The sequence below is a fragment of the Elusimicrobia bacterium HGW-Elusimicrobia-1 genome (assembly GCA_002841695.1).
Classification (GTDB): domain Bacteria; phylum Elusimicrobiota; class Endomicrobiia; order PHAN01; family PHAN01; genus PHAN01.
This window is the reverse complement of sequence record PHAN01000012.1, coordinates 1-57,671: the sequence shown is the minus strand read 5'-3', so window position 1 is coordinate 57,671 and position 57,671 is coordinate 1. Positions and strand designations below refer to the sequence as shown.

Sequence of the window (57,671 nt, the reverse complement as noted above, 5' to 3'; positions counted from 1 at the left end):
TGTCACGCGGAGCAAAATCTACGGGAAGACGGTCTGCCCATTCCACCAGCCAGACAATTCTCTCGTTTTGACGGGTATCGTCGACGGCAAAAATATCGGAGACGTCGGCGCCGGCGGGCAGCCGCCATAAATCCACGTGACGAACTTCGATGGGATTTCTCCCGCCGGAATAGATATTGCTTAGCACAAAACTGGGGCTCGACACGCGGCGTCCTCGGGCGTAACCCGAAACAAATGTTGTCTTGCCGGAGCCCAGACCGCCTTCGAGCATTATGTAGGTTCCGGCGGGGACTATCGCGGCAAGATTGCGGGCAAGCCGCATAGTGTCGGACGGCGAAGAACTTCGCGCCTTAAAAATTTTCATATCCGCGCCACTCGCCGGCCATTTTTTTTCCATTAAGCATAAAATCCACGCCTTTGCCGCACCGCATTTCCCCTACAACCGAAAAATTAACCCGCTTCTTCAAGGCCGGAACGTCCGAAGGTCCGGCGGTGAACACAAGCTCATATTCTTCGCCGCCCTCGGCGACAGTGCGCCACGGGAATTTCGGATCAAGCGGACCGCCCGACACCGACAATGCCCACCGGCGAAACGCGCGCGACAGCGGAACATCCCGCAGATTGACGATGGCCCCCAAATCCGCCGCCGAAGACATCGCGCGCACACAAGCCGCCAGGCCGTCGGAGGAATCCATCATAGCCGTGGGACGCGGCCAACGAGCTGTCAGCAGTATGGCCTCATTCAACCGATGTCTTGGCCGCCGATAAGCGTGGACTAATTGTCCATACCCGTGGGCCCGGATGGCATCAGAATATCTCGCGCGACATAGCCGTTTGCTCTTCCGCTGCCCTTGCAGCACCCGAAGTCCGGCCGCGGCATCACCGAAAGCGCCGGTTGCACATATTAAATCTCCCGCTTTGGCCCCGCCACGTTCCACCACTGATTTCTTATCTATCCTGCCTACTATAGTAATTGATATTACAATACTTTTATTTGAACGTACAGTATCGCCGCCGATAAGAGTTATGCCGTCTTTTGTGGCGGCGGCCCGCAGACCCGCCAGTAAGTTGTCCACATTTTCAACATTTATATCCACAGGTATGGCCAATCCGACCACACAGAACAGCGGACGAGCGCCGCCTGTGGCCGCCATGTCACTGATATTGGCTGTTACGGACTTGACTCCGACATCGTAAAACGACATCAGCCCGCAGTCGAAGTGAACCCCTTCAACCAGCATATCGGTCGAAATCGCAAGACAATCGGAGCCGAAGGCGGCGCGGACATCGAGCACAGCGGCATCGTCCCCGTTAGGAACGATTACTGACGCGCCGCTTAAAGCAAGAGCGCCGCTGGAAGCGCGGCGCGAAGCTTTAACTATGCTGTTTATGAGCCCGAACTCACCTAAACCCGAAAGTCCGCGAGCGCGGAGCCGGTTTTTTTTCATCTGCAATACCGTTCACGCATTAGCGGAATCGTCCTTACTTTTGGAGGCGTCGAGCATACTGTCTCTTATACCGCTTATGCCGGCCAATACCACCAAGGCGCCGCCCACAAAAAATAAAATCGGCAATATGCCCCTCAAAAGCGCCTGCACGTCGGCGCGCCATGCCGAAAGTCCCCAAACGGCGGCGGCTACAAAAATCAGTCCCACTGCGATAGATATCATGTTTTCCTCCTGTATTAGGGGATAGGGTCTAGGGTCTAGGGTCTAGAAAAAAAACCTAAACCCTATACCCTGTAACTACAACGTGCTTTTTGTCTGCGTCTCTATGTATTCTTCCAGAGCGTTGTGCAAATGCTCGACATCCACCAGCGACTCAAACTCCATACCGCAAATATTGTATACGCCGCTCTTGGCTACGCGCCGGATTTTCGATTTCGTGTTGACGAAAGAAAAATTCTGGGAAAATGAGAAAGTGACGTAGACCTGATCCCCCGAAATAAGCGGATGCCTTGTTTCAAGACGCAAACCTCCCAAACTCACGTCCCTGATTACTCCCCACGATTCCTGAGGCGTCTTCGACGGGGCCCTTATCAGCACCGGAATGTAGCACGATATCCTCGCGTGTTTTCTTCGCCATTCCTGAACCATATTTTTGTCTCCCGTTTGAAAAAAATTACCGCGGCATGTTATGAGGATACACGTAGAGCCGCGCCGGTTTTGTCGCCGTGACTATGTAGATGTATTTTTTTGTCTTGTAAAAGCCGGCTATCTCCGCGCCGGATGCCGCGCCGAATCCGTAACTGCCGACCGGAACAAACTTGTTGGCCGGCCCTATATGCCTGTAAATATTGCCGGTTCGCGCGGACGCGGTATAAAAGTATTTGCCGTCGAAATTTAAACCTACGGGCGAAGCTCCGGCCGTGTATTCATACGAATTGACCACGGGATACCCCGCGCCGAACACGTGCTGATAAATCATTCCCGCCTGAGAATCCGCCGTGTAGACGAAGTCGGGCGTGGAGCAAAAACCCGACGGAGAAAATCCGGGGCCGCGAAATTGTTCCGCCAGCACCGGCGGCTCCGTCTCTACCGAGTATTTTCTTATGGTGCCGTCTCCGGAACCCGTCCAGAAAAACTTTCCGACTTTGTGCACAAAAAGAGGATTGCAGTCCGCAAAATAATAACTCTCGAACTGTTCGGCCGCGCCGGACGCGCGCAGCTTAAAGCCGTAAATGCTCTGCGAAAGCCAGTCGCTGACCCACACCTCGTTGCCATCGACGTAAATGCCCGTGGGATTTTCAACGTTCAGCGAGTAAACGCCGGGGCGGATAGATCCGCCGCCGGTAAAAATTGCCCGCGCGGCTACGATGAGAACGGCCATTGCGGCAAGGGCGGCCGTGACAATGGCGGGCGTCTTCAGGAACCTGGCGGCCTTGGCCCCAAAAGTGAAATCGCTTTTCCTCTTATAGTGAAAAGTTCCCGAAAAATGGCCAACCACTCCGGCGACTTCGGACTTAGACGCCGGATTGCACAGAACGTCCATTGCGCCGGCGGATATAAGATTTATCGCGCGAGGAGGATCATAAGTTTCCGTCCAGGCGATAAGATTTGTCTTGGGGAGGTGCGATTTAAGATCTCCGTCGGATTTTTCAAAGTACGCCGCGTCTATGACCGCGGTGCGGGGCCCCTGCTGCGATAAAAATTCGACGATATCCGGCACGAACGGCCGTTCTTCGACAGTGGCGCCCGTCTTGCGTAAAATTCCCGCCAGCAGCGCGCGGGAGGCATCATTGGCCGCTATTATTATTATGTCCGCCATATCATTTCACCGTTTTCTGTCGAGATAAAGAAAATATTCCCGGTTGCCCCGGGCGCCTTTTAACCGCGATGGCGCGGCGCCCAGGATTTGAAACCCGAGCGCACTCGCGGCCGCCCTGACTTTTTCGACGGCCTCGGCGGCCGATTTTTCGTCCCTCACTACACCGCCGGGAACCTTGCTCGCCGGCAGTTCAAACTGCGGTTTCACAAGAACCAGCGCCTCGAAAGCAGCTTTCATTCCGTCGGCAAGGGCGTAAAGTATTTTTACCGCCGATATAAAAGAAACGTCTGCCGCGACAAAACGGCACATCCGGGCGGCGTCAACCACTTTATCGACGTCCGACGGCACGTCATGAATACCAAAAACGCTTCCGGCCGAAAACCTTCTGAAGTTATAATCTTCTATCAGCTTAACGCGCGGGTCGCGGGCGACACGCTCGTGCATAAGATTTTTCCCGACGTCGAAAGCGTAAACCTTCGCGGCGCCGCGTCGCAGCATACACTGGGTAAACCCGCCGGTGGAAGATCCTACGTCGCAGCATTCCAGGCCGTCGAGCTTTACGGCGAAATCGTCGAGCGCGCCTTCAAGTTTGGCGCCGGAACGCGAAACGTAATCATCCGCCGAGACAATCACCGCGACGTCGGCGTCGCTTGCGATTTGAGAGCCGGCGTGCGGGCAAGGCCGTCCGTCGACGGTAACCGCTCCGGCCATTATAAGCGCCGCGGCTTTTTTAATATCCGGCGAAAGTCCTTTTTCAACCAATAACCGGTCGAGCCGCGTTTTCATCTCTTAATTTTTCTTCAAAGCCGATACATGCGCCGCTACGCGCGCCGCTATTTTTTCCGGCGTAAGCCCGCACAAGTCCCTCAGATAACCCTGAGGGCCATGCTCGATAAAGTCGTCTTTAATGGCTACCTTGATTATGTCGGGGCGATATCCTTCCGACGACAGATACTCTTCGACTGCCGATCCGGCTCCGCCGAGGGCCGAGTTTTCTTCTATTACGACTATGGGCATTTTTTTAGCCGCAAAGGCGGAAAGGGCCCCTGTGTCGAGCGGTTTAATAAATCTTAAATCCATCACCGAGGCGGAAATCCCGCCGCCGGAAAGAATATCCGCGGCGGCAAGGGCATACCGCGAGCAATGTCCGATACCGACGAGCAAAACGTCCGCGCCTTCTCTTAAAATTTGCGATGCGCCGCGCTCGATGTAATGAAAATCTTTGCGCGCGGCTTCCTGAAAACAGCCGCCGCGGGGATACCTGATCGCCGTCGGAACGCTCCATTTGAGCGCCGAATAAAGAAGGTCTCCGAGTTCGTCGCCGTCGCGCGGGGCGCAGACCGTTAAGCCCGGAACCGACCTTAGAAACGAGATGTCGAACGCGCCGTGATGCGTGGCGCCGTCTTCTCCGACGAGACCGGCGCGATCGATGGCGATTATTACGGGAAGACCGTTTAGAGCCACGTCGTGAATTATCTGGTCGAGGGAACGCTGCAAAAATGTGGAGTATATGGCGCAGACGGGTTTATACCCTCCGGCGGCAAGTCCCGCCGCGAAAGTAATAGCGTGCTGCTCGGCGATGCCTACGTCGAAAAATCTTTCCGGATATTCTTTGGCGAAATCCGCCAGGCCGGTGCCCTCCGACATGGCGGCGGTTATGGCCACAACCTTTTTGTCGTCGGCGGCAAGAGACCTCATTGCGCTTCCAAAGACCTGTGTAAACGTGAGTTCGCGTTTGCCGGTAGTCGGACACGAAGGCGACAAACCGTGATATTTGGTAGGGTCGAGTTCCGCCGGAGGATAACCCTTGCCTTTTTTTGTGACCAGATGAATCAGTATCGGGCCTTTCATATTTTTCACGTTGGAGAATATCTGCAACATCGCTTTTATGTCGTGACCGTCGACGGGACCCAGATACGCGAAACCCAGTTCCTCAAAAAGCATGCCCGGAAACAGCAGGACTTTAAACCTCTTGGCCACACGCAATATCTGCGCGCCCCAAAAATGCAGCCGGCGGAAAAACTTTTCGACCCGCTCTTCGAATTTTTTGAACGAGCCCGCCGTAAGGAGCTTGGCCAGATAACCGGCGAAAGCGCCCACTTTATGAGATATAAACATCTCATTGTCGTTTAATATTACCAGCAAGTCCGTGCCGATATGACCGGCGTTCTGAAGTCCTTCAAACGCCAGGCCGCCGGTCATCGACCCGTCGCCTATAACGGCAATGACCTTATTGGATTCGTTTTTTAAGTCGCGGGCGGCGGCAAGTCCCAGCGCGGAGGAAATGGACGTGGATGAATGTCCGACGGTAAAAACGTCGCAATCGGACTCTTTTCTGTTCGGAAAACCGCTCAGGCCGCCGGCCGTGCGCATTGTGACGAAATTGTCTCTTCTGCCGGTCAGTATTTTATGGGCGTATGCCTGATGTCCCACGTCCCAGACGATTTTATCCGACGGGCAGTCGAACACCCGGTGCAAGGCGATGGTGAAGTCGACCGCGCCCAAACTCGGCGCCAGATGCCCTCCGTTTTTGACGGAAGTGTCTATTATGAGATTGCGCACTTCAAGCGCAAGTACATCAAGTTCCTCCACGGCCAACGCTTTAATGTCCGCCGGAGAATTTATCTTTTCTATAACCATATTGATTTATTGCCGGGTCCGCCCGTACAATGCGGACGGACTACTTTTTTCTGTCTACGATAAAGTCGGCCAGGTCCTCCATGAATTTTTTGTCCCGCGACGGCTTAAAAACCGACAGCGCCCTCTTTGCTTCCGCGACAAGTCGTCGCGCGCGAAGGCGGGCCGCCGGCGTTCCGTAAACTCCGGTGTACGTCAAACGACCGTTTTTGAAATCCGAATTCTCCTCGCCTTCGTCCAGAATATCGTCGGCTATCTGAAAAGCCAGGCCGGCGCAAAGTCCGTAACGACTTAGCGCGGCAACCTTTGAGGCGGGCGCGCCGGCAAGCAATGCGCCCAATTTGGACGATATCTCTATAAGCCGGGCTGTTTTATTGGTGTGTATATAATTCAGGTAGCGCGCGGCGCGGCGACCGCTCTCGCGGCGACAGCCGTGTTTTACGTCGGCCGCCTGACCGCCGACCATTCCGTCTTTTCCGACGGCCCGCGCCAACTCGGCGACGGCTTCCGGCGACGCGCCGTCAAGACGCGCGGCGTTTCGGGCCGCAAGCTCGAAAGCGTAAGTCAACAGGGCATCGCCGGCAAGTATCGCGATATCCTCGCCGAATTTTTTATGCGAAGTCGGTTTGCCCCGCCTGAAATCGTCGTTGTCAAGAGCGGGAAGATCGTCGTGGATAAGGGAATACGTGTGAATAAGTTCTACCGCGCACGCGGCGTCAAGGACATCGGCGGGTTTAAGACCCGAAAGACCGGCGCCGGCCAGAACAAGCGCGGGGCGGACGCGTTTGCCGTCGGAAAAAACGCTGTAGCGCATGGCGTCGCAGAGTTCCCGGGGAAAACGCCTCGGCAGGAGCCCGCGTAACGCCGTCTCGACACGCGATATGGCCGCCGCGAAATAATTTTCAAAATCAGTTTTTTTTGTTTTCGTCATCACCGTCGGAGGAATCGGTCTCAAAATTTTCCGGTTTGAGTTTGCCGTCTTTTGAGACGAGTATTTCTATCTTCTTCTTTGTCTCTTCGAGTTTTGCCGAGCAGAACTTAACGAGTCCCACGCCTTCCTCAAAAAGCGACAGCGCATTGTCGAGTTCTACGTCGCGGTTCTCCAACGCCTCGACTATCTCCTCGAGACGGGAAAGCGATTCCTCAAAATTTTTCGGCTGAGTTTTAGGCATTTTTATCGTTCCCCTTTATGCGAGCGCTATCGGCGACTTCGGCCTCGAATTCGCCGCTTTTAAGACGTATTTTGACACGGTCTTTTGATTTTACATCTTTTGAATCCTTGAGCAAAACCTCTCCGCCCTGAGACGGGGCGGCGGACGGGAGAATTTTCCACACTACGGCGTAACCCCTGGAAAGTATAGCCAGAGGAGAAAGCAGGTGAAGTTTCCCCGAGATTTTTTCGAGCATGTGGCGTTTTTCTCTTTCAAATCCGGCGGCGGCGGACGCCAGTTTTTCCGCCAGATAGTCCATATCCTGCGCCCGTCGCTCGACGTATTCGGCGGGATTTTTCAGAAAACCCGACGCGGCCAGCCGCTCCAATACCGCGGAACGCTCCGCCGCCACGCGGCGAGTGGAGGAAACCAGTCCGGCGGCAAGACGCCGGATGCGCCCGTCCAGTTCGGATTTATTCCTGACGACAAGCTCCGCGGCGGCCGACGGCGTGGGCGCCCTGACATCGGCGACAAAATCCGCTATTGTAAAATCTATCTCGTGACCCACGCAGGAAATAACCGGAATCTTCGAGGCAAAAATCGCGCGCGCGACGGGTTCTTCGTTAAATGCCCACAAATCCTCGTAACTTCCGCCGCCGCGACCGACCAGAAGGACATCGAGTTCGGGATAATTCTCGTTGAGATATTTGATGCCGGCGGCGATCTCGTTTTTGGCGTTGTCGCCCTGCACGGCCGTCGGATAAATAAGCACGCGCACGTTGGCAAACCTGCGGTTTATCACCGCGAGTATGTCCCTTATGGCCGCTCCCGTCGGAGATGTCACTACTCCTATGCGTGACGGCAGCATAGGCAGAGGCCGCTTGCGGCCTTCGTCAAAAAGACCCTCGGCGGCAAGTTTTTTCTTGAGTTGCTCAAAGGCAAGCTGCAAAGAACCCTTGCCCTTGGGCTCCATGGAATAAACCACGACTTGGTGCCGGCCGCTTTTGACATAGAGCGAAACACGGCCGCGACACACAGCCGCCAAACCGTCTTCGGGAACGAATTTCAGGCGGGATGCGGCATCGGCGAACATAGCGCACTGAATTTGCGAGCCCTCGTCTTTAAGAGAGAAATAAGCGTGCCCCGACGAATAAATTTTGAAATTTGATATTTCGCCATCTACCCACACGTCGGCAAACTTGGGCTCTATGAGCTTTTTAATCTCGGAGTTGAGTTCGGTTACGGTGTATATTTTAGGCGTCGCAGTCATTATTGCATTTGTGTCGCGCTACTTTTTATTTTAGTTGCTCCTGGAAAAACTCTCTTTTGTCATTCCCGCGAAAGCGGGAATCCAGTGAATTATATTCTCGTCGGAAAATGGATTCGTCCCCGAATGTCTTTATCGGGGATAACAACCCTCGATAAAAACATTCGAGGGCAGGCATTCGGGAATGACAAAACCAGAAAATGTTAATTAATATACAGCATCTTCACGGGAATGGCAACCATGGAGATTTTTTCATCGGCAACTATTTCGCCACTTCCTGCGTTCTGACTTCTCTTATAACGGTCACTTTTATCTGGCCGGGATAATCGAGTTCCTGCTCGACCTTGGCGGCTATTTCCTTGGCCAGCGACTGCGCCCGCTCGTCGGAAATCTCATCCGGCTCCACAAGAACCCTGACTTCGCGGCCCGCCTGAACGGCAAACACGCTCGAAACTCCGGAAAATGACGCCGCCAGATTTTCGAGTTTCTCGATTCTTTTGATGTAATTCGCTATAGATTCCCTGCGCGCCCCAGGGCGGGCCGCCGATATGGCGTCGGCAGCGGCCAACACAAAGGCCTCCGCGCTCTCCGGCGCGGCTATGCCTTCGTGATGAGAAAGAATGGCGTTGAGCATTTTATCCGATTCGTTATATTTTTTGGCTATATCGGCGGAAAGCTGGTGATGCATACCCTCTTCGTCGTGGTCGATGGCCTTGCCCAAATCGTGCAGCAAACCCGCTTTCTTGGCGAATAAAACGTCGGCGCCGAGTTCGCCCGCCAGAGCGCCGGCCAAAAGCGCGACCTCGATGGTATGCTGCAGCTGGTTCTGTCCGTAAGACGTCCTGTATTTGAGTTTTCCCAGAAGTTTGAGCATTTCCTGCGGCAAACCCGGAACGCCCGCTTCAAGAGCGGCCTTTTCGCCGACCTCGCGCAGATGATTTTCCATATCGGCCTTAACCTTGGCGACAACTTCCTCTATGCGGGCCGGATGGATTCTGCCGTCGGCTATAAGGCGTTCGAGCGCTATGCGCGCGATTTCGCGGCGGACTCCGTCGAAAGCCGAAAGTGTTATCGTTTCCGGCGTGTCGTCGACTATAACATCGACTCCGGTCGCCTGCTCGAAGGCCCTGATGTTGCGGCCTTCGCGGCCGATAATCCTGCCTTTTATCTCGTCGCCCGACAACGGCACCGTGGAGACGGTAATGTCGGCGGTGACGTCGGCGGCGACTCGCTGGATTGCGACGGCCAGAATGTCTCTTGATTTTTTTGCCGCCGTCTCGTTCGTCTCGCGTTCAATGCGCAACAGCGTGGACGACGCCTGCTTTCTGGCCTCGTCTTCCATCATACCGACAAGCGCCCGCTTTGCTTCTTCGCGCGTCATACCCGCGATCTTTTCGGCAAGGACGGCCTGCTCCTGTTTTTTTCTCTCTATCTCCCGTGATTCGTCGGACAACGATTTTTCTTTGCCGGCCACCTCGCGCTCTTTTGCGCCTATATCGCGCTCCCTTTTTTCAAGAAGCGAGAGTTTGCGGTCTAAGTTATCCTCGCGCTGACTTATTCTCTTCTCCCATGTGGTAAGTTCCTGTTTTCTCTCGCGCGTTTCACGTTCGAATTCCACCCGCTGTTTCTCTATCTTTTCCTTGGCGTCGAGTATGGCGTCTTTATTGCGGGCGTCGGCGGCCAAGCGCGCCTCGTCTATTATTTTTTTTGCGGCGGCTTCGGCCGAGCTTAAGCTGAAGCGCGAATAAACAAGACGAAGCGCATATCCTATTAACATTCCCACGGCCAGAAAGACCGGTATCAACATCATGTACATTTCATTCAAGGACGACATATATTGCCTCCGTGTGAAAAGTTTCCGGTATTCAGTGATTAGTGGTCAGTGAATAGTGGCGAGTCAAAAACACCAAACACTAACCGCTAATCACCCGCCACTAATCACTTCTTTATTGTTAAAACTACCCTCTTGTCGGTTATCACCGCGCCCGATTTTACGTCGTGTCCGCGCGACGGGATTCTCTCAAAAAGGAAATCATCGAATACAATTCCGACTATTTTATTACGGTCCCGTCCGCGCAAAAACCTGTCGTAATAACCCTTGCCGCGGCCCAGCCGCATTCCGCGCAAATCAAAAGCCAGCCCGGGAACCATAATCAACGCGCCCGACGGCAAAACGCCGGCGGACATACCCGGCCGCGGCTCCAAAATGCCGAAATGTCCTTTCGCCAATTCTCCCATATCTTTTATGCGGACGGCTTCAATGCCGTCCGGCGATACGCGCGGCATAAAAATCTTACGCTTGCCGGCGGCCAACTCGGCTTTTAAAAATCCGACGGTGTCCGGCTCGTCGGCCTTGGAAACGAAGCAGAATATTGACCGCGACGGGACGTATTCAGGAAACCGCCGCAGCCGCCCGATTATCCCGCGCGACGCCCTCGCGCGATTCGCGCGGCTCATTTTTCGCAGCTTAGCGCGAATTTTTTTTCTTAGGATATTTTTCGTCGTCATTTACGGACTTATCCGCCGCCTCGGAGGATTTTTTGCCGTCGGTTCCGGCGGGCGCGTTCTTCCTTAAATTGTTCCAGAAATCGATACGCTTTTTTATTTCCCTCTCAAATCCCGTTTCCTTCGGGTCGTAAAACTTTTTTGGAACGGGCATATATTCCTGCGTCACGAAACCATGCGGAAAATCGTGAGGATATTTGTAACCCAGTCCGTGTCCGAGCGCATCCGAGTCCGCCGTTGAATCTTTAAGATGGATGGGGACGTCGCGCTCCGGCCCGCGGGCTACCTCCGACATTGCGGCTTCAACCGCAAGATAGGCCGCGTTCGATTTTGGCGCGGTGGAAACGTACGCAACCGCTTCGGCCAGAGGTATCCTGGCTTCGGGCATACCCACGAACTCAACGGCATTCAGCGCCGCTACGGCCAGCACGAGCGCCTGCGGGTCGGCGGTGCCGACGTCTTCGGCGGCAAGTATCACCACCCGTCGGGCCAGAAACCGCGGATCTTCGCCGGCGGAAAGCATTTTAGACATCCAGTATATGGCCGCGTCGGGGTCGCTTCCGCGCATAGATTTAATGAAAGCCGACGCGTGATCGTAATGGGCGTCGGCGGATTTATCGTAGAGAACCGGTTTTTTCTGAATGACTTCGGAAGCGGCGGCAAGATCGACAACGATTACTCCGTCCTTCCGCGGGGGAGTCGTCTCGACGGCAAGTTCAAGAGCGTTCAGTAATCTTCGGGCGTCGCCGGCGCTGTAATCCGTCAGGTGCGAGGCGGCAGCGGCGGCAAGTTCTATTGTTTTAAGCCCGTATCCGCGGTCTTTATCGGACATGGCCGCCGAAAGAATTTTGCCGAGATCGGCGGCCCTAAGCCGCTTGAACTCAAAAACATTCGCGCGGGAAATCAGCGCCGGATTTATATAAAAATAGGGATTTTCCGTGGTGAGGCCCACCAGAGTTATGACGCCTCGCTCAACGTCGGGCAGCAAAGCGTCCTGCTGAGTGCGGTTGAAGTGATGGATTTCGTCCAACAAGAGGGTTGTGCGGCGGTTTTTGGAGGAGAGGAGAAGTTTGGCCGAAGAAACTATTTTTCTTATGTCCGCCACGCCGCAGGTTACGGCGTTTGTTTCCACGAAAGCCGAGTCCGAAAGCGACGCCGCAAGTTTTGCCGCGGCGGTTTTGCCGGTACCCGGAGGTCCGAAAAAAATAGCCGAGCCCAAACGTCCGGCTTCCACGGCGCGGCGCAGGAGTTTGCCCGGGCCAAAGATGTCTTCCTGCCCGTAAAACTCATCGAAAGTCCGCGGCGCCATACGCGCGGCAAGAGGCGCCGAAGCGTTTGTTTTAACGGACTGCGACTCAGAAAAAAATAAATCCGACATACGCTTTTGAACCGCTTATGCCGGAGGAAAGAAAAACCCCGCGGTGCCGTGACTTTAATCGGTTAAAGTCCCTGGTTTCAAGTGGGTGTCCGGGCGGCAACGCCGGTGGCGAAACCGCACCTTAGTGACTCCCGTTGAGGAACTTGTAGGTCTTAACCAAAGAAAGCTGCACCAACACCGCAGGGTGATAGCTTATTAAACTCCGGACATCGCGGATTCGAGTTCAAGCTTCAGCTCCGAAATCTTTCTGCCCGCTTCCGTCAATGTCCTTTTATATGAATCTTTTTGCTTACAGTATTCATGCTCGGCCAACAATCCGGCTATGATAGCTATTTCCTGGGTGTCCACGAGATTATCGCCGCGCTCAACGGCCTCAAGGCGCGCGAGCACGGCATCGGCTACGGAAGCCCCGTGAAGGGGACTTTCCGTTTCATCCTCCAGCTTTTTCCTGTATGTTTTATTTTTGTAATTTATTTTAAGATCAAGCATGGTTTCAAACGCGATAAGCGACGGTTCAGACGTTCAATATCTGGAGTTTCTTCAATATTTTTTCCAGGTGATTCAATGTCCAGGTTCTGTCCTTGTTAAGTTTTTCGTTTTCCGCCATTATCACGCGCGCGTTCTGATTTTCCACCCTTAAGAATTCGAGTTCGGCTTTAAGATTGCCTCTTTCTCTTTTGAGTTCCCTGATGACGAAGGCGGCTTTGGAGACGTCGGAGGCGAGCGCCTCCATCTTTTCCCGGAAAGTGTCGATTATTTTAGAAAAATCTTCCGCCATATATGGCCGTGGTTTGCGATGTGTTTTTTTGCGGGCTGCGGGGAACAGATTACAATATTTGACGCGCGCGTGTCAAGTTTTCCGACGGAAAACTTATCGAGGCGTCAGAATTTAACCGAGAGGGCGTAACGGAACGAGTCGCCAAGCAATCCGTAGGGGACCCAGGCGAAATCGAATTTGAACTGTCTGAAAACCACACCCGCGCCGGCGCTCAAGCCCGCGAGGCCGTCGAGTTTTTCGTCGGAAACCGTCTTGTATCCGTAACGCACCGCGGCCGAAAAATTGTGGTCTATTTTACGCGAGTACTCCATTCCCGCGGAAAAGCGAGTGGCGTTGTCTCTTGGCGCGGCAACATCTATCGCCACCAGAAATCCATAGCCCGGATCGGAATAGCCCGAAAATCTGTAGCCCAGCCCGAGTTTATAGACGGCGGGAAGCGGGTCGCCGAGGGCATCGAACTTCATCTCGCCGCCGAGATTCTGCGCCGCAACGCCGACCGAAAGCGGCGAACCGTCGATGGGTCGGGCGATAATGCCCGCGTCCGCGGCCACGGCCGAAGCCGACCTGTCGTCGATGGTCGAATAGAGATATTTAACGTTGGCGCCGGCGGACACGCGCTCGCAGATTTTTCGCCCGTAACTCAGGACGTAAGCATAATCTCCCGCGGCGAAATCGCCTTCGGCCAAGGCCGCGTCCTGTGTTCTGCGCTCGATAGCGTTTACGGCAAGATTAACAACTCCGATACCGAATGTCCCGACTTTACCGACGGGATAGGCGACACCCAGCACGTTATAAGCTATCGATTGAAAATGCATCCCGTATTGAGCCGTGAACTCAAATCCTCCGACGGCCGCAAGACCGGCCGGATTGTGGAATATCGAGTTGACATCGTCGGAAACGGCCGTCTGCGCTTCCGCCATTGCGGCGGGACGGGCGCCGGGTCCTATTTTAAGAAAGGCGGCGGCAGAGGTCCCGACGTCTTCGCGGCCGGCAAAAACCGCCGATACCGACGAGGACACCAGCAAAGCCGCGCAGATTGCCCGCACAAAAGTTTTTGTTTTTTTCATAATCGTTGCCTCCGAAATCCCCCTTCATCCCCCTTTTTCAAAGGGGGGCCATCCTTACATTTCCCCTCTTTGTAAAGAGGGGTTAGGGGAGATTTTATGTAACATACTTATTTTATAAGAGCCATCTTGAAGAATTGTTCATTGCCGCCGGCAATCGTAAGCCGGCCGATGTATACGCCGGAGGCGACCTGCCTGCCGTAATCGTTTTTGCCGTCCCACTCTATGTAGTAGTGCGCGTTCGCGGCCAAATTATCCAGTCCTTCATCCGCGCCTTCAAGCGAGCGCACCAATTCTCCGGCCACATTGTATATTCTTATTTCGGCGGCGCCGGAAATCCCCGCCGGCAAACCGAAGTGAATCATAGTGCCGGTTACGGCAACCGTCTTTACGGGAGCCGTCTTTTTCAAGGTCACATTTTTAGGAGACAACCCGAAAGGATTCGGGACGTTGTAGACGAAAAGTTTCTCCACGTCGCCGATTCCGGAAATGACCGGAGCTTTCGATTTTATAATCGCAAATACCGATGTATGATCGACGCTGACGGTTATTGTGTTGGCCGTCTCGTCTACGACTTTATCACGGTCTTCCAGCAGCCACACGCCGTTGAGTTCGTCGAAATAATAAATGTTGTAGTCGTCGGAAGGCGTATCGCCTGCGGCGGCAGCCGCGGTTGAAAATTCCAGCGTTAACTTGGCGTCTTTTTTAAGCGCTCTGGAAACTCCCTTGGGAAGGAAAACGTCGTAGAAGGAGCTCAACGGACTTACGGAAGCCGTCCTCAGAACGCTCATCGCCCTGTGCATGGAGCCCGGATAGGATTCGGGCGCGCGCGGGATGACAAAGCGCGGCGCGCCGAGGGATGCGTCGCGCGCGACGGCCAATTCCGATGGGTCGTCGCCTTTCATAAAAGAAATCATCAGCGACGTGGTGGACGTGGCCCCGTCGAAGCAGTTCGGGGGAAACATCACCGACGAAGAATCCCCTTCAAGCACTATCTTGCCGCCGCGGACATTTGCGACCTTGACTCTTTTTTTGGCGGACACACCCGCGTAAAACTCGAACGATTCCTCCACCAGGAATTCTTCGCCGTTTTCGTCGATGTTTTTGGAACGCGCGCGCAGTTTCAGAGTAAACTTGTTTTCGCCCGCGGGGGCGGTGTATTTGCAGCTCAACGCCCTGCGATTCGGAGCCATATACCTGTCGCTCAATGTTCCGTTGCCGGACGCGACGCTCATTATCGCAGGCAGGTCGTCATCGGCGGGCACGGACTTGCGCAGCGCGCCGGTCACGTCGAAGTAAACCGCGAATTCGTTCGCGGCTCGCAAAGATCTTGAAAACACCGCGGGAGCGCCTATCTGAAATTTCAAGTCATAATCGGTTTTGACGTAACTCGAATACGGCACGCTGTATGCTACGGCCGCCGGCGCCATTTCATCGCCTTCAGTCAGGAACATTATGTTGTAGTAGGTGTCTTTCTGAAAGCCGTTGAGTTCGTAGCCGGTTACGGCCTTGTCGGTCATTTTCAGAGAACCGATGACAATTTCACTCATATCGTCGGTAGCCGCAAAAATCGTGCGCAATTCGCCTGTGGACGGATTTTTTCCGTCCGCCTTGGTTATTTTGCCGGCAAGACGCGCGCCGCGCTTGAGAGTCAGCGTACCTATGTTGGCTTCCCTATCCGTGACCTTGACATCTCTGGATATCGAAGCGTATCCGCCCGAAAGCACAGTAAGACGATATGTCCCCGGAGCCAGCGCCTCGGCGGTGAAATTGCCGTCTATGCTCGTATTGACGACTATGTCTCCGACGGGATTTGTCCGCGGAAATGTATCCTCCAACTGCATATACACTTGAGCGGTCGGGATGTTAGGATCTTCAAAATTCTGAAACATACCGCCGTCCGCCGTGACGACCTTGCCTTTTACGGAGCCCTTGGCCGCTTCAAGCGCGAAGTCAATTTCTTTGCCTTCGGCGATTTTCACCATCGAGCGGGTTTTTTCGCCGTATGAAATGCCGCCGGCGCCGAAGAAGAAGTAACCGTATGACCCGCCCATTTTTGAAAAATCAATGCGCGGGCATGCAATCACGTCATAGTAAGGATTTTCGGGATTAAGCCCCTGAATCGAGAACTTGCCGTTTATGTCGGTAAACGCCCTCAATTCGCTCGACCACTCACTCGTCAGAGACGGCATTGTAATCACGGGGATGTTCGGGATGCCTCTGCCGTTTTTGTCTTTTATCGTTCCGGTAAGAGTGATGCCCTGCCTTATGTCAATCGTACCCAGATCCACCGTCTGGCCGTCTTTGACTTTTGCGGAGATGACCTTCGAGGCGTAATCCGTCTGATTGCCGCCCTGCGATTGCCCGCCCATAGCGGCCATACCCATCATCATCCCGTAGGACGATTGTCCGAGCATCACATCATAATCGGCCTCGGGTAAAAAGGTCAGTTCGAATTTATCTTGCTGGGCGGTGCCGCTTACGCTGTTCAAAGACGCCCAGCCGCCGTCAACCCACGGGTTTGCGACCGCTGTTATGCCGAACGACTGCGGCAACATCTTGTCTTTGTTGGCCGGAGTAATCACGGTTCCTGAATCGGCGTCGCGGAGTTTCAGAGTGATTGTTCCGCCCTTTGAAAGTTGGATGTCCTGTCCCTGCAAATCGGACGACTCGACTTTCACGGAAACGGAAGAATTAACATATTGCCTCGGAAACTGCCTGTTTTGCATTGAGTCCCAGTAGCCCCAGTCCTGAACGCCGATGACATAATCGCCCGAAGGAAGACCTTTTAGCGTATAGTTGCCGGAATTCCCGTCCACGGAAACATTAAACCCCGCGATATAGTTGTTCCAATTACCCATCTGAAACTTTCCCGCCTTGAAAACATTCGCATAGAAATTTCTCGTGGCGGTCTCGCCGGCCGGGAGTTTTATCTGACCTGAAACCGAATAGCCCTTTGAGACATCCAAGTCCTTTGAGACATTGCCGTTGATAATAATTACCCTTTCTTCAACTGACGCGGTTTCTTTGCCGTTATCCCAATTACCGTCAAGTTCAAGCGACGGAATTTTCAAAATATACACGCCGGGGACGAGGCCGGTTATCTGATACGAGCCATCGGCGGCGATAAGACAATTCTTTGCCGCTGTTCCGCTATAGGCCGACATAGTTTCCATTTTTGAATAATCAATCGCCGAGACCCGAAACGACGCCGTGGACATCATCAAACCCATGTCGTAAATTGTATTATAAACCGGCGAGGTGGACACGAGTTGAGCGATGTCGTTTATTCCGTCGGGCGGATTAGATGCGCCGAGTTTTACTTTTCCGGAAACGCTGTATGTCTGAGCGGTCAAGTCGAGCGTTACTTCTTTCGTCTCGCCGTTTAATGCCATAAGCGTCTTTGTTTTTTCGTAGCCGCTTACGCTGTATCGCGCTTTGATTTGATAAAAACCGGTGCCGATAGGGGGGCTTGTCAAAACTCCTGTAGCCCCGTCAAACGCGGCGCCCGGCATCGTCGTTGGATTTTGATTGGTGACCCATATATTCGGTCCGTTCACATCCAATGTCACCTCATTGTACGCATTGTCCGGAACGACCAACTTGACTTTTATTACGCCCGAATATCTCTTAAACTTCAAATTAATGTTTCCCACTCCGTCTTTGACCGTCGCTTTGACACCTTGCCAGCCGAAAGAATTTTCAAGGTCAAAACCGGAAAGCCACGAGTTGAGCCAGTAAGTTCCGTCTTCAAGGCCTTTTATAGTGAATGTGGACGATGCGATGGTCGTATTTTTGGCGATATTGATCTGCGACCATCCGTAAGAGTATGCATCGGGCGACCAGGCGTTCAGATACAAAGAGTATGGATCGCCGCCCAAATTCAGAGACGGATCGGTTGCGTCGCCCTCGACGGTAATCGTGCCGGAAAGTCCGCCGCCCTCGGTCAATATAATCGTCGGCGCGGTTACCGCCGTATCCGTGGATGCGACTATTACTTTCGCCGTGCCCCTGCGATAACCGGGTGCGTTGGTTTTTATCGTATATTCTCCGGCGTCAATTCCGGCAATAACATATGTGCCCAACGAAAAATCCGGCTGAATCTGAGTCCAGCCCCAGGCGCTCGACCACATATCGCCTTTTTTAATGGCTTCCAGCGAGACCCACGCCCACTGTCCGGCAACGACCGCGGGGAGTTGTACCACGCCATAGACGACTTTTTTGGGAGCGAAATAGATATCATCAATTATTTTCGTGTCACCGGAAGCGACATAAACCGTTTTTGTGACGCTACTATATCCCCAGAGTTCCGCCCTGACTGTGTAAGTGCCGGGAACGACCTGCATTATCGTCCATTTGCCGCCGGTCCAGATATTGGCCGTAGAGTTTTCAATTTCATATCTGGGCTTCAGCGTCTCCTCCGGCGACCACTGGCCATTGTCCGAGGCCGAAGAGATATTGGCCGCAAACCGCAAAGAACCCCAGTAGTTGTTCCACGTGCCGTCGGTGGCGTTTGCCTGAATAGAGCCCCACAAATCGTACTGCTCGGCAATGCCGGAAAGTCCGCGCTTCGCGTTGATTTGTATGAAGGCGGGTTTTTTGAGCGAAACATCAGGGGCAGTGGTTCCCGCTGATACATTAGAAAGGGCAGCGTTGGACCAACCGACGGCGGAGAAATTCAAAGTATATTTCCCGTCGCGAAGCCCCGCGAGTTTATAATATCCGTTTGCGTCCGTGAAGGCGTTTGAGTATGACGGACCCCAGCAATTGACTGAAACATTCGCAATTCCTGTCGTTGCGCCGTCTATCAAAACTCGTCCGGAAATTTCTCTGCTTTGAATAGTCACGCTCAAACTGTCGTCGACAATCGCGCCGCCATAGCCCACTTGAACCCTTACGTAATATGTGCCGTTGGGAGCCCGTTCGTTTCTCCACATATAAGTTACGGGGTCATAGTAAGAAAGCCAGCCGCTCCACGAGACCTGATTCGTCATCGGCGTTCCCCAACCCCAATAAGTCCACAGTGCGGTGGTTCTGTCGGGAAAAGATGAAACGCTCACCTGCCATGAAACATTTGAAGCATCCGTCAGATTGAAATCAACGTATGCGTTTTCGTCGGGGCCGATAGTCGCGGATTTATTATTGGCGTTATCGCCCTTGTGAATTTTTGCTCCTGAAATACCTCCGGTTATGACACTCACCCAGAGATTGTTCGTGTTCGTCCCGCCGAGAAGATTGGACGACGCTTCGATGATGGTCTGCTGCTCGGTGGATTTTGTCAGGTAATAAAAATCAACGCCCGTTGCCCCCGTCGGTACAATCACCTGCGCGACGGGGCTTACAAAATTACCCGATACGTCCGTGGCTTTCGACAGAGAAAATTGGGCGGTGGCATCTGTGGAGTATTCATACATAGATGTGACGGGATTGTAGGTTTGAAATTTCCCCGCGAGCGGCACCGTAATCGTAGAGGTGGCCTTCGTTGTCATCCACATATTGTCAATTACTCTCAGGCGGATGGCGTTTGACGGCGCGCCCTTGCGGACGGTAAGTCCCCAACCCTCGAAAGTGACTGCGTAAGGAGGACCGGTTACGACATCCACTTTGGGTTGAGTAGATATGGCGGCAAGCGTATCCATCGCAGCGCTCTTTGTGCGGGTGTAAAACTCGACGCCGTCCTGAATCGTCCACTGTGTGTACGGCTGGGTGTAGACGATGGTAAGCGTTTCGCCGGACGCCAAAGTCGTTGTGCCAAAAATTATATCGAGCGTGTTGGTCGCCGTGGAAAAATCAACAACCATTTTGCCGACGTCCGCCGCAGTGGACGAGATTACTATGTAGCCGGCGGTACCGGGATTTGTCATCTGCGGCTGCGTCCAGTTAAACGGAAATCTTATGGAAATCTGGCCGTCCAAAGAAATGCCCGAGGCGCCTGCGGTATAGATGAAAGTCAGATTTTCCTGCAATGTGCGTCCGACCGGCACCTGAATTCCGGGGCGACCGTTGTCAGAATCAACGGCGGGGTCAATAATTATTGCGCCCTGCCCGCCGGCTCTCAATATCCCGGCGGCGGCGAACGTAACCGCGACGGCGAACGCGGCCACTCTTATTTTTTTTGACGCGTCGATAACAATGTTAATCATAAACCCTCCGACGGCATATCACAAAACTTTGTAGTTGCCGACCTTGGTCGGCGTTTCCTAATAAATGTATTTGCAAAAAAAACGCCCACCAAGATGGGCAACTACATTCTAAAAATCAAAATTAAATCCCATAAAATAGGCGGACGATTCGAAGTTATATTTATAAATGGACTCGTATTTCATATTGGATTCCGACCTGAGATGTGAAAATGAAGCCCGCATCTTGGTATCGCCGGCAAGCGGATAAACGAGCGAAAGCGACGCGAGCGTTTCGTTGACATAAATCTTGTCGGCCAGATAATCTCCGTCCGCGTTTTGCGCGGGGCGAGCGGCATAATTTTTGAACGACCGCGAACCGCCGGCGGTTATGGTGACGGGGCCGTCGCCCGGCAAAAAATGCAGATTTACCGACGGGGCGGAGGCCGTATAATCGTAGTAATCGGTTATAAAGACGGCCTTGCGCGCGTCGGCGCGGTTCTGGTTTGAATCCAGCACCGTGTAAGAATAACCGGGCTCAAATACAATACCCGCTTTGCGCGAAAATGAAATTGGATAAGCGATTTTAAGGGATGCCGTCAACACACTGTCGACCCGTTTGGATGTTGCCGACAGCGCGTCCAGAGACACGGCAACCGGCTGTTCGGGATACCCTTTGGATATAGACGCTCCGTCGAGAAAAAGACGAATCCTGCGGCCAAAAGTATGCGATGACCTGCCCGAAATCATTATATTGTTTGAGTCCAGAGTCCTGGAACCCGCCTGCTCGCGGCCGAGATCGGCGGTCTGACGCGATTCCAGTGAAATATAGTTGGGAAACTGTATCGTAAAATAATCGGCCGAGGCGGCAATCGAATGATTTCTTGAAAACGCGTATTCGGCCTCCGCGCCCGCCGCAACCTTATCGTAATCGAAAAGTCCTTTCATCCATTGTTCGTCGAGGGTTTCTCTCAAGAACTCTTTTCTGTAAGAAACGACAGGTCGAATTTTCAGGTTTTTCCGAGGAGTAAGCACGAACTTCAACGAGGCCGCATGCGACTGCGAATCGCTAAAAAGCGTTCCGCCGCCGGCCAACTCGGCGACTTCTTTTGTTCCGCGATAAGACCCCGAATATGTGAGTATCCCCGTGGCCGAAGGCGAAAACTTAAGCGACGGAGAAAAGCCGGCGGAAAAGTGTCCCGACAGCGCGGAAGGCGACCCCGCGTAAAGATACTGCCCTCCCAAAAAACTGAAGTTTCCGACGGAGGAGAACTCTGCGGCGCGAACCGCGACCGGCGGAAACGCAAGCAGCGTCAACAACGATAAAACGACGACGACGCCAAACGCTCCCGAACACATTTTAAATCCCCCTGTTTCCCCCTTTTTCAAAGGGGGATGGTCATCTATCTTTTTCAAAAGGAGAAAGTCGCCTGCCTTTTTCAAAGGGGTAATGTCCCCCCTCTTTTTTAAAGAGGGGTTGGGGGAGATTTTTACATTACTTGGCCACATGCAAGGACTCAAACGTTTCATTTTATCAATCCCGACTTGATGAGTATTTTCGGCTCGACTACGAGGTCAATTTTTCTGCCGGCAAATTCGCTCGCCGTCACGACCTGCTGATAATTCCACTTCAAAAGTTTTTCTTTGTACGCTTTGCCGGTCGTCGCGCCGTCGAACGCGGAAAGCGGGGCGATTCCGCCTTCGTCGGAAATTATGTAATTGTCCCACTTTTCCCATGTGCCGTTGCCGTAAAAATTCGAAATCCGCTGATAGAGTATATCTTCGCCGGCGGGCCATTCGATTTTGGACTGCATGGTTTCTCCGGCGTATTTCCACGAGGCCGCCGAGGGATCCTCCGACTGCAGGTTTGTTCCGGAGTACCACATTTTTTTGACGTCGTTTATGTAGTAATCGTATTTGTCGAAAATACTCTTATAGTAAGGGTCTCCGCCGGCAAGATCTATGAACGTGTCCGAAGCGGTGTCGAAATAATGTGTCACGGCGTCGGCTTCCACACCGTTATTGTTGACGTCTACAAGATGGCCGCCGGACGCCTCCTCTTTTATCGTGTCCAAAGTGTTGGAGCGGCCGGTTTCATAACCGGTGAGGTAATAATCCGGCGCCGCCAGCGCTTTGCCGCCCAAATCCGACAGTGCCGCGCTCATATCGGCCGGCAGGTCCTTATTGAACTTGCCCTTGTAATAAAAATAGTCGAAGCGGTCGGTCCTTTCATTGAGAACAACGAGCTTGAACTCATCGGCCGCCGGACGCATAATGTATTCTTCCAGACGCACGCGCTTGCCAAAAACATCGACGAGCGTCTTTCCTTCCATATACTCGGCCAGACGCATTTCCGCGGCGGCGGCGGCCTGCACCTGCTCTTTTGACATACCCAGACCCACTTCCGCGCGAAGGACGGAAGCGTCGGAGCGGGATTGGGTTTTATCGCCGCCAACAAGCGGCGCGTCGTGTCTGACCTCAAGGCGTTCGCCGGCGGCAACGGCAATTTCGCGCGACGGCTCCTCGGGCTTGAACACACCGACAAGACCCTCGACCACGTCTATGTCGGTATTGCCTTTTTCGTCGACAAAAACTTCAAACTCGGTGCCGCGCACGGAACATACGGCCACGGGCGTATGAACCTCGAATTTATTGCGGCGGAACTTGGACACCCACGCCTTGAACCTTCCGCCGATCACTTTGATAGTAGGCGATTCTTTTTGGAGATTCTCAAACGAAACGCTGGAATTAGGCCCGACTTCCACGCGGGAACCTTCTTCCAGACGGATTTTCGCCATAGAGCGCCCGCCGGAGGTCCTGAGTTTCTGCCCGCTCTTGAGAGTAAGATTTTCACCCGCTTCGTACCACATTTCCGAGTGAGGCGAGTATACCTGAACGTTGCCGGAGACCTTTGTCAGCGTTCCCTGTTCCGCCATCAGCCGCGCGGACAACAGAACCGTTGCCGCAAAAAGAAACAACGGAAACGCGGCGAAAACGATATATTTTTTTTGAGTTTTCATCTGCCCTCCGACCGAATATGCCCCTGAAAATTCCGCCCGTTCAACAAAGCGGTCAAGCCGGCAGTCAATATATACATAATTGCCGGGAAGTTGTCAAGATTGTGTAGATACCGGCCGTCCGCGGACTCGAATCGCCGTCGATAAAAACTTCTTTGTGATTTACCTCACAGGCGGAGGGACATTACTTTTAAAAACCGAAAAAATATATAATCAGCGGATGCGCGGTATCGTCGCCGCGAAGGCCGCGCAAGAAAATCCACACGGAGGAAACACACGTGATTAAATACAATCCCAACCGCAAAACTCTCGAACAGGACGAGTACGTCTACGAATTGCAGGACGTTTCCGAACCTAAACTCTACGACGACGTATTCCCTTACACCGAAATCCCCAAAATAGCGTTCAACCATCGCATAGTGCCTATGAGCCCGGCCGAAGAAATATGGGTCACGGATACCACCTTTCGCGACGGACAGCAATCGAGGGCTCCTTTTACCGTCGAGCAGATAGTCAAGCTCTACGAACTCCTCTCACGGCTGGGCGGGCCGAACGGCGTCATTCGTCAAACGGAATTTTTTGTTTATACTCAGCGCGACCGCGATTCTATCGCAAGATGCCGCGACCTCGGACTTAAATTCCCCGAAATAACCGCATGGATCAGAGCCAAAAAAGAGGATTTTAAACTTGTCAAGGAGATGCGCCTTAAAGAAACCGGAATTCTTACTTCCTGCTCGGATTATCATATTTTTCTGAAACTTAAAAAGACGCGCAGACAGGCCATGGACGGTTATCTTGAAATCGTCCGCGCCGCCCTCGACGAGGGAATAATACCGCGGTGCCATTTTGAGGATATAACCCGCGCGGATTTCTATGGTTTTGTAATACCTTTCGCCACGGAACTGATGAAACTCTCCAAGCAGTACAAGTCGCCCGTCAAGATACGCGCCTGCGACACGCTGGGTCTTGCGGTGGCTTACCCGGGCGCGGCGCTCCCGCGCAACGTCAACGGAATAATATACGGGTTGACCCGCCTTGCGGGAGTGCCGGCGGAGTGGCTGGAGTGGCACGGCCACAATGATTTTTACCGCGCGCTGGCGAATTCGACTTTTGCCTGGCTCTACGGCGCCTCCGGCGCAAACGGAGCGCTTTTGGGAATCGGCGAACGCACGGGCAATACGCCCGTCGAGGCCCTCTGCGTGGAATACGCGGCGCTGCGCGGATCCACCAACGGTATGGATCTCTCGGCGATAACCGAAATATCGGAATTTTTCATAAAGGAACTCGGACACGCGGTGCCGGCCAATCAGCCCTTTGTGGGGTCGCATTTCAACGTGACAAAAGCGGGCATTCACGCCGACGGAATAATGAAGGACGAAAAAATTTACAACATATTCGACACGAACCGCCTTCTCAACCGTCCGGCCGACGTGGCGATTTCCGATAAGTCGGGCGCGGCGGGAATAGCGTTCTGGCTGAACTCCCGTCTGAAACTCTCCGATGATAATAAGCTTGGCAAGGAACATCCGGCGGTAATAAAGATAAAGGACTGGGTCGACGAGCAGTTCGCGGCGGGGCGCGTCACCGACATAGCCGAGCCGGAAATGTGGTCGCTGGCAAAGCAATTTCTGCCGGAGATGGTGAAATAGTTTTTTATCTGTTTCCCGAAAACCCTTTCGCGCGCGTTTATGAGCCGAAAGTTTTATGCCCTCTCCCCCCGGAGGGAGAGGGTCAGGGAGAGGAAAATCATTTCGTAACCGCCCAAAAACTTCCGGCGAATGGCGGGGTTTTTGAAAAACACGACAAAAAAGCTTATGAATATGATTAAAAAACCACTCAAGTATTTGGCGGGAGCGATTGCGGCGGCGGGGCTGTTTTTTTACGTCAAATATTACGCCCTTACATTTCCCGTAGTTATAGTGTACACCAACGACTTACACGGAAATATACTCCCGCGCAAAGGCGAAGGCGGAATGGCCGCGCTGGCCGCTTTCTTAAAAAAACTTCCCGACGACACACTGCTTTTGGACGCCGGCGATTTTTTCCAGGGGACTCCGGAAAGCGACCTTTCAGGAGGCAAAAATACCGTTCTTGCGATGAACCGGCTCGGCTATGACGCGGCGGCCGTCGGAAATCACGAGTTCGACTTCGGCCAAAAAAATCTGTCGGCTCTGTCGAAAACGGCCGGATTTCCTTTTTTGGCGGCCAACATCTACCGCAAAAATCCCGCAGGGCAAAAACACTCCGGCGAAAGACCGGTTTACATCAAACCTTATACGATAAAAGAAGTGAAAGGCGCGCGAATCGCGATATTCGGTCTGACAAGCGAGCGCACGCCGGCAATGTCGATGCCGGCCAATGTCGACGGACTCATCTTTGCCGACGCCGCCGAAGAGGCGCGGCGGATGGTCGCGGAATTATCCGAAAAAGCAGACACAATCATCGCCCTGTCGCACCTGGGCTTTGAAAAAGACGGGGCGGCATGGCGAGGCGACAGAGCATTGGCCGCCGACGTCGACGGCATAGACGCGATTATAGGAGCGCACACTCACACGGAAGTCCGCGGCAAAAAAATAGGACGCACTCTTATCGTTCAGACGAGCGGAGGCGGCCGGACCGTCGGCAAAATGACTCTGCGGCTCGACAAAAAAACCAAAAAACCTCGGCTCATCACCAACCGCATCGTTAAAATATCGTCGGTAAGATACGGCGAGGATTCCGGAATGAAAAAGTTCGTCGACGGTATAACGTCCGAGACGTCGCGCAAGCTCGGCAAAGTCGTCGGGCGCGCCGAAGCCGACATAAAGCGGGGCGCAAAAGGCGCGGAATCCCCGATGGGAAATCTGCTGACGGACATAATGCGCCAAAAAGCCGCCGCGCAACTGGCATTTCATAATCCCGGCGGTATCCGCGCGGACTTTAAGTCGGGGGACATCACGCTCCGCGACGTCTACAGCGTAAACCCTTTCGACAACACCATCGTGACGATGAAAATGACGGGCGCGACGGTGCGCGAATTGCTGCTGAACTCTTTTGACGGACAGTATGGAACGCTTCAGATTTCGGGGATGCGCGTCGTCTACGAACGCGAAACGAAAAAACTTTCCGCAGCGGTCGCGGACGGCGACGGGACGTCGAGGCTCGACGACAAAAAAATCTATACCGTGGCCACAAACTCGTTTCTTGCCGCCGGCGGCGACGGCTTCGGAATTTTCGCCGCGGCGAAAAGCCGTCGGGACACCGGAATAAGTTTCCGCGACGCCGTGACGGAATATCTTCAAAAAACCGGCTCCATACCCGCGCGGCGCGGCAAGCCCGACGGAAGAATCGAGATAAAGTGAGACCGTTGAAAAAGTCCCTTTGACCGTCATTGCAAGGAATGTAATGACGAAGTAGGGACAGGTCGCGACCTGTCCCTACCAAAACGGCGGGGCCTCGCAATGAGAAATTGCGGGGTTTTTCAACAATCTCGTAATAGAAATGACAAATTATGCGTGACACACTGCGGAAATATTTCGGCTATGCCGATTTTCACCCTTTGCAGGAAGAAATTATCGGCGATGTTCTCAACCATCACGACGTCCTGGTTTTGATGCCGACCGGCGGCGGCAAATCGCTGTGCTATCAACTGCCCGCCATAATAAAAGACGGCGTTACCGTTGTTATCTCTCCTCTCATATCTCTTATGAAAGACCAGGTCGATGATTTGCGCGCAAGCGGCATCCCCGCCGCTTCCATAAACAGCACATTGGATTATAAGAGGGTAGCCGAGATAAAATCGCAGTTGATAAAAAAGCACATTAAACTTCTGTACGTGGCGCCGGAAAGAATTATGCTTCCGGACTTTTTGGATTTTCTGCGTCAGTTAAACACGAATTTAATCGCCATAGACGAGGCGCATTGCATTTCGGAATGGGGTCACGATTTCCGTCCGGAATACCGCAAATTAAATCTGTTAAAAACACATTTCCCGACCGTTCCCTTAATCGCGCTCACGTCGACCGCGACGGCGCAGGTTCAAAGTGATATTGTCAGTCAGTTAAATATGTCAAGCCCCAAAATTTACAGGGCATCTCTAAACAGAAAAAATCTATTTTACCGGATCAGACCCAAGAAAGAAACGTATCAACATCTGTTGCGATATATAAAAAATCATCCGAACGAATCCGGGATAATTTATTGCCAGAGCAGAAAATCCGTTGACGCGCTGTCCCTTAAACTTCAAAAAGAAGGCATCCGCGCGTTGCCCTATCATGCGGGGTTATCGTCGGCCGCGCGAACAGAGAATCAGGAAAAATTTATTAAGGACGATGTGGAAATTATCGTGGCCACAATCGCTTTCGGGATGGGCATTGACAAACCGAATGTCCGCTATGTGATTCACTGCGATATGCCCAAAAGTATCGAGGGTTATTATCAGGAGACGGGCAGGGCGGGCAGAGACGGTCTCAAAAGCGATTGTATTTTATTTTTCAGTTACGGCGATAAAATCAAACACGAATATTTTATTAACAAAATAGAAAACGAACAATACCGGCAGTTCGCCTATAAAAAAATGCGGGAGATGCTTGATTTTTGCGCAAACAAAGAATGCCGCCGAAAATATTTATTGAATTATTTCGGCGAAAAATATGACGCCAACGACTGCGATATGTGCGACGCCTGCTCGCCGCCGGAAAAAGAAGACGCCGTGCCATATCTTCAAAGCGCTGTCAAAATTTCAAAATCCAAAAAATCTTTTATCGAGCGTTCGGAATACGACCGAAAATTATTTGAAACTTTAAGGGCATTGCGAAAGGAAATCGCGGACAAGGAAAGAATGCCGCCATACATCGTATTCTCGGACGTGGCCCTGAAAGAAATGTCCGCGCGATACCCGCAAAATCTTGAAACTTTCAGAGAAATTAATGGTGTTGGGGATGTGAAACTGAAAAAATACGGAAGTATGTTTTTGGAGAAAATTACGGCGTACTGCAAAAGTAAAAAATCAACCTGTTCCATTTCGGAACAGGACGCCGTAGGCGGGAGAATCGGGATAAAGTAGGGTTTATACCCAGCCCGCCGTCCCGGGCATTGGCCGGTCGTACAGGGCTAAAATAAACGCACCCAGTCGTCGAAACTTGCGCATATTGTCTGTCTTTCGGTATAATAAACGAATAATTGCGGATATGAAATGTTGTGTGACATGCCGAGGTGGACAAAAACTGTTATGGTTAAGATAAAAGAAATAAAACCTCGCCCGTCAAGAATGCTCGCCATCCTTGGCTCGCTAAAAGAATGGAGAAAGTAGCAATATGAAACCATTGGTAAAGTATAGAGGCGGAAAATCGAAAGAAATACCAAAACTTATAAGGCACATACCGAACTTTAGTGGTAAATATATTGAACCATTTTTTGGTGGTGGAGCATTATTTTTTCATTTAGAACCAAAGGGAGCAATCATAAATGACATTAATTCAAAATTAATATCGTTTTACTTAGGCGTTAAAAACGACTTTGAAACACTTAAAAGCGAGCTGACTGAAATCGAAAAAATTTACACCATAAATCGAAAAAAATTTGAAGCATTAAAAAGCAAAGCCCCGGACAAAAGAGTTGTAGACGATAATGAGCATCTTTATTATCAAATTAGAGATATGTTCAATGGGTTGACTGAAAAGAAATATTCTGATGCCTTGTTTTATTTCTTCATTAACAAGACCGCATATTCGGGAATGATACGCTACAATGCCAAAGGCGAGTTTAACGTGCCTTATGGACGATATGCCAACTTGAATACTTCTTTGGTTACAAAATCTCACAGCAAACTATTTGCTAACACAGAAATTTATAATCTCGACTATTCCGAGATTTTTAAAATGGCGACCGAAGATGATTTTATGTTTTTAGACCCGCCTTACGATTGTGTTTTTTCAGACTACGGCAATGTAGAACATAAAGACGGATTTAATGAAAAAAATCATATTGAATTAGCCAATCAATACAAGCAACTTAAATGTAAAGCACTTATGGTAATTGGCAGAACTCCATTAACTGAAAAGTTATACGGAGATATGATTGTTGATGAATATGGAAAATCATATGCAGTTAATATTAGAAACAGATTTAAGTCAGAAGCAAGCCATATCTTGCTTTCAAATTATGGAAATATCAGATATGACTATACTAATAAATATGATTCTCAACTAGAATTGGTTTATTAATATGGCAAGAATAGATAGTAAAATAATATTCGTTACAACATCTCCAAGGACTCCAGCCAAAATGATTCCTGAAATTGAGTTATTGAATACTCATTTTTCAGGTCAAAAATGGAATACTGATACCCAAAGGGCATTTATGGAACTGTTGAAAGAAGAAAACTTTTTCAACGGAGAAGGTGCAAATGATCCTGCCTTTAGTGCACGAGATAGAATAAACAGAGCACCAAAATCGCTTGGCTTTGTTGTTTTATCTCCAACAATCACCTTAACTCAGGCAGGGGTAGAATTAGTAACAACTAAGCGAAAAGAAGAAATATTTTTAAGGCAGTTACTCAAATTTCAAATACCATCGCCTTATCATAAACCGAGCGAAAACTCAGCTGATTTTTGGGTAAAGCCATATCTTGAATTGTTTCGATTGATTCGTCATTTTGGTTCACTGAAATTTGATGAGTTAATGCTTTTCGGACTGCAGTTAGTAGATTACAGACAATTCGATGCCATTGTTTCGAAAATTGACCGATTCAGGATTGCAAAAGCACAAAACGAAGGAAATTACAAAAATTTTCGTGCAGAATGCTTGGAGAATGAGCTCAATGACATTTATAATGCTGAAATAAGTTCAGGAAATACAAGAACAAGAGAAACCAATGATGCTTCGCTTGTAAAGTTTCTTAAAACCAAAGCAAGTAATATGCGTGATTATGCAGATGCTTGTTTTCGCTATTTTAGAGCAACAGGTTTGATAAATATTTCACATTTAGGTAAGTCAATTTCAATTGTTCCTGAAAAAATTCAAGAGGTTGACTATTTTTTAGAAAACACCGACAGAGAACCTTGTTTTGTCAACAATGAAAGACAATATGTTGAATATTTAGGTAATCCATTACTTCCTTCACTTTTAACCGATGACAGGGAATTGCTCGAACAAAAAATTCGGTCTGAGTTTCCTAATTTGCAAATATCTGGAACATATACGTTACAAGAACTAAAAAACATTTTTGCAGATGAATTAGAAATTAGAAAAGAAACGATTATTACTGAACAAATTAGTGCTATTAAGGATTATCGTGCATTTGAAGACATCAATACTATTTTCAGTCAAATTCTTGACAATTCTTTATATGATACTCCGTTGATGCTGGAATGGAACATATGGCGAGCAATGACAATGTTGGATGGTGGAAACATCAAAGCTAATTTAAAATTTGACGACTTTGGGAATCCAATGTCAACGGCACAAGGAAACATAGCAGACATCATTTGTGATTATGGCGATTTTGGTTTAACAGTTGAAGTTACAATGCAAACCGGACAAAGACAATACGAAACTGAAGGAGAACCAGTATCTCGTCACCTTGCGAAACTAAAAAAGGAAATAAATAAACCAGCATATTGTCTTTTTATCGCACCAAACATTAATGATGCCTGTATAGCTCATTTCTATGCTTTGCATAAGATGAACATTGGCTATTATGGCGGAACATCTACAATAGTCCCTTTACCATTGAATATTTTCCAAAAAATGGTTGATGATTCTTATAAAGCATCTTACATCCCCGAGCCAAGTCATGTAAAACGATTTTTTGAGCGGTCAAATGAGTTAGCAAACGAATGTGATAATGAGATATCTTGGTATGAAAAAATATCAGAAGAGGCATTGAATTGGTTAAGAACCTGAAAAGTAGCCTACGCACATCCGTGTGCTTCGGCGAAGAAAAGACGGGCGAGTTTTTAAAATAAAGAATAAAACAGTTTCTGAAAAAATGTCCACCTCGGCACTATCACACAACAGCGGCTATGCGGTTCGGGCGGAGTACCGCCCTCTCCCAAATTACCCTACGCTACGCTTCGGGCAACTTCGCATGGCCGCGAACGTTATACCCAAAGACTAAAGCCACATTTCAATTTTGTTTCACTTCATTGAAACGTCAGATATCGAGAAACAACGCCCAAACTTGACAAAAAAATCGTTTTTTGTTAACCTTATGTTTCGGTTAACATAGGTTAATGTAATTTTATCGGGTTAACATACTTTTGCAACACTCAAAACATGGCTGAAAAAAAATATCTTACCATACCCGAGGTCGCCAAAATCCTGGGCATAAGCAGGATAGCGGTATATAAAAAAGTTAGAAACGGACAAATGAAAGCCGTAAAAATCGGTAGAAATTATGCCGTATCATCCGAATTGGTGACAGGCGGGGCCGACAAAAAGATTTCCGGGAGGGACATTGATACGACGGAGCGCGCGGTAAAAAGAACTGTCGCCGAGTACGGGGAAGCGCTTAAACTACTTGGCAGAGAATAATGAAAATCCTGAGCGTCAAGGATGTCGAGTTGATTGCGTTTACTCTGGCGCGGGAACTGATGTCCTTTAACGAGCCGATACCCGATTTTTCTTCCCGCTTTCCGAATATTCTTGAAAGTTGCGTGGCGACGCCGTTTCAGAGTTTCGGCGGGCGCGGGCTGTATTCGACGCTCGCGACAAAGGCAAGCATACTATTTTATCTTCTTATAAAGAATCATCCGTTTCAAAATGGCAATAAAAGAATAGCCATCACGACACTGCTTGTGTTTTTATATAAAAACAACAAGTGGCTTAAAGTGGATCAGCAGGAGTTTTACAACTTTACCGTCTGGGTGGCGCAAAGCCCCGCGCAATTCAAAGATGAGGTGGCGAAGGCGATAGAAAAATTTATCTTAAAAAATATCGTCGCCGCCAAGTGGCCGAATAACTAATTATGCTCATAGGAATCACCGGCTTCTACTGTTCGGGGAAGGACACGGCGGCGGAGTTTCTCGTCGACAAAATGGGGTTTGTCCATTTTTCCCTTTCGGATGTCCTGCGCGACGAATTGAAGCGTCGGGGCAAAGAAGTAACGCGGACTAACTTGCTTGAAACAGGATTTGATTTAAGAAAAACGCGCGGCTTCGGAGTGCTGGCCGAACTTGCCGTGGAAAAATGCCGCAAAACACCGGACAGCGAAAACTTCGTGATAACATCCATACGCCATCCCGACGAAATAAGGCGGCTTTCCGCCGAGAGCGATTTTTTTCTGCTCAACCTTGAAGCGCCTGCGCAAATCCGCTTTGAGCGCCTTAAAAAACGCGGGCGGGAAAACGACCCCCGCACCTTCGACGAGTTTACGGAATTTGAGAAAAGAGAATCCGCCACCGACGGGCCGGGACAACAACTCGGCAAATGCGCGGCGATGGCCGACTTTAATATGGACAATTCGTTAAACGACCACGAAATGCTTTACCATAAAATTGACGCGCTGCTGACGGAATTAAGAACTCGTCTCGATGAAGCGGCGGCGGAAGCGGGGGGAATATGAGCGTTTTTGAGATAATAATGCTGGTGTGTTTCGGCGCGGCGTGGCCTTTTTCCATTCGAAAATCATATATCTCGCGTCGCAACGAAGGTAAGTCGCTCGCGTTTCTCGTCGTGGTCTGCGTCGGATACGCGGCCGGAGTCATACATAAAATTTTGCGGCATCCCGACGCCGTGACCGCCCTTTACGCGCTTAACGGAATTATGGTATTTGTCGACATCGTTCTTTATTTCAGAAATCAAAAATTAATGCGGCGACAGACCCGCGATGAAAATACCGCCGCCCGTCCGGAGGCACAACGATGAGATACATCAGTTTTATAGGAATGTTCGCGCTTATAGCCATTGCGTGGATATTCTCAAAGAATAAAAAAGCCGTTAATCTTAAAACCGTGGCGGCGGGAATGATGCTTCAAATCATATTCGCGCTGATAGTGCTCAAGTCGCCGCCGGGCAGGGCGTTCTTTCAGTTTATGAACGACGTGATAATAAAACTTCTGTCGTTTTCCGACGAGGGCGCGATTTTTCTTTTCGGCAACCTGATTAACAACCAGTCGCTGGGCTTTATCTTCGCCTTTCAAGTGTTGCCCACGATAATATTCTTTTCGTCTCTTATGTCGGTGCTTTATTATCTGGGCGTAATGCAGTGGATAGTGGTCATATTCGCCAAAATAATGTCGCGGCTTATGGGCACGTCCGGCGCGGAATCGCTTTCGGCGAGCGCCAATATTTTTGTGGGACAAACGGAAGCGCCTCTTGTCGTGCGGCCTTACATCGCCGAGATGACGCAATCGGAACTGATGGCGGTAATGACCGGCGGAATGGCAACAATAGCCGGAGGGGTGATGGCCGCTTACGTCGGGATATTGAAAAACTATATGCCCAACATCGCGGGACACTTGCTTGCCGCAAGCGTTATGTCGGCGCCCGCCGCGCTGGTAATGGCCAAAATCATAGTGCCTGAGACGGAAGAGCCCAAGACCAAGGGTGTTGTAAAAATTCAATATCAGACCGACGACGCCAATGTAATAGACGCCGCCGCAAACGGAGCCACCATAGGAATGCAACTGGCTCTCAACGTGGGCGCCTGCCTTATAGCATTTATGGCGCTGCTGGCTCTTGCGAATTTCGTGGTAGGATACGCGGGCGGACTTTTCGGCGCGGACGGCCTTTCGCTTCAAAAAATATTCGGCTGGGTGTTTTCCCCGCTGGCCTGGATTATGGGCGTGCCGTCGGCCGACGTGCAAATCATAGGAAACTTTATGGGACAAAAAACCGTGCTCAACGAGTTCGTGGCGTATTTCAATCTGGCCACTTTTCTGCGCGACAACCCGGGAATTTTAAGCGAGCGTTCGGTAGTCATAGCCACCTACGCGCTCTGCGGTTTCTCCAACTTTCTCTCGATAGCCATACAAATAGGCGGCATCGGCGGCATAGCGCCGAGCCGTCGCCACGATTTGGCCAAACTCGGCCTGCGCGCCGTGCTCGCGGGCTCGCTGGCTTGCTTTATGACGGCAACTATCGCGGGATTCCTTATATAAAGCGAGGAATGTAATGACGAAGTAGGGACAGGTCGCGACCTGTCCCTACCAAAATTCCTAATTTCCTAATATCGGTTTTTATATCGGTCTTTACCAATGAAACTCAGCAGTAAAATCGCTCTACTGGCCGGACTATCGTCCGTGCTTTCCGCCGGAGCGGCCCTTTTTGTCGGCCGCGCGGTGCTGGTGGAATCTCTACTGGCATCTCATTTCATAGCCGAGAAGGATATGCTCAATTCCGTCGCGGACCGTCTGAGCGCGGCCGCGGAATCAGGCCGACGGGGCGCGCGCGCCGGAGCCGCGCGTTTTGCCGCCGACGGCAAACCGAAACGGCCGCGTCAAACGCCGTCGGCCAAAAAAAGCGGCGGATACGCCGAACTCGACGTCCTGCCTATGTGGCGCGATGTCAAGCCGCACATCCGCGGAAAAGACATCTTCGCCGTGGATACCGACGGACGTCTTGTCGCCCACGACGACGAAGCCAGAGTGGCCGCCGCGTCGGATTTTTCCGGACTTGAGGCCGTCTCCGAAGGCGCGCTGCGCCGTCGGAGGTCCGACGAGGCATTGATAACTCTCGACGAAAAGGCGCGAAAATCCGTCGCCGTATGGGCCGACGGCCCGGCGGACATCGTGATTTTTTCGCTGACGCCTTACGAAGACGTCATGCGGCCTCTGGCCAAAATGACCGCCAAAGCCGGCGCGTGGGCCGCGCTGATAGCCGCGATTTTCGCCGCGGCGGGCATATTCTTCGCCCGAAGGATAACGACGCCCCTGGAACGGCTTCGCGCCGCGGCCATCGAAGTTTCCCGCGGCAAACTTGATTTCGACGGTCTTGAAATTCCTTCGGCCGACGAGGAAGTCGCCTCCCTGGCGAAGGACTTCGCCGCGATGACCGAAGCGCTCAAAAAACTTATGGGCCTCCGTGACGACCTGGTGCATATGATCGTCCACGACCTTAAATCCCCGCTGAGCGCGATAGTGTCTTCCATCGAATTTCTGAATTCCGACGCCCAATCCGCCGGCAACGACAAACAGTTGAAATTTCTGCGGCTCGCGCGCAGTTCTTCCAAAAATCTTATGCGTCTGATAGAGGACATGCTCGACGTGGCAAAACTTGAACACGGCAAATTGCGGCCGGTTCTCTCGGATGTTTCCGTAAAGTCCCTGCTGGAAACGTCGATGCGCGACTTTGAGGCGCAGGCGTCCGCCGAAAAAAAGATTCTTTCGCTACGCTGCCCCGACGGACTCCGCGCGATTTGCGATGAAGCGCTGATGCGCAGAGTAGTTTCCAACCTCCTCTCCAATGCCATGAAACATACCAAGACCGATACCGGCGCCATAGAAGTCGAAGCAAAATCCGACGGCATTTCGTGGACGCTGACCGTAAGCGACAACGGGATGGGCGTCCCCGAAGAATATCTTTCTAAAATATTCGACAAATTCGTACAGGTGGAAGGCAGGAGATTTCAGATAAGAAGCGGCGCGGGGCTGGGACTGACTTTTTCTAAGCTGGCGGCTGAGGCGCACGGCGGGGAAATATCGGTGGCAAGCCAGGAAGGCAAGGGAAGTTCCTTTTCGGTCAAACTGCCCTTTTCTGCTGTCCAACTGTGACCGAACAGACGCTTTTACTAATCACTATTCACTTCTTTTTATTTCACTGACCACTGCCTTAAACCCGAAAACAGCGGAAAACCAATGATGGTATTCGGAGTTTGTTCCAAGTGCGGATTGAAACTCGGAAGAAAAAGCGGCTTCTGCCCGCGTTGTTTCGAGCGCAACGAAGACATCTCCCCAAATGATTTTTCGCGGCGGAATATATCTCCGGTCCGTCGGGGAGGAATTTTTTTTTCTGTCTTGTTAAGCGTCGTAGCCGTGCTGGTTCTGGTCGTTATGATACGAGCCCTGCGTATGGGTATGGCGCTCTGGTAAGAAGTTTACGCCCGCCTGAAAATTATAATTGAGCCGTCAGTTTTGCCTCTATAACCTGCTTTGGCTGCAATCCCACCACTTTATCGACTGCCTTACCGTCTTTGAAAATCACAAGGGTAGGAATGGCCGTAACTCCATAGAGCGCCGAGGACTCGGGATTTTCGTCCACGTTGAGTTTGCCCACCTTGGCCCGTCCGGAAAACGCCGCGGCAATGTCGGCTATTACCGGCCCCATCATTTGACACGGGCCGCACCACTCGGCCCAGAAATCCACCAGAACCGGCACTTTCGATTCCAAAACTTCGCTTTTAAAATTTCCGTCGTTGAGAATTATCTCGGTCATAATTCCTCCGTTTAACAATTGGTCGCTGGCGAAAAATTCCCACAGTTTGTCATTCCCGCGCCACGCCCCGCCAAAGGCGAGGCTCCGCAAATGCGGGGCCGAGGGAAAGCGGGAATCTAGAAAAAACACTGGATTCCCGATAAAAACATTCGGGAATGACAAAAGAAGTCGTTTTTCACCAGTAATAAATTACACTATGGTATTTTATAAACTCATTACTATTTTTCCGGCAACGCCCAGAAGTATGGCCATTGTATAGTTGAGTACTATATGAATCCAGGAAAAATCGTAGATTTTCTTTATGCCGTAAATAACGCTTTTAATTATCCACAGGGCAATCATAAACAGCCACCACTGCCCCGGCAGCAGAAACAGGGAAACTATGGCCAGCCGCTCTATTATCGAATAATATTTCAGATCCGCCCGTATCACGGCCTGCCCGAAAATATCTTTTTCGATGTAGTAAATAAATATCGTCATAAAATGCGCGGCCAGCACGTAAATTATGGCTATTATGACCCACCTCTCGGGCGTTATGCTTGAATCCAGCGGGGTAAAGATGAATATCATCAGATAGTGGATGAATTGATCCCACAGGAAAAAAATGAATGAGTCCGGAGAATTGAATTTCGATATGGTCCAAACCCGCCAATTATCTTCCATGTAATGCAAGGCGGTAAGAATACCCAGCGCCATCCAGCCGCTTATTCCGAAACCGAGTATCTCAACCCATATTTCGTTTGCCCGCCAATAGGTAAGAAGCGCGCCGACGGCAAAGAAAATAATGGAATGAAAAAGCACGCCCCACGAGCTTTCTCTTTTCCATTTGGCTATCTTATTCGTCTGCAGGGTAAAATCACTGACGAAATGAGCCAGAATCAACCGCCAAAAAAGATCCATAATTTATGTCCCCCCATAACACACGTGTTCGGTTAAACTATTGCTTTGTGCGGATTGAGTATTCCCCCTTAACAAAGGGGGTCTGGGGGTTGTATTCTCCCCATCCTCGACGAGAGGATTGAAGCGCTCCCCCATATCAAATGGATAACAACCCCCTTTTATTCCCCCTTTATTAAGGGGGAATAGAAACTCAAACTTCGACAGCGTAAATTTTGACGGGTTTGGCCTTTCCTTTCACTTTAACTTCCGCAAGATAATTCGTCTTAAATGTGTCCTTGACTATGGCGTAGGTAAACTCCGATATAATGACTTGCGTGCCGTAATCTTTGTTGAGACCTTCCAGCCGCGCGCCAAGATTTACATTATCTCCGATAACGGTGTAATCCATACGCTCGTAAGAGCCCATATTGCCCACAACCATCTCACCCGTGTTTACGCCTATCCCTATGTTTATAGTGGCGGTCTTTCCCTCCGCAAGCCACTTCACCTGAAGTTTTCTTAGTTCTATTATCATATCGCGGGCGCACGAGACGGCTTTTAGCGCATGGTCGTTCTGCGGAATCGGCGCGCCCCAGAAAGCCATGACGGCGTCGCCCATAAATTTATCGAGGGTTCCGTCGTGCTTAAAGACGACTTTGACCATTTCGGTCAGATATTCATTAAGAAGCGCGACGACCTCTTCGGCTTTAAGCTGCTCGGACATCGTAGTGAAACCTCGTATATCCGAGAAAAGCACGGAGAGTGTTTGCTTCTGACCGCCTAACTTTAAGCTGGCCGGATTATTCAAAATGTCGTCCATAACGTGCGGACTCAGATAATGCGAGAATGTCTTCTTGATATATTTCTTTTCTTTTTCTTCGGTAAAGAACCTGTAAAGGAGAATCCCTACGTAACAGAACAATCCCGCGACTACCGGCGCCGTATAATTAAAATAGCGGTTGCCCAAAAACATCGCGTACGAAACACCGAGATATCCGAATATCGCGGTAGAAGCAATAACGCTCCCTTTCCAGGCGCTCAATGTAGCCATAAAATATCCGCCGGCGGCGCATATAAGCGCGGAAGCCAGCAGCGCCCAAATCCAGGATACGGGACGGAAAAAGTTGCCGTTTATGACGTTTGATATGGCGTTGGCGTGAATTTCCACGCCGGGAAAAACCGGCGAATACGGTGTCGCCTTGAAATCAAAAAGCGCGGCGGCCGTGCCGCCGACCAGGACTACCTTGTCCTTAAACCTGGAGCCGGGAATTTTTCCTGATATAACATCGACGTAGCTGACATACTCGAACCGCTCGAAACCGCCGCGATAGTTGACTATCATTTCGCCGTTATCGTCGAGATCGACGCGACGCTCCCGGAGTATGGCGTCGATGCGCTTGCCGTAATACAACTCCAGTCCGCGCATCGCCAGAGACGGCAGGAGCAATCCTTTATACTCTATTACGACGGGCACTTTGCGGCATTTGCCGTCGAGTTCGGGAAAAATATTCACGAATCCGACTCGCGGAGAATGAATATTTTCGCCGGGCGGAACAAGATATACGTCAGGCGAGGCGCCCTTAAACTGAAACATCCCGCCCAGAATTGTCCGCCGCGAACGTCGGGCGGCGGCAAGCAATTGGGCGTCGGAGGCGGGGTCGGCGCGGTCGGCCTCGGTGAACAGCACGTCGAAAATTATCGCCTTCGCGCCGTCGCGGGTTATTCTGTCTATCAAACGGGCGTGTACTCTTCGCGGCCAGGGCCAGCGGCCGAGTTTTTTTACGGCGTTTTCGTCGACGGCCACTATTATCACATCAGGGTCGGCGGCGAGCGGCCCTCGCAGTATAAACTTGAAATCCGACAAACTGTTGTCAAGCGCCGTCAAAAAGCCCGCGAACCATAGCAGCATAACCGCAAAAAAAACCGCGGAGGCGATAATAAAAGATATTTTCTTTTTGGTATTCATAGGTTTCCTCCGGCGGCGAGTCGACGTCGAGTGTTTATGATATTAAATTTTTATATTTTTTCAAGCTTTGCCTGAACCGAGGGGCGGCGTGATTTTCGACACAATGCCGCAAGGATTCGCAAACGAGGACACTTTTTAATCTGCGCCGCGCCCGGCTTTTTGATATAATCTGACGCGACGGCCGGCGATTTTAGTGTTTTTTCGGCCGACAAGGGCAAGTGGCGGAACTGGCAGACGCACAGGTCTCAAAAACCTGAGGGGACTATGTCCTCGTGTGGGTTCAATTCCCACCTTGCCCATTTATTTTTTTTCGACAACAATGTCGTCGACCGGCGAACAAATCAAATCCCCCACCGTAACCGCTTCATAGCCGGCCTTTGAGGCAGCATCCAACACCGCCTCAAGCGCCGCGATAGTTTTTGTTCTATTGCCCCCGCCGTCGTGAAAAAGCAGTATGGCGCCGGGCTTCAGAGCTTCCACATATTTTCGCGTGGTCTCTTCCTGACTCAAACCCATCCAGTCGTAGCCCCTGGTCCAATTTGTCATAACGTGTCCGGTGAGTCGCGCGACATCGCGCGACCAACGCGCGCAGTATCCGTGCGGCATTCGCAAAAACCGAGTACGCTCGCCGACAGCCGCGAAAATCAGCGCGTCGGTTTTATTGATTTCGGACGTGAGCGCCACGGCGCGGTCATCATTTTTATACGCGTAAAAGTTTATGTGCCCGTAGGTATGGTTTGCGATTTCGTGGCCTGCCGCGTGAATCTTGCGCAGTATGTCTTCGCGGCCTTTTATCCTTGACCCCATAACAAAAAAAGTCGCGCGGGCGCCGCGGCGCGCCAGGATATCGAGCACTGCGGGCGTATAATCGCCCGGGCCGTCGTCGAAACTTATGGCCACGGCTTTGCGAGACGTCCGGACTTCCGCAAAAAACGAGCCGGGAGGCGGAAAGGCGTTCCGCGCAACCTCACACGGAGCGGGCGCGGCGCGGCATCCTGCCGGAGCGGAACACACTACAAGCAGCGGGAACAAAAAAGATATTTTCATTTTACTCATAAGTTCGGGCCGCCTCGATAGATTTCTTGTAGAAAAAATACGCCAAGACGGCATTGGCCATAAACAACGCGGCGGCGGAAACCATAAGCAAATTTCCCGAACGCGCGGACGGCACGGCGGAGAATGTCGTTATGTAGTACGCCCTGAACGGCCCGGCCGACACCGTCAAATTCAACGCCACGTAAAAAAGAGAAGCGGCAACATAAAAAAGTCCGCCGTTGGATCCCTCTATCTCGGCCGTGCTTGAAAATATTTTTTTGGGAAACCTTATGCCGAAATATATGGCCGCCGTCGATACGCACAGTGCGATTCCGGCGGTAAAACCTATCCCCGCAATCGAGGCGGCCGCCGGTATTGCGAGTATCAGCGCGGTGCCGGAATAAAGCGCGGAAGACGATACGGCAACCAGCGCGGCGCGGGAGAGAAACTTGGCGCGCACTATCCGCTCCACGGACATCGGCGACGTGGCCAGCACCCACCAAAATCCCGATTCCTCGCTGAACGCGGCGAAGACAAACCGCAGAGAAAGAGCCGCGGCCACAAATCCGACAAGGCCCACGTTCATAAAAGCCACTATGGTTTTAAGATAAAAAGTGTCGGCGGGAATTCTGGCCGCGCTGGCCAGGTAAACCGCGAATAGTCCGGCGACCAGCATTATTTGCGACCATCTTTGCGGCTCTCTGAAAAAAACCTTCGCGTCCAGAGCCATTATTTCGCCAGAAGGTCCCCGCGGGTTGATTTTTTCCGAAAAGCCGCCGGAACGTCCGGTGTCATTCTTGTTGGCCAGCGAATCGGCGTAAAAATACTCCGAGAGCTTAGAGACGGCCGCGTAAAGCGCCGCGCAAATGCCCGACAGCGCCAACCAGCCGATAATATTAAACCCGCCCGCCGAAGATTTTGCCATAATCGCATAATAAATCCCCGACGGCAGACGTGATGCGGCGGGCGTTTCAAGAAAAGACAGATATTCGGCGACAAACTCAAGAGAGTCCGGCCTGACAAGGCGCTCCGGTTCAAGCATTCTTATCAGCACGTAAATCGCGCTGCCGGAGGCCGCCAGCAGAACCCATATCAGCCTTCGCGCCTTGGAGGCAGGAAAAAGGGCGCTCACCAATATTACCGCCGCAACGCCGATGGCCGTCGCCGAGAAAAAAAACGGCGCGAGTCCCGCGAAACTTTGCGCGTAAAATGAAAACGGCGCAGAGCGCGCCGCGCCAAAGGCCACCACCAGCGGAACCATCGCGGCAAGGGCGGTGGTGGAAGAATCTCTGAAGACACGAAAGAGTTTCACGGCGGTAACGTCGGCGAACGGAAGCGGCCAGGACATCAGAGTGTGAGTGTCGGACGCAAAGTAAAAATGGCCGTACGCCGCGTTCAGCGACGAAAAAACAGCCATCCACCATACCGACAGGCATACCAGCGAAACGAACTTGCCCGATAGCGCGGGACCTATCAGCGCGACCGAGTCGAGATAGGATATCAGCCGCCAGAAAAAAAAGAAAAGCGAAGCTGCGAAAACCATTCCGATAAAAATAAAAAGAGCCGCCTTAAACTCTCCGAAAAGTGTCAACGAAAGAAAGCGATTCCTTACTCCCCTCGAAAATGCCCAGACGAAAGTCGAAACGGTATTCATCATTACGGAAGGTTCCGGACGCTTATAATCCGGGCTGTTTGTCTTTAACTATCTCAAAAAAAATGTCTTCAAGCGACATCTCTCTGTCAAAAAGTTTTTTGAGATTCTCTCTCGATTCGGCCGCCACAATTTGTCCGCGGTTCAAAATACATATTTTATTGCAGAGTTTTTCGGCTATCTCAAGTATGTGCGTGGAGATAAAAACAGCCGCGCCGCGGCGGGCCGCCGCCTCGACATGAGCGCGGGCGGCGCGAACGCTCATAGGGTCGAGTCCGGTAAACGGCTCGTCGAGCAGAAGCAGCAGCGGCTCGGTCAGAAGCGCCGCGCACCAGGCGAGTTTCTGCCTCATTCCGTATGAATATGTCTCTATCATCGTGTCGGCCGATTCCGAAAGTGTGAAGTCCGCCAGCAGTTTTTCGCCGCGCTCGGCGATAACTTCGGAAGAAAGCCCGTATATTTTCCCGACGAAAGACAGATATTCGCAGCCACTCAGCCGCTCCCATAAATATGGCTGCTCCGGAACAAGAGATGTGATTTTTTTACACGCCACGGGGTCGTCGGCAATGGACACTCCGTTTATTTCCACCCTGCCCGAAGTTGCCAGGATGGCTCCGGAAACGATGCGAACGGTCGTAGTTTTACCCGCGCCGTTGGGCCCCAGAAAACCGAGCACTTCGCCCGCTCCGACGGAAAACGTAAGCCCGCTAAGGACTTCGACGCCGCGAAACTGTTTGGTGAGCGACTCGACTTTAAGCATTGGTATGGTTTGTGAAGCCAGCGTTGAACATTCCGCGCCGGCAAAGCGTTACAGGAAGGAATACCTTATCATCAATTGCGTAAGCGCGCCCGCGGAAAGAATCGGTATCCAAAAATTGTCGTTGAGCGGCCATTTTATCAGTTCAAAAAATGCCGAGAAAACGGCGCCCCACAGGAATATCGGCCACGGAAGAAGAAAATATCCTACCGCCAGATTCGTAAACAGACAGGCCAAACTTCCTTCAAGAGATTTTGTGCCTATTCTGGTTCTGCCGATAATCCTTCCCACAAGAGCGGCGGCCGTGTCGCCGAGCGCGGCATAAAGCAGCGCCGCCAGAACGATATTGCGCGTAAGCGGGTTGTCGGGGCTGTCGAAAAAATACATCGTAAAAAATGCTCCCGAAAGAGTCCACAGAAGTCCGCTGAGATGCTGTTCTTCGCTTTTTCTATGGATGCCCAGAAGCAAAATAAGCCGGTTGATTTTTTCATGATTAAGCCGGACCATCTCGATGACAAGGGCGGTGAAGATTGTTATACCCATTCCGCCGACCGCGATTTCGCGCGGAAGGAACCAGTAACCCACGACGTAAATAAGCGTGAGCATGTGAAAAAGTTTTCTTTTTATTTCTTCAATGACGTGAACCGGCATATTGCGCACTCAACCTTTCGGAATGGAATCGCCGACGACTCGACGCGCGGCGGGAATAATATTTTCGTAAAACACACGCCACAGCCATGCGTAAAAAACGGCGGAAAGCCGCCATATTTCCTTTAAAAACCCTGCAAGGTCGCCGAAAACGGCGGGCGACCCGAATAAAAATTTAAGCAGAAAAACGGATACGAATATATACAGAGAAAATATTACCGCAAGCGAAAAAAACACGCCGTCGGATTTAATATCCGACTGCCCCTGCAATATCGCGCCGGCGGTCATAAGAAAATGAAAGCTCAGAGCCAGCCCGAACGCAAAATGCGCCGCCGGCTCCCACGGCATTATCCGGGGCCAGAGCATCGCGGAAAGTTTCCATATGCCGAAAATCATCGCCGCGTAGAGCGGAAAAAAATACGGCGCGAGAGTGATCAGCGAATTGGTTTTATCGACGATGACGCTGCCGTTGTCTTTTTTAACGGATATCTTTTTGACGCGGCTGCCCGTAAGGACGGCAAAAAGCGCGTGAGTCATCTCGTGTTCGAATATGTAAACTTTTGCCGGCCGCGCGACAAATTTCTGAAAAACCGGATACAACGCAAGAGCCGCCCAGAAACTCCGGTAAACCAGTATCGACTCCGAGGCAAAGTTATACAGAAAACGCGCATAAGTGTAAACGGCAGCGGCGACGACGGGCGCAAGGGCCAGGGCCGCGAGCGTCTTTATAAATTTCATCAGACGAACACCACCCGGTTTTTGCCGCTCTGTTTGGCCTTGTAAAGCGCTTCGTCTGACTTATGCACAAAGTCGGACGGATTGTTCATTGAAACGTCCCAGGCGGCTACGCCGAAACTCGCCGTCACCGGTTTACCGTCGGACGTTTTTATGGAAGATTCCGCGTGCGCCCTGATATTTTCGGCTACATTGACCGCGCCCGACACGTCCGTGGACGGCAGCAGCACGGCGAATTCTTCGCCGCCGTATCGGCCGCAAATGTCCGTGGCGCGGGTCTTGACTCTGACCGTCCTGCCGAATTCCCTGAGTATTCTGTCGCCTTCGATGTGTCCGTAGGTGTCGTTTATTTTTTTGAAATTATCGAGGTCACACATCACCAGAGTAAGTTTTTCGCCGGTGCGGCGGGCGCGGGCCATTTCTATTTTGAGCCGCTCCTGAAAATGACTGCCGCGAAATAGTTTGGTCAGCCCGTCGTAAATGGCGTATCTGTAAAGCGACGAATTGTATATGGCTACGGCCGCCTGGTCGGCCAGGGACGTCAGTACCGTCTGAAGATGTTTATTGGTCGGTCGCCGCGAGCCGGCCAGATCGGCCAGCGCCATCAACCCGAAAACTTTGTCTTTTGTCACAAGCGGAGTGACTACGTAGTTTTTGAGTCCGTGTGTGGATCCGAACAATGAGCAAAACGGATTATCCCGCGAGAAAGTGTCGGACGCGCTCAGACCGAAATCGCAGCCGCCCGAAAATGAAAATATTTTATTTTCTTCTACGGCGAAGTCCTCTGAAAAATCCAGATTATGCGAATCGGTCAGGATGAATTTTCCCTCGCCCACGTCCCAGAAAAAAAGCGCCGAGCGCGCCGCCGCCGCAATGCCCCTGAACGCGGCGGAAATCTTCTGCGCCAAAATTTTAGAATCGAGCGTGGAAGATATGTCCAGCGAGTAGTTATGAAGCGCGTAGAGGTCCTGAGTTATGGAAACGTAGTGTTCTTTGGTTTTTTTAAGTTCTTCTTCCAGAAGCGCCTGCTGCCCGGCCTGTTCGTCGAGACGCGTTTTTCCCGCGGTTTCCGTGGCACATACGCCCATCAACGGACAGATGAGAAGATAATCGCAGCTCCTGCAAAACGGAGTTTCTCTGGGTTCATAATCAGTATCCGAAGCGATAGCCGCGACGCGCTCCTCAAGATCGCTCTCGACTTCGGCAAGCTGTTCGGGAGTGCGAGTCGTGGTGAGTTTCTGTCCGTGCTGAAAATAATAAACGGAAATTTTCTCCGGCGAGTACTCCGGATATTTCTTTAATGCCCCAAGCGCGTACAGCGACATCTGGAGGTCCTTATCAAAGGTCTCCTGCGTCGGCATATACTTGCCGGTTTTGTAATCTATTATCTCAAGCTTGTTTTTTGTGCCCGGCAGAATGTCTATGCGGTCCATTCTTCCGGTAAGAAAAAAACCTTCCATAGGAACGCGAAAGAATTCTTCGACGCGAAACGGCGTTATTTTTACGTCCTGAGTGTCGAAGAATATGCCCAGATACCGCTCGGCGTCGCGAAGATACTGTTTTTCTTCGTCCTCGCTGGAAAATCCTTTTTTTATCCACACCCGACTCAGAATGCCGAGCAGATTTTCCTTGGTTCTGGACTCCGCATTCGGATTTTTGAAGAACTCTTCCAATGCCTTGTGAAGGGATTCTCCGAACGACAAATAAGGTTTTTCCTGACGATAAAGCTTGGCGAGACCATCCACATACTGGAACTTGTATTTCCGGGGGCAGTCCCCGTATATGGATAGCATATTGTAGCTTACGTACATTTTGCCCATGGTGAGACGGAATTTTACATTATATCGCCGTATAAGTCAATCGGATAATTTGAAAAGCCGGAAGGACTTTGATATAATCGTTTCGAGTTAACGATACGGGAGGTTGCCATGAAAAAACTTATTAACTGCGCGGCGGCGGCCGCGGTATTTTTCGCGCTTACCGCCGGAGCCGGCGCAAAAGAGGGCGTAAAAATGAAAGCGATATTCGAGACATCCATGGGAAAGATAACCGTGGAGTTATTTGAGGACAAAGCCCCCCTGACGGTCGAGAATTTCACGGGTCTTGCCGAGGGAACGAAAGAATTCATCGACCAAAAAACGGGGCAGTCGGCGAAAAGGCGTTTCTATGACGGCCTTAAATTTCACAGAGTTATTCCGGAGTTTATGATTCAGGGCGGATGCCCCCTGGGCACCGGAACGGGCGGGCCGGGCTACCGCTTCAAGGACGAAATATCCGATCTTAAATTCGACCGGCCGGGACGGCTGGCTATGGCGAATTCCGGACCGGCCACCAACGGCTCGCAATTCTTCATAACGGAGACGCCGACTCCGTGGCTCGACGGAAAACATACGATTTTCGGACAGGTCGCGGAGGGGCAGGACATTGTAAATAAAATTGCCCGCGCGCCGCGGGGACCAAGAGACGCGCCCGCCACCGACATTATACTGAAGTCGGTTAAAATAGTCCGTTCAAAAGCGGGAGCGCCTTCGACGCCGGCGGCCAAGGCGGCGGGGATGTCCAAAAAAGTCCTTATGATTACGGCTCCGATAAACTTCCGCGACGAGGAATATTTCGAGCCGAAGAAAGCAATCGAGGCGGCGGGGATGGAAGTCGTGACGGTTTCTCTGAAAACGGGCACGCTGTCCGGTATGCTCGGCGGGAGAACGGAGTCCGATGCCCTCATACAGGACATTAATCCGTCGGAATACGCGGGAGCCGTTTTTGTGGGCGGTTCCGGCGCGGAGGTTTTCTGGGAAAATCCGGCGGCGCACGCTCTGGCGCGCCACTTCGCGTCAAGCGCCAAAATATTGGGCGCCATCTGCATTGCCACCGTCACGCTCGACAAATCCGGCGCGGTCGACGGCAAAAAAGTGACTGCGTTTCCGTCGGTAAAAAAGGAGATCAAACGCGGAACTTACACGGGTAACCGTGTCGAGATAGACGGCTCTGTAATAACCGCCGCCGGCCCCGAAGCCGCGCCGGACTTCGCAAGAGCTCTGGTGGAAGCATTACTGCGTCAATAATCAAAACAACAAAATAAGCGGCCCGCGACATACTTTTTTCGACGGAGACCGAAATCACGGAGATTAAAAATGGCAGCGCCTTTCGATAAGAACGGAATATTCATGAACTCGGAGCTTGTATCGACAATCCGCAAAAATGACACGGAGGAAATAAGAATATCCGTGCTGAAAAACAACAAAATAGACGTGCGGCTTTACGCCAGCTTCGCCGACGGCGCCGAACCGAGCCCGACTAAAAAAGGTTCGTGGATTTCGTTCAAACACGTGCCGGTTATCATTGAAACGCTGAGCAAAATAGCGGAAGGTAAGGGCGACGCCGAAGAAGTTCTCGAAGAGACGGATAAGGGCAAGCTCAAAGTTTATTCGGCCGATTTCAAAGGCCGCAAGTACGTTCACATACGGAACTTTTATCTTGAAAACGGCGAATATAAACCCGGCAAAGGCGTCTCGTTTTCCGCCGACGCTACCGCCGCGGTGCTCGATGGTTTCAAGAAACTCTCCGGCAGGAAAGAATAATATCCGGATAGAAAGCGCTCCGACAAATTAACCGGAAGATGACGGGCGCTTTATTTGTTTCTTTCGGGTTTGCCTGCCGACAAAAGATATACGGCTTCCTCTCCGAAAAGATTAGGCAGGTATCTCACGCGGCGTATGCCCGTGAAAAATTCTCTTTTCTCGACGGTAATATTCTTTTCCTTGATATAGTCCTCAAAATCGAGCGCGCTTAAAAAATGCAGGTTCGGCGTGTCGTGCCATTTGTACGGCAGAGCGGGCGTGACCGGCGCCCGTCCTCCCAGAAATATCTGCATCCTCGATTTAAGATTTGCGAAATTCGGAAATCCGGCGACGACTTTTTTACCGACACGCAGCGCTTCGTCAAGAATCACCGCGGGACGACGCACCTGCTGGAATGTGTCGAGCAATATCACGTAATCGAAAGATTTATCCGCGAAGTCCTTAAGACCCGCCTCCAGATCCTCGTGCAAAACACTCAGGCCTCTGGCCACACAACTGTATATCGCCTGCTCGTCTATCTCGATTCCGGTCACCCTGGCGCGCTTTTCGCGCGACAGGCGCTCCAATAATTCCCCGCCGCCGCAACCCAAATCCAGCACCGACGAATTTTCGGTCACCCACGAAACAGCCGCGTCGTAAACGGGATTTATTTTTGTATTCGTCATATTTATTCCTTTGTCAGTTCGCCCACGGACCGGACGCGCTCCAGAAAATGTTTTATAAGACGGGTTTCCTCCTTGAACTCAAGAAGAAACGCGTCGTGCCCGTACGTGGATTCTATTTCGCAGTAAGTAACGTCGGCGCCGGCGATTTTAAGAGCCCGCACTATCGCCTGCGTCTGATAAGACGGATACAGCCAGTCGGACTTAAACGATATGGCCAGAACTTTGGCCGCAAGACCGCTGAAGACCTCGTGGAGCGGCCGGTCGCCGGCAGGATCAAAATAGTCGAGCGCCTTGGTTATATAGAGGTAAGAGTTGGCGTCGAAACGTTTTACAAAACTCTCTCCGCGATATTTAAGATAGCCCTCGACCTCGAAATCCGGCTCGAATTTAAATCCCGGACGCGATGTCTTCACGCGCCGGCCGAATTTTTCGGCCATGGACGCGTCGGACATATAAGTTATATGTCCGACCATGCGGGCCACCGCAAGCCCTCTCGACGGAAAAGACACGCCGTAGTAGTCCCCGCCCCGCCAGTCGGGATCCGCCGTTACGGCCTGCCGGCCGACTTCGGAAAACGCTATCTGCTGAGGAGAATGCTTCGCCGTAGTGGCTATGGGAATGGCCGAACGCACCCTGTCCGGATGAGACGAGAGCCATTCGAGCGTCTGCATTCCGCCCATCGAGCCGCCGGCGACGGACAGAAGTTTGGCTATCCCCAGATGTTCCGTCAGCCGAAGCTGCGCGGATACCATGTCCTTAATGGTTATCGTCGGGAACGAAGCGCCGTAAGGTTTGCCGGTTTCGGAATTTATCGACGACGGACCGGTGGTTCCCCTGCATCCGCCCAGAACATTCGAGCAGATTACGAAGTATTTGTCCGTGTCGAACGCCTTGCCGGGACCTATCATTTCGTCCCACCATCCGGGCCTTTCGTCGCCCTCGTGACAGCCGGCCGCGTGCGCGTCGCCGGTCAAAGCGTGCGCTATGAGCACGGCGTTGGATTTATTTTCGTTAAGCCGCCCGTAGGTCTCGTAAGCGATGGTTACTTCGGAGAGTTTTTGGCCGAATTCCAGTTCAAGTCCGTTAAAGGCAAAGTATTTTGTCTCGACTATGCCGAGGCCTTCGCCGGACGACGTTTTTCTTTCGTCTTTCATCGGATTCTCCCTTTAATGGAGAGGCAAGCAGCCGGATATAAAATAAATCTTTTTTTATTTCTCGAACAGCCACGTCGACAAATATCTTTCGCCGGTATCCGGCAGCAACACCACCACTGTTTTGCCGGCGTTCTCGGGACGACGCGCTACTTCCACCGCGGCATAAAGCGCCGCGCCCGACGATATTCCGGCCAGTATCCCTTCCTCGCGCGCCAAACGACGCGCGAAGGATCCCGATTCCTCGTTGGTTACCTTGAATATCTCGTCCACTACGCAGAGATCAAGCGCTGCGGGAACGAAGCCCGCTCCTATTCCCTGAATTTTATGCGGGCATGGCTTTTCGCCGGAAAGCACGGCGGAATCGCTTGGTTCCACGGCCACTATACGCACGCCGGGCTTTCTTTTTTTTAATCCCTCGCCCACGCCCGTTATCGTTCCACCCGTGCCCACGCCGGCAACAAAAATGTCAACGGCTCCGCCGGTATCGCGCCAAATTTCTTCCGCCGTCGTCGCGCGGTGTATCGCGGGATTGGACTTGTTATTAAACTGCTGCGGCAAAAAACTCCCGGGAATCGAACGCGCTATTTCCTCGGCTTTTTCAACCGCTCCGCGCATACCCTTGGTACCTTCGGTCAGGACAAGTTCCGCGCCGAATATTTTAAGAAGCTGCCGACGTTCGACGCTCATTGTGTCCGGCATGGTAAGTATCAGGCGATACCCTCTTGCCGCCGCAACGAAGGCCAGGGCTATGCCCGTATTGCCGCTCGTCGGCTCGACTATGACCGCGCCCTCTTTGAGAATTCCTCTTTGTTCGGCGTCGTCTATCATCGAAACTCCGATGCGGTCTTTTACGCTCGACAACGGATTGAAAGATTCGAGTTTGGCAAGAACCGTCGCTGCGGCGCCCGATGCGATGCGATTGATTCTTACCAATGGTGTGTTGCCTACGGTTTTCGTTATATCATCATATATTCTTAACATAATTAGCTCCATTTAACGACAGGGTTGAGGATGATAAAAATTACCTGTAGGGGCGAAAAATCTTTCGCCCCTACAAACAGAACATTTTTCACCGGCAGGGGCGAAAAATCTTTCGCCCCTACTACCACCTATTGTCCCAGCGCCTGCTCTATATCGGCTATTATGTCGTCGGTATTTTCCAGTCCCACGGAAAGCCGCACAAAGTCGGGCGTTACTCCGGTAGCGCGCTGCTCATCTTCCGACAACTGCTGATGTGTCGTAGTCGCCGGGTGAATGGCAAGCGTTTTGGCGTCGCCGATATTAGCCAAATGTGATACAAGTTGCAGCGAATCAATGAACCTGCGTCCGGCGGCAAGCCCTCCCTTTATGCCGAAACCCACTATCGAGCCGGCTCCGCGCGGAAGATATTTTTTGACGCGCTCGTATTCCGGGCTTGTTTTAAGGCCGGGGTAATTTACCCAGACAACCTTGGGATGTTTTTGCAGATACTCCGCAACCTTGACGGCATTCTCGGAATGGCGAACCATTCTTAAATGAAGCGTTTCAAGTCCCTGCAAAAATAAAAATGAATTGAACGGAGAGAGCGCAGGCCCGAGGTCGCGCAGCAAAGTCACGCGCGCCTTGATAATGTAAGCGATGTTGCCCATCGGCTTGAGCGCCTCGACGAAGTTTATGCCGTGATAGCTCGGCTCAGGGTCGGCTATCGTGGGAAACTTGGATTTCCCGTCTTCTTTTATAGTCCAGTCGAACTTACCCGCGTCGACGATAACTCCGCCTATCGAAGTCCCGTGGCCGCCTATAAACTTGGTGGCGGAGTAAACCGCGATATCGACCCCGTAGTCAAAAGGCCGCAACAGATACGGCGATACGGTATTGTCCAGTATAAAAGGAAGACGCGCTTCGCGCGCAATGCGCGAAATACCGTCGAGGTCGGCGACGTCGAGTTTGGGATTTCCTACCGACTCGGCGTAAACCGCTTTCGTTTTTGGGGTTATGGCCGACCGCAGCGCGGCAAGATCGTTCGACTTCACGAATTTCACCGTAATGCCCAGACGCGGCAGCGTGTAATGAAAAAGAGTGTACGTTCCGCCGTAGAGGTTGTCGGCGGACACTATCTCGTCGCCGGCGCGGGCAAGATTCAAAATTGCCAACGTTATGGCCGACTGCCCCGACGCAACCGCCAACGCGCCGACGCCGCCGTCCAAGAGAGCCATACGCTTTTCAAACACATCGGTGGTGGGATTCATTATGCGCGTATAGATATTGCCGAACTCTTTAAGCGCGAACAGATTGGCCGCGTGCTCGGAATCGCGGAACTGATAAGATGTGGTTTGATAAATAGGCACCGCGCGGGCTCCGGTGGCGGAATCCGGCGTTTGCGCTCCGTGCAATAGTATAGTTTCGGGACTCAATTGTTTTTTTTCGTTCGACATTTTGCTGCCTCCTGTAATCGCCGTTTTTACGGCATAATTATATTGTCTACCTGAACTATATACAATGCTCTTAAAAAATCAGATGTTGTAATCGGGATGCTTTACGGATATTTTTTTGGATTTTTCGACCATATCCGCAAATGTTGTGTTGTCTACTATGCTGTTTGTGTAATCCCGAATGTCGCGCCACATATCCACGAACGAGCATCGGCCGAAATCCCTGCATTTCGACGGTTCCGTTTTGCTTATACAGGTGATGGGAGACGTAGCGCCGTCGGTCAAACGGATGATTTCGCCGAGCATGATTTTTTCCGGCGGCTTCGCCAGAGATATTCCTCCGTCGGGGCCGCGGCGGCTTCTGACGTATCCCGCGCCTTTTAGAATGATGATGATTTGTTCAAGATATTTTTTGGGTATATCCTGCCTTTCTGAAATATCTTTTACGCGCGACAGGCCTTTGTCGTAATGCTGGGCAAGATCAAGAATAATTTTTAAAGCGTAATCGCCTTTGTATGTCAGTTTCATTTTTTTATACCGAATTGTCGCCGCGCAAATTATATTTTTTTGGTTTATCGGGCGTAGATTTCTATTGTATACTATCTCTATCGTTTCGGTAGAGTATATATTTTTTTATTGGACTTGTCAAGTGCCTCCCCAAAAGATTTTATTTTTCGACGCCGGCATACTTAACGGCCAAGAAAAAAGTTGCAGATTGAGTCAATTGAAAAAGTGTCCAAAATGTCGCCAGCGAACCCTTCACTTTTGTCACCCTGACCCCGCGCTTGATGCGGGGGAAGGGTCTCGCTTTGGCTCAGGGCAGGATCCGTGAATGGCCTCCACCCGAAGGGTGGTCGTCGGAAGACGAGATTCTTCGCGGAGTTTATCCTGAGGCATTATGAGATTCTTCGCTACGCTCAGAATGACAACCGCCGAAGGACTCAGAATGACGCTCGCCGAAGGTCTCAGAATGACAAATAACGGGGTTTTTCAATTGGCTCAAGTTAATAATTTTGGGTCAACAACATTATGATGGAAAACAAACCGAAAAAATGTTATAATCCAAAACCTATGGCACCCGTAAAAAAAGTCGCGGCGCAACCCGCCGACATAATAATCGAAATCGGCTGCGAAGAATTACCCGCATCCTACATTGAACCCGCCGCCGCGGAATTCGCCGCCAAAATCGTCGCTCTGCTCGACGAAAAAAACGTGCCGCACGGCGAGGTTGCCTATTATCACACTCCCCGCCGCCTCGCGGTAACGGTTTGCGGAGTCGCGCCGAAAGCCGACGATAAAATCGAAGAATACACGGGGCCGGCCGTCGCCGCGGGACGCGCGGAAGACGGTTCGTTCAAGCCGCCGGCCATCGGATTTGCGCGCAAACTCGGCCTGCCGCCCGAAAAATTATCCGTTAAAAAACTCGCCAAAGGAGAATACTTCGCCGCTGAGATAAAAATCCCCGGCGACAAAACCGAAAAAATACTCTCCGACGGCCTTCAGGGAATCATCTCGACGATAAAATTCCCGAAATCAATGGTATGGAACGAGACAAAATTCCGTTTTGCCAGACCCATACGAAATATACTCGCGCTGTACGGCTCGAAAATCGTAAAATTTTCGGCGGGCGGAGTCCAATCTTCCGCCAAAACATTCGGCCCGGGGCCGGGATTCGGAAAGAAATTAACGGTTTCGGGAACCGCCAAATATTTACAGGCGCTCAAAAATACCTGTGTGCTGGCCGACCATAGGGAACGCGAAAAACTGCTAAGACGGGCGCTGGAAGCCGCCGCCATGTCGGTAAAGGCCCGCGTGCTTTTCGACGAAGATTTGGTGAGCGAAGTCAATTCGCTTGTAGAATATCCCACGGCGCTCGCGGGACGATTCGACAAGAAATATCTTGCCCTGCCGGAAGAAATACTTATAACCTGCATGAAGAAAAAGCAAAAATTCTTCGCGCTCAGGACCAAAGAAGGCGCGTTGAGCGAAAACTTTGTCGCGGTTAAAAACGGGATATCGTCCGGCGTGGAAAGAATAGTGGCCGGCTATGAAAAAGTGCTTACCGCGCGTCTTGAAGACGCCCTCTTTTTTTATAAGAACGATCTAAAACTAAGCCCTGACGCAATGGCGGCCAAACTTTCCGGTGTCACATTCCGCGAACGCCTCGGCAGTATGGCCGATAAAACCGCGCGCGTCCGGAAACTCGCCGTTTCATTCGCCGATGCCGCGGGACTCAAAGAAGACGCCAAAAAGAACGCCGCAAGAGGCGCCGAACTCGCAAAGGCGGATTTGACGAGCGAAATTATATTTGAATACCCCGAACTCTGCGGAATAGCCGGCGCGATTTACGCCAAAAACGCCGGCGAAAACGATACTGTGGTTTCAATAATACGGGAACACTACCGCCCGTCCGCCGCCGACAGCGACGGAACGGTTCCTTCCGGAGCGGAAGCATCAATTGTCGCCATAGCCGACAGGGCAGACACCATCGCCGCCGATTTCGCCATAGGCATAATACCCACCGGTTCGGAAGATCCCTACGGTCTCCGGCGCGCGGCAGCCGGTCTGCTTAAAATTCTTCTTGAAAAAAATATATCTCTGCCGCTTAATTTAATTTTTGCCGAGGCGCTGCGCGGCCTGGTGGACAGCTCCGATGAGCGGACAAAAAAAACAATATCCTCCGATATCGACGGCACACTTGCGAAAATAAAGGATTTTATACGACTGCGGCTGGAAACGATTTTTCAGGAAAGCGGGAGGGGGATTGACGAAATACGCGCTGCCTTAGCCGCCGGATTCGACGACGTGCCCGACGCGGCCGCCCGCGCGGAGGCGCTGGGCGCGGCAAAGAACGACAAGGCCTTTGAACAGATAACCGTATCGCTGAAGCGGGCCGGCAACATAATAAGACAGGCGCAAAAGGCCGGAACCGACGTAAAAACTCTTGCCGTAGACGAAACTCTCTTCGCTCAGGATGAGGAGAAAGAACTTTCCGGCGCGGTCGAATCGCTGTTAAACGATTTTGAGATACTGCGAAAATCCAGAAATTACCCCGAAGCTTTGACACTGCTTACAAAACTCGCCGTTCCGCTGGAAAACTTTTTTAATAAAGTGATGGTAATGGCGCCTGAGGCCAATCTCAGAGGCAACCGACTGGCTCTGCTGTCCCGCATAGTCGAACACTATCGCCTGATAGCCGACTTCTCCGAGTTAAAAGGCGCCTAATTCTAACCACTCCCTCCGTCGGCAACCTATCGTATGAAAGGTTTTGCCCTCCGCTTGATGACAGACAATATCCTCGCGCAGGGGAGGGCTCGTTGAGCTTAGCGAAATCCCGCTCAATGACGGACACTCAATCCTGTCCCTGCGGGGTCAACTTCTTCCGACGGTTTCAAGGCACATTAAACTTAAGTCCGCCGCCTTTCGGAATCGCGGTAACGGATACTCGCGCGCCTTCTTTTATCCCGCCTGCCAAAAGCTTGCCGCTCAACACATCGACAATCTCCCGCTGTATCGCTCTTTTAAGCGGACGCGCCCCGAAATGCGGATCGAATCCGGCGGCGGCCAGATATTCTTTTGATTTGTCGTCAAGCGAAACGACGATTTTTTTCTCCGAGAGCCGCGCGTTGACCTGCGCTATCTGAATATCCACAATTTGCTTTATGCTTTCTCTGGCCAGATTGCGGAAAACCACGACCTCGTCGATTCTATTCAAAAATTCCGGACGGAAAAACGCCCTGAGCGCCGTCATTAACTCGTCCTTCAAACCTTTTTCCATTATTTCCAGAAGAGGCGTCTCGGTCTTCTGATAAATTTCGGCGCCGAGGTTGGACGTCATAATTATGACGGTGTTCTTGAAATCCACGGTGCGTCCCTGCCCGTCGGTAAGACGTCCGTCGTCGAGAATCTGCAAAAGCGAATTGAAAACATCGGGATGGGCTTTTTCTATCTCATCGAACAATACCACCGAATACGGCCGACGGCGAACCGCCTCCGTGAGCTGGCCGCCTTCTTCGTAACCCACATAGCCCGGGGGAGCGCCCATCAACCGCGATACGGAATGTTTTTCCATGTACTCCGACATATCGAGCCGCACTATGCTTCGCTCGTCGTTGAACAGGAATTCCGCCAGCGATTTTGCCAATTCTGTCTTACCCACACCCGTCGGTCCCAGAAAAATAAACGACCCTATCGGACGATTCGGGTCGGAAAGCCCGGAACGCGAGCGGCGCACCGACGCCGCAACGGCGGCAACGCCTTCGTCCTGACCGACGACGCGGCGCTTAAGAAACTCTTCCATACGCAAAAGCTTCTGCGATTCGGTTTCCAGCATTTTGGATACCGGAATACCCGTCCACTTGGCGACGACTTCGGCTATATCCTCTTCATCCACTTCCTCTTTAAGCATCTTAAGTTTTTCCTGAAGCGCGGCGAGTTTATTGTTTTCCTCGGCGAGACGCTGTCCGATGTCGCGCGATTTTCCATAGCGCAGTTCCGCGACCTTGCCCAAATCGCCGGCGCGTTCCGCTTGATGTTCCTCGATTTTGAGCCGCTCGGTTTCTTCTTTAAGCGAGCGAAGACGGGTGATTATTTCTTTTTCCTTGCGCCAGTGCTCCGACAGACGGTCGCGCTCCTTGCGCAGTAGCGATATTTTGGCGTCGACATCGGCGGTTTTGGATTTTTCCTTAATAAGCCCCTGCCGCTCTATTTCCAGTTGGCGGATTTTTCTTTCGAGTTCGTCGAGCTCCAGCGGCATTGAATCAATTTCTATTCTCAGGCGCGAGGCGGCCTCGTCCACCAGGTCGATGGCCTTGTCGGGCAGGAATCTGTCGGAAATGTAACGGTTGGACAGCGCGGAAGCGGCCACGAGCGCCGAATCCTTTATTTTTACGCCGTGGTGTATTTCGTAGCGTTCTTTAAGCCCCCTCAAAATCGCTATTGTATCCTCGACGGTGGGCTGCCCGACTACGACGGGCTGAAACCTGCGCTCCAAAGCCGCGTCCTTTTCTATGTGTTTGCGGTATTCGTCAAGAGTGGTCGCGCCTATACATTTAAGCTCGCCGCGCGCAAGCATCGGCTTCATTATGTTTGCCGCGTCCACGGCGCCTTCCGCCGCGCCCGCGCCCACGAGTGTGTGCATCTCGTCGATGAAAAGTATTATCTCCCCGTTGGAAGAAGTCACGGCTTTGAGAACCGCTTTCAATCTCTCCTCGAACTCGCCTCTGTATTTGGCGCCGGCTATGAGCGCGCCCATATCCAGAGACAGCACGCGACGATTTTTAAGCGACTCGGGAATGTCGCCCGAAGCGATGCGCCGCGCCAGCCCCTCGGCTATGGCGGTTTTACCGACTCCGGGTTCGCCGATGAGAACGGGATTATTTTTCGTGCGGCGGGAAAGAACCTGCATCACGCGCCGTATCTCGGAATCGCGGCCTATTACAGGGTCGAGTTTTTCCTTGCGCGCAAGGTCAGTCAGGTCTCTTGTGTATTTTTCAAGCGGATTTTCGACGGACTGTTCCTGCGGGGACGACTGATTATGATTCATAGCGGAGGCATCCTTAAAATAAAGAAAGCGATTAGTGGGTAGTGAATAGTGGTTAGTCCGTTTCTGCTGTCCAACTGTGACCGAACAGACGCTTTTACTAATCACTAT

49 protein-coding genes, 1 tRNA gene and 1 other RNA gene (1 of these 51 running past the window's edge) are annotated in these 57,671 nt (G+C 51.6%); 16 read left to right on the top strand and 35 right to left on the bottom strand.

Annotation, left to right across the window (positions count from 1 at the left end; all coding sequences use genetic code 11):
* From CVU77_07045 to CVU77_06950, 20 genes are all read right to left on the bottom strand, one after another.
* A protein-coding gene (locus CVU77_07045) for a hypothetical protein (GenBank protein ID PKN01099.1) crosses the window boundary here: on the bottom strand, positions 1–397 show its 5' portion. Its footprint begins 182 nt before the window's first position; the window shows 397 of its 579 coding nt (coding positions 1–397); the start codon lies at positions 395–397; the stop codon falls past the left edge of the window.
* Positions 351–1,448 (bottom strand): thiamine-phosphate kinase, encoded by a 1,098-nt coding sequence (thiL, locus tag CVU77_07040; protein ID PKN01098.1) that lies wholly within the window; start codon positions 1,446–1,448, stop codon positions 351–353. Before thiL ends, CVU77_07045 begins: the two co-directional genes overlap by 47 nt.
* A gap of 12 nt (positions 1,449–1,460) precedes the next feature.
* On the bottom strand, positions 1,461–1,670 hold the full coding sequence (locus CVU77_07035; GenBank protein PKN01097.1) for a hypothetical protein: 210 nt from the start codon (positions 1,668–1,670) through the stop codon (positions 1,461–1,463).
* 75 nt (positions 1,671–1,745) lie between these two features.
* Entirely contained in the window at positions 1,746–2,096 is a 351-nt protein-coding gene (locus CVU77_07030) for a hypothetical protein (GenBank protein ID PKN01096.1), read from the bottom strand.
* A gap of 25 nt (positions 2,097–2,121) precedes the next feature.
* Positions 2,122–3,267: a hypothetical protein gene (locus CVU77_07025; protein PKN01095.1), complete on the bottom strand. Its 1,146-nt coding sequence runs from the start codon at positions 3,265–3,267 to the stop codon at positions 2,122–2,124.
* 6 nt (positions 3,268–3,273) lie between these two features.
* Positions 3,274–4,053 carry a TlyA family rRNA (cytidine-2'-O)-methyltransferase gene (locus CVU77_07020; GenBank protein PKN01114.1) on the bottom strand — a complete coding sequence of 260 codons (780 nt, stop codon included), beginning with the start codon at positions 4,051–4,053 and terminating at the stop codon, positions 3,274–3,276.
* A 3-nt stretch (positions 4,054–4,056) separates the two neighbouring features.
* Positions 4,057–5,913 carry a 1-deoxy-D-xylulose-5-phosphate synthase gene (dxs, locus tag CVU77_07015; protein PKN01094.1) on the bottom strand — a complete coding sequence of 619 codons (1,857 nt, stop codon included), beginning with the start codon at positions 5,911–5,913 and terminating at the stop codon, positions 4,057–4,059.
* Positions 5,914–5,947: 34 nt separating this feature from the next.
* A complete protein-coding gene (locus CVU77_07010; protein ID PKN01093.1) occupies positions 5,948–6,835 on the bottom strand; it encodes a hypothetical protein in 888 nt (295 codons plus the stop codon).
* A complete protein-coding gene (xseB, locus tag CVU77_07005; GenBank protein ID PKN01092.1) occupies positions 6,813–7,076 on the bottom strand; it encodes an exodeoxyribonuclease VII small subunit in 264 nt (87 codons plus the stop codon). The genes CVU77_07010 and xseB overlap by 23 nt, the downstream gene beginning before the upstream one ends.
* Positions 7,069–8,325 (bottom strand): exodeoxyribonuclease VII large subunit, encoded by a 1,257-nt coding sequence (xseA, locus tag CVU77_07000; GenBank protein ID PKN01091.1) that lies wholly within the window; start codon positions 8,323–8,325, stop codon positions 7,069–7,071. The genes xseB and xseA overlap by 8 nt, the downstream gene beginning before the upstream one ends.
* 259 nt (positions 8,326–8,584) lie before the next feature.
* Positions 8,585–10,138 carry a ribonuclease Y gene (gene rny, locus CVU77_06995; protein PKN01113.1) on the bottom strand — a complete coding sequence of 518 codons (1,554 nt, stop codon included), beginning with the start codon at positions 10,136–10,138 and terminating at the stop codon, positions 8,585–8,587.
* Between the two features lie 122 nt (positions 10,139–10,260).
* Positions 10,261–10,830 carry a 5-formyltetrahydrofolate cyclo-ligase gene (locus CVU77_06990; protein ID PKN01090.1) on the bottom strand — a complete coding sequence of 190 codons (570 nt, stop codon included), beginning with the start codon at positions 10,828–10,830 and terminating at the stop codon, positions 10,261–10,263.
* Positions 10,790–12,205 carry an AAA family ATPase gene (locus CVU77_06985; GenBank protein PKN01089.1) on the bottom strand — a complete coding sequence of 472 codons (1,416 nt, stop codon included), beginning with the start codon at positions 12,203–12,205 and terminating at the stop codon, positions 10,790–10,792. The genes CVU77_06990 and CVU77_06985 overlap by 41 nt, the downstream gene beginning before the upstream one ends.
* 31 nt (positions 12,206–12,236) lie before the next feature.
* Positions 12,237–12,394: non-coding RNA, 6S RNA (gene ssrS, locus CVU77_06980), on the bottom strand.
* A gap of 6 nt (positions 12,395–12,400) precedes the next feature.
* On the bottom strand, positions 12,401–12,694 hold the full coding sequence (locus CVU77_06975) for a hypothetical protein (GenBank protein PKN01088.1): 294 nt from the start codon (positions 12,692–12,694) through the stop codon (positions 12,401–12,403).
* A 25-nt stretch (positions 12,695–12,719) separates the two neighbouring features.
* Complete coding sequence (locus CVU77_06970; protein PKN01087.1) at positions 12,720–12,983, bottom strand: hypothetical protein; 264 nt, start codon at positions 12,981–12,983, stop codon at positions 12,720–12,722.
* 104 nt (positions 12,984–13,087) lie between these two features.
* On the bottom strand, positions 13,088–14,050 hold the full coding sequence (locus tag CVU77_06965; GenBank protein PKN01086.1) for a hypothetical protein: 963 nt from the start codon (positions 14,048–14,050) through the stop codon (positions 13,088–13,090).
* A gap of 107 nt (positions 14,051–14,157) precedes the next feature.
* A complete protein-coding gene (locus tag CVU77_06960) occupies positions 14,158–20,190 on the bottom strand; it encodes a hypothetical protein (protein PKN01085.1) in 6,033 nt (2,010 codons plus the stop codon).
* Between the two features lie 108 nt (positions 20,191–20,298).
* The gene (locus CVU77_06955; GenBank protein PKN01084.1) at positions 20,299–21,609 is read right to left on the bottom strand and encodes a hypothetical protein; all 1,311 of its coding nucleotides are present in this window, start codon (positions 21,607–21,609) and stop codon (positions 20,299–20,301) included.
* Positions 21,610–21,692: 83 nt separating this feature from the next.
* Complete coding sequence (locus tag CVU77_06950; protein ID PKN01083.1) at positions 21,693–23,186, bottom strand: hypothetical protein; 1,494 nt, start codon at positions 23,184–23,186, stop codon at positions 21,693–21,695.
* 275 nt (positions 23,187–23,461) lie between these two features.
* On the opposite strand from CVU77_06950, the gene CVU77_06945 reads away from it, so the two are divergent.
* The 12 genes from CVU77_06945 to CVU77_06890 all read left to right on the top strand — a co-directional run bounded on the left by CVU77_06945 (position 23,462) and on the right by CVU77_06890 (position 36,193).
* The gene (locus CVU77_06945; protein PKN01082.1) at positions 23,462–24,832 is read left to right on the top strand and encodes a 2-isopropylmalate synthase; all 1,371 of its coding nucleotides are present in this window, start codon (positions 23,462–23,464) and stop codon (positions 24,830–24,832) included.
* 129 nt (positions 24,833–24,961) lie between these two features.
* Positions 24,962–26,524 (top strand): hypothetical protein, encoded by a 1,563-nt coding sequence (locus CVU77_06940; GenBank protein PKN01081.1) that lies wholly within the window; start codon positions 24,962–24,964, stop codon positions 26,522–26,524.
* Between the two features lie 149 nt (positions 26,525–26,673).
* Positions 26,674–28,227, top strand: coding sequence for a hypothetical protein (locus tag CVU77_06935; GenBank protein ID PKN01080.1), 1,554 nt, complete (start codon positions 26,674–26,676; stop codon positions 28,225–28,227).
* Between the two features lie 250 nt (positions 28,228–28,477).
* Entirely contained in the window at positions 28,478–29,386 is a 909-nt protein-coding gene (locus tag CVU77_06930) for a DNA methyltransferase (GenBank protein ID PKN01079.1), read from the top strand.
* Between the two features lies 1 nt (position 29,387).
* Positions 29,388–31,067 carry an AlwI family type II restriction endonuclease gene (locus CVU77_06925; GenBank protein ID PKN01078.1) on the top strand — a complete coding sequence of 560 codons (1,680 nt, stop codon included), beginning with the start codon at positions 29,388–29,390 and terminating at the stop codon, positions 31,065–31,067.
* Positions 31,068–31,439: 372 nt separating this feature from the next.
* Positions 31,440–31,697, top strand: coding sequence for a hypothetical protein (locus tag CVU77_06920; protein PKN01077.1), 258 nt, complete (start codon positions 31,440–31,442; stop codon positions 31,695–31,697).
* Entirely contained in the window at positions 31,697–32,128 is a 432-nt protein-coding gene (locus tag CVU77_06915) for a type II toxin-antitoxin system death-on-curing family toxin (GenBank protein ID PKN01076.1), read from the top strand. The genes CVU77_06920 and CVU77_06915 overlap by 1 nt, the downstream gene beginning before the upstream one ends.
* A gap of 2 nt (positions 32,129–32,130) precedes the next feature.
* Entirely contained in the window at positions 32,131–32,727 is a 597-nt protein-coding gene (locus CVU77_06910) for a hypothetical protein (GenBank protein ID PKN01075.1), read from the top strand.
* The gene (locus CVU77_06905; protein PKN01074.1) at positions 32,724–33,029 is read left to right on the top strand and encodes a hypothetical protein; all 306 of its coding nucleotides are present in this window, start codon (positions 32,724–32,726) and stop codon (positions 33,027–33,029) included. Before CVU77_06910 ends, CVU77_06905 begins: the two co-directional genes overlap by 4 nt.
* Positions 33,026–34,264 (top strand): NupC/NupG family nucleoside CNT transporter, encoded by a 1,239-nt coding sequence (locus CVU77_06900; protein ID PKN01073.1) that lies wholly within the window; start codon positions 33,026–33,028, stop codon positions 34,262–34,264. The genes CVU77_06905 and CVU77_06900 overlap by 4 nt, the downstream gene beginning before the upstream one ends.
* 96 nt (positions 34,265–34,360) lie before the next feature.
* Positions 34,361–35,875 carry a hypothetical protein gene (locus tag CVU77_06895; GenBank protein ID PKN01072.1) on the top strand — a complete coding sequence of 505 codons (1,515 nt, stop codon included), beginning with the start codon at positions 34,361–34,363 and terminating at the stop codon, positions 35,873–35,875.
* A gap of 84 nt (positions 35,876–35,959) precedes the next feature.
* A complete protein-coding gene (locus CVU77_06890; protein PKN01071.1) occupies positions 35,960–36,193 on the top strand; it encodes a hypothetical protein in 234 nt (77 codons plus the stop codon).
* 22 nt (positions 36,194–36,215) lie between these two features.
* Here CVU77_06890 and trxA read toward each other — a convergent pair whose 3' ends face one another.
* From trxA to CVU77_06875, 3 genes are all read right to left on the bottom strand, one after another.
* A complete protein-coding gene (trxA, locus tag CVU77_06885) occupies positions 36,216–36,536 on the bottom strand; it encodes a thioredoxin (GenBank protein PKN01112.1) in 321 nt (106 codons plus the stop codon).
* A 204-nt stretch (positions 36,537–36,740) separates the two neighbouring features.
* Positions 36,741–37,436 carry a hypothetical protein gene (locus CVU77_06880; protein PKN01070.1) on the bottom strand — a complete coding sequence of 232 codons (696 nt, stop codon included), beginning with the start codon at positions 37,434–37,436 and terminating at the stop codon, positions 36,741–36,743.
* Between the two features lie 190 nt (positions 37,437–37,626).
* Positions 37,627–39,381, bottom strand: coding sequence for a hypothetical protein (locus CVU77_06875; GenBank protein PKN01069.1), 1,755 nt, complete (start codon positions 39,379–39,381; stop codon positions 37,627–37,629).
* A gap of 212 nt (positions 39,382–39,593) precedes the next feature.
* Between CVU77_06875 and CVU77_06870 the strand changes: the two genes are divergently transcribed.
* A tRNA-Leu gene (locus CVU77_06870) sits at positions 39,594–39,680 on the top strand.
* Between the two features lies 1 nt (position 39,681).
* On the opposite strand, the gene CVU77_06865 is transcribed toward CVU77_06870, so the two are convergent.
* The 6 genes from CVU77_06865 to CVU77_06840 are packed head-to-tail and all read right to left on the bottom strand — an operon-like array spanning position 39,682 to position 46,027.
* The gene (locus tag CVU77_06865; GenBank protein ID PKN01111.1) at positions 39,682–40,491 is read right to left on the bottom strand and encodes a hypothetical protein; all 810 of its coding nucleotides are present in this window, start codon (positions 40,489–40,491) and stop codon (positions 39,682–39,684) included.
* On the bottom strand, positions 40,430–42,073 hold the full coding sequence (locus CVU77_06860; protein ID PKN01068.1) for a hypothetical protein: 1,644 nt from the start codon (positions 42,071–42,073) through the stop codon (positions 40,430–40,432). The genes CVU77_06865 and CVU77_06860 overlap by 62 nt, the downstream gene beginning before the upstream one ends.
* Positions 42,074–42,092: 19 nt before the next feature.
* Positions 42,093–42,827 (bottom strand): hypothetical protein, encoded by a 735-nt coding sequence (locus tag CVU77_06855; protein PKN01067.1) that lies wholly within the window; start codon positions 42,825–42,827, stop codon positions 42,093–42,095.
* 48 nt (positions 42,828–42,875) lie between these two features.
* Positions 42,876–43,475, bottom strand: a complete 600-nt coding sequence (locus CVU77_06850; protein PKN01066.1) for a hypothetical protein — start codon at positions 43,473–43,475, stop codon at positions 42,876–42,878.
* 9 nt (positions 43,476–43,484) lie between these two features.
* Positions 43,485–44,210, bottom strand: a complete 726-nt coding sequence (locus CVU77_06845) for a hypothetical protein (protein PKN01065.1) — start codon at positions 44,208–44,210, stop codon at positions 43,485–43,487.
* Positions 44,210–46,027, bottom strand: a complete 1,818-nt coding sequence (locus CVU77_06840; protein PKN01064.1) for a hypothetical protein — start codon at positions 46,025–46,027, stop codon at positions 44,210–44,212. Before CVU77_06840 ends, CVU77_06845 begins: the two co-directional genes overlap by 1 nt.
* 108 nt (positions 46,028–46,135) lie before the next feature.
* On the opposite strand from CVU77_06840, the gene CVU77_06835 reads away from it, so the two are divergent.
* On the top strand, positions 46,136–47,272 hold the full coding sequence (locus CVU77_06835; protein PKN01063.1) for a hypothetical protein: 1,137 nt from the start codon (positions 46,136–46,138) through the stop codon (positions 47,270–47,272).
* A 69-nt stretch (positions 47,273–47,341) separates the two neighbouring features.
* Positions 47,342–47,788 (top strand): hypothetical protein, encoded by a 447-nt coding sequence (locus CVU77_06830; GenBank protein PKN01062.1) that lies wholly within the window; start codon positions 47,342–47,344, stop codon positions 47,786–47,788.
* Positions 47,789–47,838: 50 nt separating this feature from the next.
* On the opposite strand, the gene metW is transcribed toward CVU77_06830, so the two are convergent.
* The 5 genes from metW to CVU77_06805 all read right to left on the bottom strand — a co-directional run bounded on the left by metW (position 47,839) and on the right by CVU77_06805 (position 52,546).
* Positions 47,839–48,453: a methionine biosynthesis protein MetW gene (gene metW / locus CVU77_06825; GenBank protein ID PKN01061.1), complete on the bottom strand. Its 615-nt coding sequence runs from the start codon at positions 48,451–48,453 to the stop codon at positions 47,839–47,841.
* 2 nt (positions 48,454–48,455) lie between these two features.
* Positions 48,456–49,607 carry a homoserine O-acetyltransferase gene (locus CVU77_06820; protein PKN01060.1) on the bottom strand — a complete coding sequence of 384 codons (1,152 nt, stop codon included), beginning with the start codon at positions 49,605–49,607 and terminating at the stop codon, positions 48,456–48,458.
* Between the two features lie 54 nt (positions 49,608–49,661).
* Entirely contained in the window at positions 49,662–50,588 is a 927-nt protein-coding gene (cysK, locus tag CVU77_06815; GenBank protein PKN01059.1) for a cysteine synthase A, read from the bottom strand.
* Positions 50,589–50,716: 128 nt separating this feature from the next.
* Positions 50,717–52,021, bottom strand: coding sequence for an O-acetylhomoserine aminocarboxypropyltransferase (locus tag CVU77_06810; protein ID PKN01058.1), 1,305 nt, complete (start codon positions 52,019–52,021; stop codon positions 50,717–50,719).
* 78 nt (positions 52,022–52,099) lie between these two features.
* Positions 52,100–52,546, bottom strand: a complete 447-nt coding sequence (locus tag CVU77_06805; GenBank protein ID PKN01057.1) for an Rrf2 family transcriptional regulator — start codon at positions 52,544–52,546, stop codon at positions 52,100–52,102.
* Between the two features lie 501 nt (positions 52,547–53,047).
* On the opposite strand from CVU77_06805, the gene CVU77_06800 reads away from it, so the two are divergent.
* Positions 53,048–55,243 carry a glycine--tRNA ligase subunit beta gene (locus CVU77_06800; protein ID PKN01056.1) on the top strand — a complete coding sequence of 732 codons (2,196 nt, stop codon included), beginning with the start codon at positions 53,048–53,050 and terminating at the stop codon, positions 55,241–55,243.
* A gap of 166 nt (positions 55,244–55,409) precedes the next feature.
* On the opposite strand, the gene CVU77_06795 is transcribed toward CVU77_06800, so the two are convergent.
* Positions 55,410–57,671: type VI secretion system ATPase TssH (locus tag CVU77_06795; GenBank protein PKN01055.1), on the bottom strand; the 2,262-nt coding region annotated here is incomplete at its 5' end.

Coding starts and splice junctions, on each gene's coding strand:
- CVU77_06960 (PKN01085.1), bottom strand. CDS start 20,190: ATGATTAACATTGTTATCGACGCGTCAAAAAAAATAAGAGTGGCCGCG.
- CVU77_06950 (PKN01083.1), bottom strand. CDS start 23,186: ATGAAAACTCAAAAAAAATATATCGTTTTCGCCGCGTTTCCGTTGTTT.
- CVU77_06985 (PKN01089.1), bottom strand. CDS start 12,205: ATGTCGGATTTATTTTTTTCTGAGTCGCAGTCCGTTAAAACAAACGCT.
- CVU77_06800 (PKN01056.1), top strand. CDS start 53,048: ATGATGGAAAACAAACCGAAAAAATGTTATAATCCAAAACCTATGGCA.
- rny (PKN01113.1), bottom strand. CDS start 10,138: ATGTACATGATGTTGATACCGGTCTTTCTGGCCGTGGGAATGTTAATA.
- CVU77_06970 (PKN01087.1), bottom strand. CDS start 12,983: ATGGCGGAAGATTTTTCTAAAATAATCGACACTTTCCGGGAAAAGATG.
- CVU77_06845 (PKN01065.1), bottom strand. CDS start 44,210: ATGAAATTTATAAAGACGCTCGCGGCCCTGGCCCTTGCGCCCGTCGTC.
- CVU77_06920 (PKN01077.1), top strand. CDS start 31,440: ATGGCTGAAAAAAAATATCTTACCATACCCGAGGTCGCCAAAATCCTG.
- CVU77_06875 (PKN01069.1), bottom strand. CDS start 39,381: ATGAATACCAAAAAGAAAATATCTTTTATTATCGCCTCCGCGGTTTTT.
- CVU77_07030 (PKN01096.1), bottom strand. CDS start 2,096: ATGGTTCAGGAATGGCGAAGAAAACACGCGAGGATATCGTGCTACATT.
- CVU77_06910 (PKN01075.1), top strand. CDS start 32,131: ATGCTCATAGGAATCACCGGCTTCTACTGTTCGGGGAAGGACACGGCG.
- CVU77_06965 (PKN01086.1), bottom strand. CDS start 14,050: ATGAAAAAAACAAAAACTTTTGTGCGGGCAATCTGCGCGGCTTTGCTG.
- CVU77_06880 (PKN01070.1), bottom strand. CDS start 37,436: ATGGATCTTTTTTGGCGGTTGATTCTGGCTCATTTCGTCAGTGATTTT.
- CVU77_06935 (PKN01080.1), top strand. CDS start 26,674: ATGCGTGACACACTGCGGAAATATTTCGGCTATGCCGATTTTCACCCT.
- thiL (PKN01098.1), bottom strand. CDS start 1,448: ATGAAAAAAAACCGGCTCCGCGCTCGCGGACTTTCGGGTTTAGGTGAG.
- CVU77_06900 (PKN01073.1), top strand. CDS start 33,026: ATGAGATACATCAGTTTTATAGGAATGTTCGCGCTTATAGCCATTGCG.
- CVU77_06810 (PKN01058.1), bottom strand. CDS start 52,021: ATGTCGAACGAAAAAAAACAATTGAGTCCCGAAACTATACTATTGCAC.
- CVU77_07020 (PKN01114.1), bottom strand. CDS start 4,053: ATGAAAACGCGGCTCGACCGGTTATTGGTTGAAAAAGGACTTTCGCCG.
- CVU77_07035 (PKN01097.1), bottom strand. CDS start 1,670: ATGATATCTATCGCAGTGGGACTGATTTTTGTAGCCGCCGCCGTTTGG.
- metW (PKN01061.1), bottom strand. CDS start 48,453: ATGACGAATACAAAAATAAATCCCGTTTACGACGCGGCTGTTTCGTGG.
- CVU77_06835 (PKN01063.1), top strand. CDS start 46,136: ATGAAAAAACTTATTAACTGCGCGGCGGCGGCCGCGGTATTTTTCGCG.
- CVU77_06915 (PKN01076.1), top strand. CDS start 31,697: ATGAAAATCCTGAGCGTCAAGGATGTCGAGTTGATTGCGTTTACTCTG.
- CVU77_06830 (PKN01062.1), top strand. CDS start 47,342: ATGGCAGCGCCTTTCGATAAGAACGGAATATTCATGAACTCGGAGCTT.
- CVU77_07025 (PKN01095.1), bottom strand. CDS start 3,267: ATGGCGGACATAATAATAATAGCGGCCAATGATGCCTCCCGCGCGCTG.
- CVU77_06805 (PKN01057.1), bottom strand. CDS start 52,546: ATGAAACTGACATACAAAGGCGATTACGCTTTAAAAATTATTCTTGAT.
- CVU77_06850 (PKN01066.1), bottom strand. CDS start 43,475: ATGCCGGTTCACGTCATTGAAGAAATAAAAAGAAAACTTTTTCACATG.
- xseB (PKN01092.1), bottom strand. CDS start 7,076: ATGCCTAAAACTCAGCCGAAAAATTTTGAGGAATCGCTTTCCCGTCTC.
- cysK (PKN01059.1), bottom strand. CDS start 50,588: ATGTTAAGAATATATGATGATATAACGAAAACCGTAGGCAACACACCA.
- xseA (PKN01091.1), bottom strand. CDS start 8,325: ATGACTGCGACGCCTAAAATATACACCGTAACCGAACTCAACTCCGAG.
- CVU77_06990 (PKN01090.1), bottom strand. CDS start 10,830: ATGACGACGAAAAATATCCTAAGAAAAAAAATTCGCGCTAAGCTGCGA.
- CVU77_06940 (PKN01081.1), top strand. CDS start 24,962: ATGGCGGGGTTTTTGAAAAACACGACAAAAAAGCTTATGAATATGATT.
- CVU77_06930 (PKN01079.1), top strand. CDS start 28,478: ATGAAACCATTGGTAAAGTATAGAGGCGGAAAATCGAAAGAAATACCA.
- CVU77_06895 (PKN01072.1), top strand. CDS start 34,361: ATGAAACTCAGCAGTAAAATCGCTCTACTGGCCGGACTATCGTCCGTG.
- CVU77_06865 (PKN01111.1), bottom strand. CDS start 40,491: ATGCCGTCTTGGCGTATTTTTTCTACAAGAAATCTATCGAGGCGGCCC.
- CVU77_06840 (PKN01064.1), bottom strand. CDS start 46,027: ATGGGCAAAATGTACGTAAGCTACAATATGCTATCCATATACGGGGAC.
- trxA (PKN01112.1), bottom strand. CDS start 36,536: ATGACCGAGATAATTCTCAACGACGGAAATTTTAAAAGCGAAGTTTTG.
- CVU77_06975 (PKN01088.1), bottom strand. CDS start 12,694: ATGCTTGATCTTAAAATAAATTACAAAAATAAAACATACAGGAAAAAG.
- CVU77_06860 (PKN01068.1), bottom strand. CDS start 42,073: ATGATGAATACCGTTTCGACTTTCGTCTGGGCATTTTCGAGGGGAGTA.
- CVU77_06890 (PKN01071.1), top strand. CDS start 35,960: ATGATGGTATTCGGAGTTTGTTCCAAGTGCGGATTGAAACTCGGAAGA.
- CVU77_06925 (PKN01078.1), top strand. CDS start 29,388: ATGGCAAGAATAGATAGTAAAATAATATTCGTTACAACATCTCCAAGG.
- CVU77_07010 (PKN01093.1), bottom strand. CDS start 6,835: ATGACGAAAACAAAAAAAACTGATTTTGAAAATTATTTCGCGGCGGCC.
- CVU77_06820 (PKN01060.1), bottom strand. CDS start 49,607: ATGAAAGACGAAAGAAAAACGTCGTCCGGCGAAGGCCTCGGCATAGTC.
- CVU77_06855 (PKN01067.1), bottom strand. CDS start 42,827: ATGCTTAAAGTCGAGTCGCTCACCAAACAGTTTCGCGGCGTCGAAGTC.
- CVU77_06905 (PKN01074.1), top strand. CDS start 32,724: ATGAGCGTTTTTGAGATAATAATGCTGGTGTGTTTCGGCGCGGCGTGG.